This is a genomic window from Streptomyces lanatus (assembly GCF_014655715.1).
Taxonomy (GTDB): domain Bacteria; phylum Actinomycetota; class Actinomycetes; order Streptomycetales; family Streptomycetaceae; genus Streptomyces; species Streptomyces lanatus.
Window position 1 is genome coordinate 56308 of record NZ_BNBM01000011.1, and the last position, 57671, is coordinate 113978.

General features: G+C 70.5%; 52 protein-coding genes and 1 pseudogene (2 of these 53 only partly in view). 30 read left to right on the forward strand and 23 right to left on the reverse strand.

Translation table 11 applies throughout. From position 1 onward, the window contains the following. Positions 1-983, forward strand: partial view of an acyl-CoA synthetase gene (locus IE325_RS26935; protein ID WP_190072663.1) — the 3' portion only. It extends 595 nt beyond the left edge of the window; the window shows 983 of its 1578 coding nt (coding positions 596-1578); its start codon lies beyond the left edge, outside the window; its stop codon occupies positions 981-983. 24 nt (positions 984-1007) lie between these two features. Here the strand turns inward: IE325_RS26935 and IE325_RS26940 are convergent, their stop codons facing one another. The 4 genes from IE325_RS26940 to IE325_RS26955 form a co-directional block, all read right to left on the reverse strand. Further along, positions 1008-3917 (reverse strand): ATP-binding protein, encoded by a 2910-nt coding sequence (locus IE325_RS26940; protein WP_190072664.1) that lies wholly within the window; start codon positions 3915-3917, stop codon positions 1008-1010. 203 nt (positions 3918-4120) lie between these two features. Further along, on the reverse strand, positions 4121-5128 hold the full coding sequence (locus IE325_RS26945) for a (-)-alpha-amorphene synthase (protein WP_229912061.1): 1008 nt from the start codon (positions 5126-5128) through the stop codon (positions 4121-4123). Next, a complete protein-coding gene (locus IE325_RS26950; RefSeq protein ID WP_190072666.1) occupies positions 5112-6596 on the reverse strand; it encodes a cytochrome P450 in 1485 nt (494 codons plus the stop codon). The genes IE325_RS26945 and IE325_RS26950 overlap by 17 nt, the downstream gene beginning before the upstream one ends. Positions 6597-6819: 223 nt before the next feature. Continuing rightward, the gene (locus IE325_RS26955) at positions 6820-9237 is read right to left on the reverse strand and encodes a penicillin acylase family protein (protein ID WP_190072667.1); all 2418 of its coding nucleotides are present in this window, start codon (positions 9235-9237) and stop codon (positions 6820-6822) included. A gap of 109 nt (positions 9238-9346) precedes the next feature. On the opposite strand from IE325_RS26955, the gene IE325_RS26960 reads away from it, so the two are divergent. Next, positions 9347-10846: an acyl-CoA synthetase gene (locus IE325_RS26960; protein ID WP_190072668.1), complete on the forward strand. Its 1500-nt coding sequence runs from the start codon at positions 9347-9349 to the stop codon at positions 10844-10846. Positions 10847-10864: 18 nt separating this feature from the next. Here IE325_RS26960 and paaK read toward each other — a convergent pair whose 3' ends face one another. After that, positions 10865-12160 carry a phenylacetate--CoA ligase PaaK gene (paaK, locus tag IE325_RS26965; protein ID WP_190072669.1) on the reverse strand — a complete coding sequence of 432 codons (1296 nt, stop codon included), beginning with the start codon at positions 12158-12160 and terminating at the stop codon, positions 10865-10867. A 181-nt stretch (positions 12161-12341) separates the two neighbouring features. On the opposite strand from paaK, the gene IE325_RS26970 reads away from it, so the two are divergent. Then, complete coding sequence (locus tag IE325_RS26970) at positions 12342-13196, forward strand: alpha/beta fold hydrolase (RefSeq protein ID WP_190072670.1); 855 nt, start codon at positions 12342-12344, stop codon at positions 13194-13196. Between the two features lie 41 nt (positions 13197-13237). Here the strand turns inward: IE325_RS26970 and IE325_RS26975 are convergent, their stop codons facing one another. The 3 genes from IE325_RS26975 to IE325_RS26985 form a co-directional block, all read right to left on the reverse strand. Beyond that, positions 13238-13660, reverse strand: a complete 423-nt coding sequence (locus tag IE325_RS26975; RefSeq protein WP_190072671.1) for a hypothetical protein — start codon at positions 13658-13660, stop codon at positions 13238-13240. 188 nt (positions 13661-13848) lie between these two features. Continuing rightward, positions 13849-15708: an alkaline phosphatase family protein gene (locus tag IE325_RS26980; RefSeq protein WP_190072672.1), complete on the reverse strand. Its 1860-nt coding sequence runs from the start codon at positions 15706-15708 to the stop codon at positions 13849-13851. Positions 15709-15824: 116 nt separating this feature from the next. After that, positions 15825-17441, reverse strand: coding sequence for an acyl-CoA synthetase (locus IE325_RS26985; protein ID WP_190072673.1), 1617 nt, complete (start codon positions 17439-17441; stop codon positions 15825-15827). Positions 17442-17606: 165 nt separating this feature from the next. Between IE325_RS26985 and IE325_RS26990 the strand changes: the two genes are divergently transcribed. The 8 genes from IE325_RS26990 to IE325_RS27025 all read left to right on the forward strand — a co-directional run bounded on the left by IE325_RS26990 (position 17607) and on the right by IE325_RS27025 (position 26364). After that, on the forward strand, positions 17607-18407 hold the full coding sequence (locus IE325_RS26990) for a crotonase/enoyl-CoA hydratase family protein (RefSeq protein WP_190072674.1): 801 nt from the start codon (positions 17607-17609) through the stop codon (positions 18405-18407). 127 nt (positions 18408-18534) lie between these two features. Further along, on the forward strand, positions 18535-19476 hold the full coding sequence (locus tag IE325_RS26995) for a Zn-ribbon domain-containing OB-fold protein (protein ID WP_190072675.1): 942 nt from the start codon (positions 18535-18537) through the stop codon (positions 19474-19476). Next, positions 19473-20522 (forward strand): thiolase family protein, encoded by a 1050-nt coding sequence (locus IE325_RS27000; RefSeq protein ID WP_190072676.1) that lies wholly within the window; start codon positions 19473-19475, stop codon positions 20520-20522. Before IE325_RS26995 ends, IE325_RS27000 begins: the two co-directional genes overlap by 4 nt. Next, positions 20519-21685, forward strand: coding sequence for a thiolase family protein (locus IE325_RS27005; RefSeq protein WP_190072677.1), 1167 nt, complete (start codon positions 20519-20521; stop codon positions 21683-21685). The genes IE325_RS27000 and IE325_RS27005 overlap by 4 nt, the downstream gene beginning before the upstream one ends. A 120-nt stretch (positions 21686-21805) precedes the next feature. Further along, on the forward strand, positions 21806-22051 hold the full coding sequence (locus IE325_RS27010; RefSeq protein WP_126397947.1) for a DUF397 domain-containing protein: 246 nt from the start codon (positions 21806-21808) through the stop codon (positions 22049-22051). Between the two features lie 178 nt (positions 22052-22229). Continuing rightward, a complete protein-coding gene (locus IE325_RS27015) occupies positions 22230-23135 on the forward strand; it encodes a universal stress protein (protein ID WP_190072678.1) in 906 nt (301 codons plus the stop codon). 228 nt (positions 23136-23363) lie between these two features. After that, on the forward strand, positions 23364-23861 hold the full coding sequence (locus IE325_RS27020; protein WP_190072679.1) for a hypothetical protein: 498 nt from the start codon (positions 23364-23366) through the stop codon (positions 23859-23861). Between the two features lie 274 nt (positions 23862-24135). Beyond that, positions 24136-26364, forward strand: coding sequence for a glycoside hydrolase family 95 protein (locus IE325_RS27025; protein WP_190072861.1), 2229 nt, complete (start codon positions 24136-24138; stop codon positions 26362-26364). Here the strand turns inward: IE325_RS27025 and IE325_RS27030 are convergent. Together IE325_RS27030 and IE325_RS27035 are read right to left on the reverse strand one after the other, a co-directional pair. After that, complete coding sequence (locus IE325_RS27030; RefSeq protein ID WP_229912062.1) at positions 26346-28286, reverse strand: N-acetylmuramoyl-L-alanine amidase; 1941 nt, start codon at positions 28284-28286, stop codon at positions 26346-26348. The genes IE325_RS27025 and IE325_RS27030 overlap by 19 nt on opposite strands. A gap of 232 nt (positions 28287-28518) precedes the next feature. Further along, a complete protein-coding gene (locus IE325_RS27035) occupies positions 28519-29661 on the reverse strand; it encodes an aminoglycoside phosphotransferase family protein (RefSeq protein ID WP_190072680.1) in 1143 nt (380 codons plus the stop codon). Positions 29662-29905: 244 nt separating this feature from the next. Between IE325_RS27035 and IE325_RS27040 the strand changes: the two genes are divergently transcribed. Then, positions 29906-31399, forward strand: coding sequence for a DNA-binding protein NsdB (locus IE325_RS27040; protein WP_190072681.1), 1494 nt, complete (start codon positions 29906-29908; stop codon positions 31397-31399). A gap of 33 nt (positions 31400-31432) precedes the next feature. On the opposite strand, the gene IE325_RS27045 is transcribed toward IE325_RS27040, so the two are convergent. Next, positions 31433-32815, reverse strand: a complete 1383-nt coding sequence (locus IE325_RS27045; protein ID WP_190072682.1) for a PP2C family protein-serine/threonine phosphatase — start codon at positions 32813-32815, stop codon at positions 31433-31435. Positions 32816-33246: 431 nt separating this feature from the next. Between IE325_RS27045 and IE325_RS27050 the strand changes: the two genes are divergently transcribed. After that, entirely contained in the window at positions 33247-33660 is a 414-nt protein-coding gene (locus IE325_RS27050) for an SsgA family sporulation/cell division regulator (RefSeq protein ID WP_190072683.1), read from the forward strand. A gap of 47 nt (positions 33661-33707) precedes the next feature. Here IE325_RS27050 and IE325_RS27055 read toward each other — a convergent pair whose 3' ends face one another. Both IE325_RS27055 and IE325_RS27060 read right to left on the reverse strand, forming a co-directional pair. Beyond that, positions 33708-34805: a baeRF3 domain-containing protein gene (locus IE325_RS27055; protein ID WP_190072684.1), complete on the reverse strand. Its 1098-nt coding sequence runs from the start codon at positions 34803-34805 to the stop codon at positions 33708-33710. A gap of 77 nt (positions 34806-34882) precedes the next feature. Next, a complete protein-coding gene (locus IE325_RS27060) occupies positions 34883-36466 on the reverse strand; it encodes an alpha/beta hydrolase (RefSeq protein ID WP_190072863.1) in 1584 nt (527 codons plus the stop codon). Between the two features lie 269 nt (positions 36467-36735). On the opposite strand from IE325_RS27060, the gene IE325_RS46860 reads away from it, so the two are divergent. Both IE325_RS46860 and IE325_RS27070 read left to right on the forward strand, forming a co-directional pair. Further along, entirely contained in the window at positions 36736-37401 is a 666-nt protein-coding gene (locus IE325_RS46860) for a chaplin (protein ID WP_190072685.1), read from the forward strand. Between the two features lie 214 nt (positions 37402-37615). Continuing rightward, on the forward strand, positions 37616-38470 hold the full coding sequence (locus IE325_RS27070; RefSeq protein WP_190072686.1) for a GNAT family N-acetyltransferase: 855 nt from the start codon (positions 37616-37618) through the stop codon (positions 38468-38470). Here IE325_RS27070 and IE325_RS27075 read toward each other — a convergent pair. Beyond that, positions 38467-38952, reverse strand: coding sequence for a nucleoside deaminase (locus tag IE325_RS27075; protein ID WP_190072687.1), 486 nt, complete (start codon positions 38950-38952; stop codon positions 38467-38469). The genes IE325_RS27070 and IE325_RS27075 overlap by 4 nt on opposite strands. Before the next feature lie 116 nt (positions 38953-39068). Here IE325_RS27075 and IE325_RS27080 point away from each other — a divergent pair, with 116 nt between their 5' ends. Both IE325_RS27080 and IE325_RS27085 read left to right on the forward strand, forming a co-directional pair. Further along, positions 39069-39845 (forward strand): GNAT family N-acetyltransferase, encoded by a 777-nt coding sequence (locus tag IE325_RS27080; RefSeq protein WP_190072688.1) that lies wholly within the window; start codon positions 39069-39071, stop codon positions 39843-39845. An 86-nt stretch (positions 39846-39931) separates the two neighbouring features. After that, positions 39932-40876 (forward strand): NAD-dependent epimerase/dehydratase family protein, encoded by a 945-nt coding sequence (locus IE325_RS27085; RefSeq protein ID WP_190072689.1) that lies wholly within the window; start codon positions 39932-39934, stop codon positions 40874-40876. Positions 40877-40904: 28 nt separating this feature from the next. Here IE325_RS27085 and IE325_RS27090 read toward each other — a convergent pair whose 3' ends face one another. Both IE325_RS27090 and IE325_RS27095 read right to left on the reverse strand, forming a co-directional pair. After that, positions 40905-41168, reverse strand: a complete 264-nt coding sequence (locus tag IE325_RS27090) for a GlsB/YeaQ/YmgE family stress response membrane protein (RefSeq protein WP_190072690.1) — start codon at positions 41166-41168, stop codon at positions 40905-40907. Between the two features lie 70 nt (positions 41169-41238). Beyond that, entirely contained in the window at positions 41239-41817 is a 579-nt protein-coding gene (locus IE325_RS27095) for an AAA family ATPase (protein ID WP_190072691.1), read from the reverse strand. A gap of 69 nt (positions 41818-41886) precedes the next feature. On the opposite strand from IE325_RS27095, the gene IE325_RS27100 reads away from it, so the two are divergent. Further along, positions 41887-42627 (forward strand): phosphotransferase family protein, encoded by a 741-nt coding sequence (locus IE325_RS27100; protein WP_190072692.1) that lies wholly within the window; start codon positions 41887-41889, stop codon positions 42625-42627. A gap of 9 nt (positions 42628-42636) precedes the next feature. On the opposite strand, the gene IE325_RS27105 is transcribed toward IE325_RS27100, so the two are convergent. Then, a complete protein-coding gene (locus IE325_RS27105) occupies positions 42637-43230 on the reverse strand; it encodes a hypothetical protein (protein ID WP_190072693.1) in 594 nt (197 codons plus the stop codon). Between the two features lie 201 nt (positions 43231-43431). Here IE325_RS27105 and IE325_RS27110 point away from each other — a divergent pair, with 201 nt between their 5' ends. Further along, positions 43432-44199, forward strand: coding sequence for an ArsR/SmtB family transcription factor (locus IE325_RS27110; protein ID WP_190072864.1), 768 nt, complete (start codon positions 43432-43434; stop codon positions 44197-44199). Between the two features lie 81 nt (positions 44200-44280). Here the strand turns inward: IE325_RS27110 and IE325_RS27115 are convergent, their stop codons facing one another. After that, positions 44281-44721, reverse strand: coding sequence for an SPW repeat protein (locus IE325_RS27115; protein WP_190072694.1), 441 nt, complete (start codon positions 44719-44721; stop codon positions 44281-44283). Positions 44722-44957: 236 nt separating this feature from the next. On the opposite strand from IE325_RS27115, the gene IE325_RS27120 reads away from it, so the two are divergent. From IE325_RS27120 to IE325_RS27145, 6 genes and pseudogenes are all read left to right on the forward strand, one after another. Further along, positions 44958-45311 (forward strand): YciI family protein, encoded by a 354-nt coding sequence (locus IE325_RS27120; RefSeq protein ID WP_190072695.1) that lies wholly within the window; start codon positions 44958-44960, stop codon positions 45309-45311. 6 nt (positions 45312-45317) lie between these two features. Continuing rightward, positions 45318-46508, forward strand: coding sequence for an RNA polymerase sigma factor (locus IE325_RS27125; RefSeq protein ID WP_190072696.1), 1191 nt, complete (start codon positions 45318-45320; stop codon positions 46506-46508). Positions 46509-46629: 121 nt separating this feature from the next. Further along, positions 46630-47033: pseudogene (locus IE325_RS27130) on the forward strand (GntR family transcriptional regulator); the annotation flags it as partial. 346 nt (positions 47034-47379) lie between these two features. Next, positions 47380-47727, forward strand: coding sequence for a HEAT repeat domain-containing protein (locus IE325_RS47105; RefSeq protein WP_373315226.1), 348 nt, complete (start codon positions 47380-47382; stop codon positions 47725-47727). A 200-nt stretch (positions 47728-47927) separates the two neighbouring features. Further along, positions 47928-48638: a chitinase gene (locus IE325_RS27140; RefSeq protein ID WP_190072698.1), complete on the forward strand. Its 711-nt coding sequence runs from the start codon at positions 47928-47930 to the stop codon at positions 48636-48638. Between the two features lie 39 nt (positions 48639-48677). After that, positions 48678-49583: an aldo/keto reductase gene (locus IE325_RS27145; protein WP_190072699.1), complete on the forward strand. Its 906-nt coding sequence runs from the start codon at positions 48678-48680 to the stop codon at positions 49581-49583. Between the two features lie 15 nt (positions 49584-49598). On the opposite strand, the gene sph is transcribed toward IE325_RS27145, so the two are convergent. Together sph and IE325_RS27155 are read right to left on the reverse strand one after the other, a co-directional pair. Continuing rightward, positions 49599-50588 (reverse strand): sphingomyelin phosphodiesterase, encoded by a 990-nt coding sequence (sph, locus tag IE325_RS27150; protein ID WP_190072700.1) that lies wholly within the window; start codon positions 50586-50588, stop codon positions 49599-49601. Between the two features lie 119 nt (positions 50589-50707). Continuing rightward, entirely contained in the window at positions 50708-51166 is a 459-nt protein-coding gene (locus IE325_RS27155; RefSeq protein WP_190072701.1) for a pyridoxamine 5'-phosphate oxidase family protein, read from the reverse strand. Between the two features lie 135 nt (positions 51167-51301). Between IE325_RS27155 and IE325_RS27160 the strand changes: the two genes are divergently transcribed. Together IE325_RS27160 and IE325_RS27165 are read left to right on the forward strand one after the other, a co-directional pair. Then, positions 51302-51688, forward strand: coding sequence for a VOC family protein (locus IE325_RS27160; protein WP_190072702.1), 387 nt, complete (start codon positions 51302-51304; stop codon positions 51686-51688). A 45-nt stretch (positions 51689-51733) separates the two neighbouring features. Continuing rightward, on the forward strand, positions 51734-52798 hold the full coding sequence (locus IE325_RS27165; protein WP_190072703.1) for an adenosine deaminase: 1065 nt from the start codon (positions 51734-51736) through the stop codon (positions 52796-52798). Here IE325_RS27165 and IE325_RS27170 read toward each other — a convergent pair. Next, positions 52786-53295, reverse strand: coding sequence for a mycothiol transferase (locus IE325_RS27170; protein WP_190072704.1), 510 nt, complete (start codon positions 53293-53295; stop codon positions 52786-52788). The genes IE325_RS27165 and IE325_RS27170 overlap by 13 nt on opposite strands. Positions 53296-53320: 25 nt before the next feature. Next, a complete protein-coding gene (locus tag IE325_RS27175; protein WP_190072705.1) occupies positions 53321-54208 on the reverse strand; it encodes a LysR family transcriptional regulator in 888 nt (295 codons plus the stop codon). 118 nt (positions 54209-54326) lie between these two features. On the opposite strand from IE325_RS27175, the gene mgrA reads away from it, so the two are divergent. Continuing rightward, complete coding sequence (gene mgrA / locus IE325_RS27180; protein ID WP_308437685.1) at positions 54327-55322, forward strand: L-glyceraldehyde 3-phosphate reductase; 996 nt, start codon at positions 54327-54329, stop codon at positions 55320-55322. On the opposite strand, the gene IE325_RS27185 is transcribed toward mgrA, so the two are convergent. Further along, positions 55312-55599: a DUF1905 domain-containing protein gene (locus tag IE325_RS27185; protein ID WP_190072707.1), complete on the reverse strand. Its 288-nt coding sequence runs from the start codon at positions 55597-55599 to the stop codon at positions 55312-55314. The genes mgrA and IE325_RS27185 overlap by 11 nt on opposite strands. 322 nt (positions 55600-55921) lie before the next feature. On the opposite strand from IE325_RS27185, the gene IE325_RS27190 reads away from it, so the two are divergent. Both IE325_RS27190 and IE325_RS27195 read left to right on the forward strand, forming a co-directional pair. Continuing rightward, positions 55922-56332 carry a hypothetical protein gene (locus tag IE325_RS27190; RefSeq protein WP_190072708.1) on the forward strand — a complete coding sequence of 137 codons (411 nt, stop codon included), beginning with the start codon at positions 55922-55924 and terminating at the stop codon, positions 56330-56332. Positions 56333-56402: 70 nt separating this feature from the next. After that, positions 56403-57671, forward strand: partial view of an FHA domain-containing protein gene (locus IE325_RS27195; RefSeq protein WP_190072709.1) — the 5' portion only. 1077 nt of this gene lie beyond the right edge of the window; the window shows 1269 of its 2346 coding nt (coding positions 1-1269); the start codon lies at positions 56403-56405; its stop codon lies off the right edge, out of view.

Below are 57671 nucleotides of genomic sequence, written 5' to 3' on the forward strand. Positions count from 1 at the left end.
GCTTCCTCGGCATCTTCGGCATCAAACCGTTCGACGACAATGTGCACCTCGTCTGCTCACCGCTGTACCACACAGCAGTGCTCCAGTTCGCGGGCGCATCCCTCCACATAGGGCACCGCCTGGTGCTGATGGACAAGTGGACGCCCGAAGAGATGCTCCGTGTCATCGACACACACAAGTGCACCCACACCCATATGGTCCCGACCCAGTTCCACCGTCTGCTCGCCCTCCCGGAGGGGATACGGGCCAGCTACGACGTCTCCTCCATGCGGCACGCCATCCATGGCGCCGCCCCCTGCCCGGACCATGTGAAGCGGGCCATGCTCGACTGGTGGGGCCCCTGTGTGGAGGAGTACTACGCCGCGAGCGAGGGCGGTGGTGCCTTCGCGACCGCCGAGGACTGGCTGAAGAAGCCCGGCACGGTGGGCAAGGCCTGGCCGATCAGCGAACTCGCCGTCTTCGACGACGACGGCAACCGGCTCCCGCCGGGTGAACTCGGCACCGTCTACCTCAAGATGAACACCGGCGGCTTCGCCTACCACAAGGACGAGGCGAAGACGAAGAAGAACCGCATCGGGGACTTCTTCACGGTCGGCGACCTCGGCTATCTCGACGAGGACGGCTATCTCTTCCTCCGCGACCGCAAGATCGACATGATCATCTCCGGTGGGGTCAACATCTACCCGGCCGAGATCGAGTCCGTCCTGCTCGCCCACCCGGCCGTCGCCGACGCCGCCGCATTCGGCATCCCCCATGACGACTGGGGCGAGGAGGTCAAGGCCGTCGTCGAGCCGGCCCCCGGACATGAACCCGGCCCCGACCTCGCCGCCGCCGTACTCGACCACTGCGCGGGACAGCTCGCCGGCTACAAGCGGCCCAAGAGCGTCGACTTCATCACCGAGATGCCGCGCGATCCCAACGGCAAGCTGTACAAGCGGCGGCTGCGCGATCCGTACTGGGAGGGGCGCACCCGGCCGGTGTGATCGTGGGCGCGGGGCGTCAGCGGGTCATGTCCGAGGGCACGGGAAGGTCTCCAGAGCCTGGGCGAGGCCCGCCGCGTCGGTGCCGATCTTGCGATAGACGCAGGACAGCAGCTGCCGCACACCCTGCTCGGTGAGACGCAGCTCCTTCGCGATCACCGCCTCCGGCTGGCCCTGAACGGTCAGTTCGGCCGTCTGGCGTTCCCGAGTGGTGAGGGTGTCCGTCTGTGCGTAGCGCAGCGGCAGCGGTCGCAGCCCGGCCGCCGAGAGTTCCTGCCTGGCCCGGACGGCCAGGCCCTCGGCACCACAGTGAACCGCGCTCTCCAGCCCCTGGTAGAGCCGGTGGGCGGCCTCCTGCACCCGTCCGTTGCGCGACAGCGCGGCGCCGTGCCCCACGAGCGCACGCGCCAATTCGTACGACGCGGGGGAGCGCTCCAGGTACTCGACGGCCTCGGCGTGCAGATCGAGCGCGGCCGGACCGCCGGTCACCTCGGCCTCGACGGAGAGCGCCTGCCCGATCGCGGAGGCCGCACCGAAGTCCCGCGCCCGCTTGACGGCGTCCTGAGCGTGCCGGACCGCCTTCTCGGGGGCGGTGCGGGCGAGAGCGGAGGCCAGGTCCAGCTGCCACGGACACCACGCCGGGTTGCGCCAGTTCCGTGACTCCAGCCAGTCCCCGACGGCGGACAACAGCCGTGCCGCCTCCGCGTACCGCTCCTCGGCCAGGAGCAGTTCGGCGTACACCGTGCGGGGATCGGGGAAGATCACGGCGTTCGGGACCACATCGCCGTAGTGATGGGCGTCGGCGAGCTCACGCGCGTCCTCGGTCCGCCCGCGGGCCAGCAGGATCTGGATGAGGATGCCGATGGCGAACCACTGGGCGGGTACCGCGCCTTCGACGCGCTCGGCGGTGTGCAGCCCGGCCCGTACGAACTCCTCCGCCTCGGAGAGACAGCCGCGACGGTAGCGGATGTAGCCGGAGAGGGTCTGCCCCTGCGCCAGATGGGAGCCGCTCCAGCCCTTGTGCTCGCATTCGGCCATGCCCTTGGTGAACAGGTCCTCGGCCCGCCATGGCTGGTCGCAGTACATGAAGAGCAGGGCGACCGCGACGGGCACCTCGAAGCCGCGGTTCTCATCGGTCCAGCTCATCCCGCCGCGCAGCGCCTCCTCGGCATGCCGGAGGGCGGTCTGCCGCGGTTCGCCGCGCACCAGGGCGTCCCACGCCCGCAGGCCCAGGATGTAGCGCTCCTCCAGGCCGCGGCCGGTCAGCTTGTCGGCAAGGCGCGCCAGTCGGCGCGAGCGGGCGGACGAGTCGGGTTCGTCCGCGCGGAACGCGCTCCACACGAAGTGATCGGCCTGCATACGCAGTTTGATACGCGGATTCGGGGCCCGCCGCGCCTCGTCGGCGGCCACGGCCGCGGCCTCGGTCAGCCGGTCGGTGTTGGCCAGCGCCTGGGCCAGCCGGTAGACGATGGAGGCGCGGAGCTCGGGGTCGATTCCGGGCTCCGCCAGCGCCTCCTGGAGGTGGCTGACCGTCGCCGTGGGCTCGATCAGGAAGGTCGAGCAGGCGAGTTCGTGCAGGAGAGCTGCGCGGTCCTCCGCGGGCGGCGGTTCCCGCAGCGCCCGGGTCAGCACGCGACGCGCGGCCTCCGGGGCACCGGCGCGGAGATACTCACGCGCGGCGGCACGCAGGACCAGGACCGCTTCGGGCCGGCCGTCGCAGGGCACCTCCAGCAGGTGCCGGGCGGCGGCCGTGGGGCCGAACCCCGCCGCCTGGGCGGCGTCGGCGGCCGCGTTGTGCATGCCGACCCGCAGACCGGAGGGGATGTCGTGGTAGATCGTCGTGGCGATCGACGGGTGGACGAACGCCAGGCTGCGGCCGGGTCCTTCGCCGTCCGCGAGGATGCGGGAGGCGCGCAGTTTCCGGGTCGCCTCGGCGGCGTCCTCGTTGCCGACCACCGCGATGCCGGCGGCGAGTTCGGGGGAGAAGGACCCACCCAGTACGGCGGCGGCCCACGCGAAGCGGACGGTGCTCGTGCCGAGCCGGTGAAGGCGCTCGATCAGTCCCGGGCCCTTGACCGCCGCGGCCAGGTCGCCGATCACGGGCAGCTCGTCCTGGGTGCCCTTCACCCGGCGTTCGCGGAGCCTGATGGCCAGTTCGACGGCCTCGAAGGGGCTGCCGCCGGTGGCCGTCCAGCACTCGCCGCAGAACACGTCCTCGGCTTCCTCACCCACTTCGTTCCTGACGATCCGCGCCACACCGTCCCTGCCCAGCGGAGACAGCGCGTGAGGGCGCTCCTCGTGGCGTTCGACGAGGGTGCGGAAGGAGGTCGCGTCGGGCGGGAGGTCGTCGGGTCGGTAGGCGGCGACCATCAGGAGCGGGAGGTCCGCGACGCGGGGCGCGAAGGAGGCGAGCCAGTCGAGGGATTCGGCGTCGGCCCAGTGCAGGTCGTCCAGGAGCAGAACGACGGGCGCGTTCATCACCGTGAGGCGCGTCATCACCCAGTCCAGGCCGTCGCGCACGCCCGTCGGGTCCGGCATCTGCGTGCTGTCCGTCGCCTCCAGGCCGAGCGCGGCTCCGACGATGCCGTACCAACTGCCCAGGAATTCCCGGCGTTCCGTCTCGCCCATCGTGGCCAGGGTGGGCTGCAGGACCTGGCGGACGACGCGGAACGCCAGGCCCTGCTCCTTCTCGCCGCCCGTGCCCGAGATCACCGTGAGCCCGAGTGCGGCGGCGCGGGCGCGCGTCGCCGCGATGAGTGTGGTCTTGCCCAGACCGGCCGCGCCGGTGAAGGCGAGCAATCCGCCGCGCGGCGCCCGGGACACGCCGTCGACGGCGTCACGGAGGCCGGACAACGCGGAGTCGATCGCCTTCAGTTCCCGGTCGCGTTCGAGTAGAGGCCGGTGTTCGGTGGTTGGTTGCCGCAGCCCATGGGCCATGTGGTCCACCGCTTCCTGTCGTTGCTCCCCGCGGGACGGGGGCGAGCGTACGCCCTCATGGACACCCCTTGGACGGGGTGGAACAGGAGGTCGACAGGGAAGGGTGAACTTTCCCGCAGCCGGCGTTCAAATCCCGGCGCTTTGGGTAAAATTTCGCGCTCCCGAACGGGAACCGCGCTGCGGGCGACCGGCCGGGCAGGGGCTCAGGGCACGGCGGATGCCGCCATCGTGTCCGCGTAGCGTGGCACGGTACGGGACCAGAAGTAGCAACCGGGGATCCAGCCGCCCATGCCGTCCACATAGCCGACGCCGCTGGGGCTCAACTCCGGCCTGATCTCATCGTAGAGCTCCTCGTACTCGCCGATCGTGCTGTTGATGCGCCGGATGGCCAGCCTGACCGCCTCCGGCAGGGAGCACTGGTGCGCGCGCTGGTAGTCCAGGGCCAGATTGATCACGCCGCCGGCCCGCTGCTCCTTCACGGCGGAGAACAGGTCGGCTATCCACACCGCCGCGTCGACCGACAGACGCCCCAGGCGCCGGACGACGGGATGCCGGAGTACCTCCGGGGCCAGCTCGTAGGGCTGCGCGGCCTCGCACAGCGGGTGGAACGGCTCGATGCCCGCGATGAGGGAGCGTATGGACCGGCACAGCCCGCTCCCCAGCGGGGCGGAGTGGCTCTGGGCCACCGCTTCGTGCAGCAGACCGTGCACGTACTCACGGCTGTTCCAGGCCCAACGCGCGGCCTGAGCGGGTGTGCACCGCTCCTGGACCTGCCGTTGGAGATCCGCCAGGGCGGCCCCGAGCGCGGTGTCGGGCGGTTGGCCGTCCCGCAGGATCCTCACGCTCTCGGACAGCATGGGCAGCAGCCGGCCGGGCCGCTGCAGACCTATGTCTTCCGCCTGGTCGTCGAAGATGAACTGGTACGCAATCTGGTTGGCCATGATCTGCAGGAGACCGGAATCCACGGCCGGGCTGTTGTAGGCCGCGAGTTCGGCGGGGCGGGTATAGGAGATCATGGCCGCCACCGCCGGATCGTCGGTGAGCCCCCAGGTCCTCAGCCAATTCTCGACGCCCACCGCCGCTTCGGAAGCGTGGGGATTGCTCTGGAACGGGAAGGGCATGTAGAGGTTCGTGTCGATCAGTTCCCGCAGATTGAGGGCGGGAATTCCGCGCGGTGCGGCGACCGCGATTTCCTCATGCGTCGTGGACACCGTCGCCACCTGCCGTTCCGGGGTCGTGGACGACGGGGGTCACCGTGGCCCGGGGTGCGAGAGAGGTCGCCCGAGGCGGTGTGGCCGGCGGCCGTTGTGCTCGCGGTTCGCAGACCATCACCAGACCCCGCGGCCCCAAGGACGCCGCGGGGCGCAGCCGTGCGACGTGTCCGGGCAGGTGGCGCAGCCGCCAGTGGCGGGCGATGAACGCGACGGCCACCGTGGCCTCCGCCATGGCGAACGTCTCGCCGATGCAGTTCCGGGTGCCGGCCGCGAACGGGATCATCGCGCCGGGCGGGACCGCGACGGCCCGCTCCGGACGCCAGCGGTCGGGGAGGAAGCGGTCGGGGTCGGGGAACGAGGCGGGGTCATGGTGGAGGAGATACGGGCTGTACAGGACGGTGGCGCCCCGCGGAAGACGTTGCCCGGCGAGAGCCGTCTCCTTGGTGGTGACCCGGGTGAAGAGCCAGCCCGGCGGGCGGTGGCGAAGCGTCTCGGTGACGACGCGCCGCGTGTGGACGAGCCGCGGCAACTCGTCGCGGCCGGGCGGCCGTCCGTCGGCGAGCACGGTGTCGACCTCGGAGTGCAGGCGGCGTTCGTCCTCGGGATGCCGGGCCAGGAGATCGAAGGCGGAGGCGAGACACAGGGCGGTGGTCTCGGCTCCGGCGAATATCAGCGTGAGCGCCTGACTGCGGACTTCCTGTTCGGTGATCGCCGCCGCCTCGCCTTCACTCCGCGCGGCCGACAGCAGTACGTCCAACAAGTCGTCCCGGTCACTCGGGGGAGTACCTCGTAGGCGCTCGGCGATGGCCGTGTCGACGATCGCGCGCAGCCGCTCGGAAGCGTCCCGGAAACGCCGGTTCGCGGGCGTGGGAACCCGGAACAGCGCATCGACCGGCACCACCGTCCGCAGGAACAGGCCGCGCACGATGGTGACGAGGCAACTGTGCACCTCGGCGGCCGTCGTGGCGTCCAGCGAGTCGGAGAACAGGACGCGGCCGATCACCCGCGCCGACAGCGTCAGCATGGCCGCGCTGACGTCGACCTCCTGCCCCGCCCGCCACTCGCGGCACACCGACTCCACTTCCTCGCCCATCAGTTCCGTCTGATCGGCGACACGGGCCTTGCGGAAGCCGGGCTGGAGAAGCCTGCGCTGCCGCCGATGGGCCTGATGAGGGCATGTGCCGACGCCGTCACCCAACAGCGTCCGCAGCCTGTCGTAGAGCGGACCCCCCTTGTCGAAGGTGCGCGCGTCCATGAGTACCTGATGGACCAGCTCCGGGTGGCACACCACCCAGGCGCGCAGCGGACCCAGGCGCACCTCGACCAGATCCCCGTGAGCGGGTAAGGAATTCAGAAAATCCAGCGGCCGCCGAAACAAAGCGATACCGTGGGCTACGGTGGGGAATATGCCTGGCGCAACCCCCACCCTCCAGGTGTGTCCGGAATCAGGCACGATACGACTCATCGCAAACCCCCAGTCTCAATCGCCACGCGGAAGTCGGTGAATGTTCCACCGAGTTGACGCTTGAGTCATGTCCTGCCCAGTTCAACCAGCTGCCGCTTTCGTGAATCCTTTCTTCATGGGGGCGCACAGGTGCACAGCGAAGCAAAGAAACCATTCGGCAGGGTCGTCCTTGAGAAGCAGAAATGCGGCCCCACCCAGAAGAAGGGGCGGGACCGCATCCCTGTTACCCGTGTTCGCTCACCCGCACCACACGCAACACCGGGGACGACAGGACGTCCTTCTCACAGAACCGCGCCGTCACCCACTTCTCACCGGAGAACAACCGGGTCTGGTCGCTGAAGTGGGGTGATCGGGTGCTCGACGACTGTGAGTACGTCAGCAACGTACGGGCCACCGGGCAGCGGCTGCCGTCCCAGCCCACCGCCTGGATATGGCTGGAGCCGGACGTCACCTCCGTGTAGCCGCCCCGCGCCTGGTCCCACTCCGGTTCGATCTTGTTCCATACGCCCATCCCCTCCGTGCCGCCGTGCACGGGGATGCGCTGACCGTTCCGTACGACGACCTGGTGCTCGCCCAGGCGTGAGTCCAGTGCGATGCCCGCCGCCCGCAGCTCGGCCACCGCGTCCGCGAGGGCCGTGGCGAAACCGGGAGCGCCGGTGTTGAGCGTGTTCGGGGTGCCCACCGGATCCGCCGCCGAGAACGGCACCTTCCACCGCTGCGCGGCCGGCACCTTCGCGCTCAGCTTCCGCCAGAACCGGTCGAAGAGCAGGGCGCCCCGGCTACCGGTGTCCATGGTGCGATCCCAGGCAGCCAGCACCGGGCACGCCCCGGACACATCAACGGCCTTGCCGTCACTGCCCGTCGCCGTGCCGCCCGGCAGCGCCGCACACGCCTTCGCCGCGTCGGCGGCCACCAGGTCGCCCGCCGGCACCCGGTTCGCGAACTGCTGACGCTCCAGGTCCCGCACGGTCAGCCCGCCCCGCTCGGCCATCGCCGTGACGTCCTCGATCGCACCGCGGGTGCGCAGGGAGCGCTGGGTGCCGATGCTGCCGAAGACCCGCTCGTAACCGGTCAGCGGCCGGTCGGCGTTGGTGAGCCACGCGCTGTCGTTGGAGTTCTCCACATACGGCGCGTCCTTCAGCGTCGGCATGCGCGCGGGCCCGAAGATCCCGCCCTGCAGGGCGTCGGCGTCACTGCCGAGCGCGCATTCGCCGCGGGAGCCGTCGAGGACGGCGATGCCCGCCGCGGGGTAGGTGGTCCTGCCCAGGCCGGTGAAGCACCGCGCCGCGAGATCGTCGGTGATCCGGGGCAGCACCTGCGACTGGGTGTACAGCGAGTGCCCCGAGGAGTCCGCGGCGATGGTGTTCACCCAGGGCAGGCCCTGGTTCCGGGTGAGGGACCTGACGATGTCGGCCGTTCCCCGCGCCTTGCCGAAACCGAGCGAGGTGTCGGCGAACCGCAGATTGGCCGCGTTGGGGTCGTTGAAGGCATACGCCGTCGACGCGGTCCAGGGCAGCGGGAGTTCGCCCCCGACCGAGGCGGCGACGGGCCCGTACCGGGTCCACCACTGGGTGCGCGTCACCGGTGCGCCGTCCTTGACCGCGACGGTCACCGTCCGCTTCGTCATCCGCTCCCGCCCGCCGTCCACGAGATAGACGGTGGGGTCGGCCGGATCCAGGGTCAGCTGGTGCAGACTGAACGGCACACCGGTCGACACCGTGTGGCTCCACGCCACATGGGAGTTGTAACCGATGGCGATCGTCGGTGCCCCGAGCAGCGCGGCGCCGGCGACGTCGAGCTCGCCGGGAATCGTCTGCTGTGCCTGCCAGAAGCGGCGTCCGCCCTGCCACGGGTAGTGCGGATTGCCCAGCAGCAGACCGCGGCCGTTCGCCGTGGTGTCGCCGCGGAAGGCGACCGCGTTGGACCCCATCGCCGCGTCGGCGGTCCGCTTGCGCACGGCGCGGATCAGGGCCTCGGCGTCCGGAGCGGTGTCCTTGGCCCCGGGGGCGGTTTCGGTGGGCGGCCGGGCGGATGTGATCTCGTCCACGGCGCCGCCCTGGCCGCCGAGCACGGAGAGGGCGTAGAAGCGGATGGCCACATCCAGCGAGGTGATGGGCCGGACCCACATGGCTCCCCGGCACACAGGGTCGGTGATCTGCTTGTGGCGCAGCCACGCGTTGTACCCGGCGGCGAAGCCTCCCATCAGATCCTTGACCTGACGGCTGGGGCCGCGCGGCGCCGGTTCGGCGAGCAGCTTCTCCACCGTGCGGGTCTGGCGTAGGCCACGGAAGTACAGGTCGCCGGCGAGATTGCTGGTCGCCGAGGACAGCGCGGAGTCGCTCGCCGCGTCCGGTCCGAAGAAACGCGAACGCTCGCCTCGTACGGTCACGAATCCGTCGGCCAGGGTGCACACCTGGTCGGCGGCCTGGGCCCAACCGGTGCCGAAGCCGAGGGACTTGTAGTCCTTGGCGACGATGTGCGGAATGCCGTACTCGGTATAACGGATCACGGCGGACAGACCACCGTGCGAGGGCCGTTCCTGATGGCCCGGCCGTTCGGCCGCGCCGGCCGGTAACGCGGCCGAGGCGGTCAGCAGGGCGACGGCCCCGACGACCAGTCGTCTCAAGCGGGTGGTGCGCATCTGTGCCTCCCAACGTCAGTGAGGGAAGGAGCGGTTGAGCGTGCCACGGGTCCGACCGCACCTGTCGGGTGCTTGACCCGCCTCGGTCACACACCGAGGATCATGAGTCATGACGCAGGGACAGGGCAGCACGGTTGACGGGGTGCTGCGGCGCAGCGCGCGGCGGACACCGGCGCGGACCGCCGTGGAGTACGGCGACCGCACATGGACGTACGAGGAACTCGACCAGGCCGTCTCCCGCGCGGCGAGCGTCCTGCTCGACCAGGGCCTCGCACCCGGGGACCGGGTCGGCTCCTACGGCCACAACTCGGACGCGTATCTGATCGGCTTCCTGGCCTGCGCCCGCGCGGGCCTCGTCCATGTCCCCGTCAACCAGAACCTGACCGGCGACGACCTCGCCTACATCGTCGGCCAGTCCGGCGCCGCCCTGGTCCTCACCGACCCCGACCTGGCCGGCCGACTGTCCGAGGACGTCCGTACGCTGCCCTTGCGCGACGCCGAGGACTCCCTCCTGGCCCGCCTCGCGACGGCTCCCGAGTACGACGGCCCCGAGCCGCGCTCCGAGGACCTCGTCCAGCTGCTCTACACGTCCGGTACGACGGCCCTGCCCAAGGGCGCGATGATGACGCACCGCGCCCTGGTCCACGAGTATCTGAGCGCCATCACGGCCCTCGACCTCAGCGCCGGCGACCGCCCCGTGCACTCCCTGCCGCTCTACCACTCGGCGCAGATGCATGTGTTCCTGCTGCCCTACCTCGCGGTCGGCGCCACGAACATCATCCTCGACGCCCCCGACGGCGACCGGCTCTTCGACCTCATCGAGGCCGGCCGGGTGGACAGCCTGTTCGCCCCGCCCACCGTGTGGATCGGCCTCGCGGGCCGCCCCGACTTCGCCGAGCGCGACCTCGGCGGGCTGCGCAAGGCGTACTACGGCGCGTCGATCATGCCCGTCCCGGTCCTGGAGCGGCTGCGTGAACGGCTCCCGAAGCTCGGCTTCTACAACTGCTTCGGGCAGAGCGAGATCGGCCCGCTGGCCACGGTGCTGGCCCCGGACGAACACAAGGGCCGGATGGACTCCTGCGGGCGCACCGTCCTCTTCGTCGACGCCCGTGTGGTCGACGAACAGGGCGTGGAGGTGCCCGACGGCACCTCCGGCGAGATCGTCTACCGGTCCCCGCAGCTGTGCGAGGGCTACTGGGACAAGCCCGAGGAGACCGCCGAGGCCTTCCGGGACGGCTGGTTCCGCTCCGGCGACCTCGCTGTGCGGGACGCACATGGCTACTTCACCATCGTCGACCGGGTGAAGGACGTCATCAACTCCGGTGGCGTACTGGTCGCCTCCCGGCAGGTCGAGGACGCGCTGTACACCCATGAGGGCGTCGCCGAGGTCGCCGTGATCGGTCTGCCCGACGAGCGGTGGATCGAGGCCGTCACGGCAGTCGTCGTGCCGCGCGGCGAGGTGGGCGAGGCCGAACTGATCGAGCACGCGCGCGAGAAGCTGGCCCACTTCAAGGCACCGAAGCGGGTCGTGTTCGTGGACGAGCTGCCGCGCAACGCGAGCGGGAAGATTCTCAAGCGGGAGCTGCGGGACCGATTCGCCGACAACTAGGTGATCAGTGATCCGTGGTCAGCGGGGGCGCAGATCCTCGATGCGCCGGATCTTGCCCACCGACCGTTCCAGCGACTCCGGTTCCACGATCTCCACCGCGACCGACACCCCGATGCCGTCCTTCACCGCCGCCGCGATGGCCTGCGCGGCGGCGTCCCGGGTCTCCTGGGACGCGTCGGGACGGGCCTCCGCCCGCACGGTGAGGGCGTCGAGACGGCCCTCCCGGGTCAGACGCAACTGGAAGTGGGGCGCCACACCCGGGATCCGCAGCACGATCTCCTCGATCTGCGTGGGGAAGAGATTGACTCCGCGCAGGATGACCATGTCGTCACTGCGCCCGGTGATCTTCTCCATCCGCCGGAACACCCGGGCGGTCCCCGGCAGCAACCGAGTCAAGTCCCGTGTACGGTACCGGATGACGGGCATCGCCTCCTTGGTGAGCGAGGTGAAGACCAGTTCGCCCTCCTCGCCCTCCGGCAGCACCTCACCGGTGATCGGATCCACGATCTCGGGGAAGAAGTGGTCCTCCCACACATGGAGCCCGTCCTTGGTCTCCACACACTCCTGCGCGACACCGGGCCCGATCACCTCGGACAGTCCGTATATGTCGACGGCGTCGATGGCGAACCGCTCCTCGATCTCGCGGCGCATCCGCTCGGTCCAGGGTTCGGCACCGAAGATGCCCACACGCAGGGACGTACCGCGCGGATCGACGCCCTGGCGCTCGAACTCGTCGAGAAGAGTGAGCATGTACGACGGTGTCACCATGATGATCTCGGGCCTGAGGTCCTGGATCAGCTGGACCTGCCGGGCCGTCATCCCGCCGGACGCGGGGATGACCGTGCATCCCAGTCTTTCGGCCCCGTAGTGTGCGCCGAGCCCACCGGTGAACAGCCCATATCCGTAGGCCACATGAACCTTGTCCCCGGGGCGTCCGCCCGCCGCCCGGATGGATCGGGCCACCATGTCGGACCACAGGGAGAGGTCGGCATCGGTGTAGCCGACGACCGTGGGGCGTCCGGTGGTGCCGCTGGAGGCATGGATACGGCGGATACGGTCCTGAGGCACGGCGAACATGCCGTACGGGTAGTTCTGGCGCAGGTCGGCCTTGGTGGTGAACGGGAAGCGGGCCAGGTCGCCGAGTGAGCGGCAGTCGTCGGGGTGCACGCCGGCCTTGTCGAAGGACTCCCGGTAGAACGGCACGTTGTCGTACGCGTGCCGCAGCGATCTCCGCAACCGCTCCAGCTGCAACTCCCGCAGCGCCTCCGGGGCGAGCCGTTCCCCCGAGTCCAGCAGTTCCGTCGCATCCGCCATGGGGAAGCTCTCCCTCGCCAACCGCGCCATTCCGGGCGACCGATCATTCGGTCTGGGTGTTCGGGATCAGTAATTCAGCAGGAGAATGATCAGGCAAGGGGGTGGGGCGCACTTTCTGGGGTCGGGGGGCGCGGACAATCTCCGTTGCCCCTGGTGGCCGACTCGGAGCAGGATCGGCGCCATGCCGACCTTCCGCGCCGCCGACGGGACCGAGATCGCCTACCACCTGCGAGGGGAGGGTGAACCGCTGCTGGTCCTCCCCGGCGGGCCGATGCGGGCCTCGGGCTATCTGGGAGACCTCGGCGGACTCGCCGCGCACCGGCAGCTGGTGCTGCTCGATCTGCGCGGCACCGGGGACTCGGCCGAGCCGGAGGACCCGGCCACCTACCGCTGCGACCACATGGTGGACGACGTCGAGATATTGCGGGCCCATATGGGGCGGGCCCATATGGATGTGTTCGGACACTCGGCGGGCGGCAGCTTGGCCATGCTGTACGCGGCTCGGTATCCGGAGCGGGTGGCGCGGCTGGTGCTGGTGACCGCGACGCCGTGGGCGTTGGGGATGCTGCCCACGGTCGAGGACCGGTTGGCAGCCGCCCGGTTGCGGAAGGGCGAGCCGTGGTTCGCGGAGGCGTTGGCGGCGTTCGAGGCGTGGCTGACCGGAGCGGGCGACTTCGACCCCGTGTTCGCGCCCTTCTTCTACGGGCGCTGGGACGACGCGGCAAAGCAGCATGACGCGCGTGGCGACGCCGAGTACAACGACGAGGCCTCCGGCATCTATGGCTCCGCCGGCGCCTTCGATCCACCGAGGACCAGCACAGAACTCTCCCGCCTGACCGCGCCGACTCTCGTCCTCGCGGGCGAACTCGACGGATCCCCCGATCCGGACCTCGCCCGCCGCACCGCCGACGTCTTCCCGAACGCCGAGATCGCCGTGCAGCCCGGCGCCGGGCACCATCCATGGCTGGACGGCCCGGAGTGGTTCGTACGCCGTGTTGCCGCCTTCCTGGACGGGACCGGCCTTGGAACGGGCTGAGTCAGGCCCCGATGCTGTCGGCCTCCCGCGTACACGCCCGCTCAGCGGTTGAGGCGACGCCGATACACGAAGAAACCGGCGGTCAGCGCCAGCGCGCCGACGGCCAGGCCGGCTCCGAGGGCCACCTCGACGTCCGCCGGCCCGGAGCTGCCGCCCAGCCCGCCCCGCACCCCCTGGGTGGGGACGGCCGAACGTGTGGGAAGCGGCGCCAGTGTCGGCAACGGCGTGACGATCGAGCCGCGGTGCGGAAGGTGTGCGCAGGCGATGCCGTTGTTCCTCCCCTGGTCCCGGCCCGAACGGTCGGGGTCGCTGAAGCCGCGGTCGAACTCGGCCTGCGCGTCCTCCTGGAAGGTGAAGTCGCGGCAGTCCAGGTCGCCGCGGGCGTATGCCGCGGGGGCCGTCGGGCCGGCGAGGGCGAGAACGGTGATCGCGGTCGTGCATATCGCGTGGACGCGTCTTTTCACGGGCGTTGCCTTTCGGTCCCGAGGTTCCGAGGTCCCGAGTTCTCGACGACCTCTATTGCGACCGTAGGTACGCCACCCGTGCACCGTCGCCTGCTGCTACGCCGGACGAGCTCCGTCACTCCCGCGTCACCCGGACGGCCCATCGACCTCCCCGGTGCCGCCCTTGCCGTCCCTTCAGTCCTCGCCGCTCAGCCGCCCTGCGGACCGTACGCCGTCATGAAGCGGTCCCTGAAGCGGTCCATGCCCCAGGTCGGCGCGTTCTCGGCGGGCTTGAGGCCGTCCGTCCAGTGCCAGTCGGCGATCCGGTCGAGGACCTTCGGGTCGCGGGCGACGACGGTGACGGGGACGTCCTTGCTGGTACTGCCCGCGGTGACCGTGGGGACGGGCTGGTGGTCGCCGAGGAAGACGAGGACCGTGTCGTCGGTGCCGTAGCGCTGGACCCACTCGGTGAGGCTGTGCAGGGAGTACTCGATGGCGCGGCGGTACTCGGTGCGGACGCGCTCGGGGTCCTGCCAGACCTCCTTGGGGTCGGTGCCCTCCTTCTTGATCTGGTGGAAGACCGAGCCGTCGCCCAGGTCGTTCCAGTCGACCATGCGGGCGATGGGGGACCAGGGATTGTGGCTGGAGGCCAGGATGATCTCCGCCATGATCGGGTCTCGGTTCTTCTTGCCGTGCTCAAGGCGCTGGAACGCCTCCAGGCTGAACTGGTCGGGCACCGGCGTCCAGCTGAAGTACGGGCCGTGGTAGCCGAGGTGCTCGGAGTCGTAGATGTGGTCGAGCGCGAAGAACTTGCCCTCCGGCCAGGCCCGCCGCACCCCCGGCACGACACCGACCGTCCGCCATGCGTCGGTCTTCCTGAAGTAGCTGCCCAGGGTCGCGCGATCGCTGGTGGTGAGGCTCCGGTACCGCTGCTGGTTCTTGATCCAGAGACCGGAGAGGAACGTGGAGTGCGCGAGCCAGCTGCCCGCCCCCGTCACCGGCGACTTCAGCCATGCGCTGCGCGACTGGAACCCGGCCGCCTTGAGGGTGTTCGTCCCCTCCTTGAGCGTCGCGTCGATCTGCGGCGCCATCGCGGGGTCGTCGATCGCGACCCGGCCGTAGCTCTCGATGAACGTGAACAGCACGTCCTTGCCGCGCAGCCCCGTCAGCAGTTGGTCCGGCGGGGTCTTCGCGAAGGCGTCGACCGCTGCCTGCTTCTGGAAGATCCGTCCGTCCTTGAGGCCCGCCTGCACCTGCTCGATACGGTTGTTGACGAAGTCGGCGTTGCCCTTGGTGGCGATCGGGACACCGGCGATCTGGATGCCCAGGGTCATACAGGTGATCCATGCGGTGCCGAGGACCAGCGTCGTACGGGTGGCGATGTGACGATGGCCGACCATCAGGTTCGTCACCCGCACCATCGCGAGCGTCATCAGGACGAGCACCGCGATGAACAGGACCAGCACTCCGACCACCGCGAGCACCTGCCCGGTGCGGCCGAAGGACTCCCGGACGAACTCAGCCGCGTCGTCCAGCAGGATCCAGTCCAGGACCAGGTCGAAGGGGCGGGCCAGCACCGAGTAGAAGCCCATGTCGATGAACTTCAGGACGGTGAGCAGACCGAGGAACACACCCGACGCCACCGTCATCAGCCGCCGTGACCGCGGCGGCACCGCAAGCAGCAGGCCCGCCAGCAGGATGCCCTCGGCGGGCAGACGGAAGAACGCGTCGGGACCGAGCCGTTCGAGACGGTTCGGCACGAGCAGCGCGAAGAGCAGGAGCGCGGCGGCCAGTACGGTCGTGCCTACGGTGACACCGCGTGCCGTACGGGGGTAACGCCGCCGCCAGCCGAACCAGCCGGGCTTGGTCGAGGAACCGGAAGGCTCGGCGGGCTCGGCCGTCCCGGACTCACCGGCATCCTCCCCGGCCTCGGTCGCCGCGACAGCCTCAGACTCACCGGCACCGTCCCCGGCCTCGGCCGTCCCGACCTCCCGCGTCGCCTCCGACGCCTCTGTCGTCCCCGCTTCTTCCGACTCCCGTGTTGCAGCCTGCGTTGCCTCCTGTGACACCCGGAGGACCTCCCGTGCGGTCGTGCGATGGCATGGCGAACAGCGCCCGATGACCGAGCCTGCCACCACGAGTACGTCCGCACGTCACCTTAGGTTCAATCAGGCCTGCCCGGAATTCACCCGTCCGCCGCCACCGCGACCTCCCGCGCCCACCGGTAGTCCGCCTTCCCGCTGGGCGAGCGCCGGATGGAGTCGGCGATCACCAGTTGGCGGGGGATCTTGTAACCCGCGAGGTGGGAGCGGCAGTGCGTCTGAATGTCGGCAAGGGACGGCCGCCCCGCACCCGCCCGCAATTGCACCACCGCAGCCACATGGTGCCCCCACTTCGCGTCCGGCACCCCGGCCACCAGCGCGTCGTACACATCGGGGTGGGACTTCAGCGCCTGCTCGACCTCCTCCGGGTACACCTTCTCGCCCCCGGTGTTGATGCACTGCGAGCCGCGTCCGAGCACGGTGACCACGCCGTCCCCGTCGACCGTGGCCATGTCGCCGAGGAGTACCCACCGCTGGCCGTCCCTCTCGAAGAAGGTCTCGGCCGTTTTCCCCGCATCGTTGTAGTAGCCGAGCGGGACGTGGCCGCACTGGGCCACCCGTCCCACCTCGCCGACGGCGACCGGCTCATGGGTCGCCGGGTCCACGACCTGCGTACGGGAGTTGACGCGGATACGGAAGCCGCGCTCGGGGCCGGAGTCCTCGGTGGCCGTGCCGTTGAAGCCGGACTCCGAGGACCCGAAGTTGTTCAGCAGCATGACGTTCGGGACGAGTTCCTGGAACTGCCGGCGCACCGTGTCCGACATGATCGCCCCGGACGACGACACGCTGAACATCGAGGAGCAGTCGGTGCCTTTGAGGGGCCCGCTCAGCGCGTCCACCAGCGGCCGCAGCATCGCGTCGCCGACCAGGGACACGCTGGTGACCTTCTCCTTCTCGATCGTGCGCAGGACGTCTTCCGGCGCGAACTTGCGGTGGATCACGATGCGCTGGCCGAAGTTGAAGCCGATGAAGGCGGTCAGCGTGGACGTCCCGTGCATCAGCGGGGCCGTGGGGAAGAAGGTGATGCCGTCACCGCCCGCCGCCACGCGCTCGGCGAGTTCCTCCGGCTTCTGCACCGGTTCGCCGGTCGGGGCGCCGCCGCCGAGACCGGAGAAGAACAGGTCCTCCTGGCGCCACATCACACCCTTGGGCATCCCGGTCGTCCCGCCGGTGTAGATGATGAACTGGTCGTCGCCCGACCGCCCCGGGAACCCCCGCTCCGGCGACCCGGCGGCCTCGGCGTCCGTGAAGGACAGGGCGGGCACGACCGGACCGCCTTCGGCAGCCCCCACCCGCACCAGATGCCGCAACCCCGCCACCCGCGGCAGCGCCGCCGCCACCCGCTCCGTGAACTCCGCCTCGAAGACCAGGGCCACCAGATCGGCGTCCCGGTAGAGGTACACCAACTCCTCTTCCACATAGCGGTAGTTGACATTGACCGGGACGATCCGTGCCTTCAGGCAGCCCAGCACCGTCTGCAGGTACTCGATGCCGTTGTAGAGATGGAGCCCGAGGTGCTCGCCGGGGCGGATCCCGCTGTCGAGCAGATGGTGACCGATCCGGTTGGCGGCCGCGTCCAATTCGGCGTACGTCAATCGGCGCTCCGCACCCGTGCCCGGATGATCGATGTACACGAGCGCCTCGCGGTCCGGAACCGCGTCGACGACCGACTCGAACAGGTCGGCAAGGTTGTACTCCACCGTTCCTCCTGCCCTCGCTCTCCACCGGTGCCGGTCATCAGAGCAAAGGGCGGCACAACTGTGAAGGGTCCGCGCACAAGAAATCTGACTACCTGTCAGAAAACCCTTGAAGTGCCCAGGCGCCTCCTGCAACCTGTTCTCGTTCTTTCAGAGGGGAGATGGGCGATGGGTGGGACGGAACACCTCACCGTGCGACGTGAAGGCGCCACACTGGTGCTCACGCTGAACAGGCCGGAAGCCAAGAACGCGCTCTCGTTGGCCATGCTCGTCGGCCTCTACGACGGCTGGCTCGAAGCCGACGCCGACGACACGGTCCGCTCGGTCGTGTTCACAGGTGCGGGCGGCTCGTTCTGCGCGGGCATGGACCTCAAGGCGCTGGCCGGCCAGGGCATGGAGGGGGAGCGGTACCGCGACCGGCTCAAGGCCGATCCCGACCTGCACTGGAAGGCGATGCTGCGCCACCACCGGCCCCGCAAACCGGTGATCGCCGCCGTCGAGGGGTACTGCGTCGCCGGGGGCACCGAGATGCTCCAGGGCACCGACATCCGCGTCGCGGGCGAGTCGGCCACCTTCGGGCTGTTCGAAGTGAAGCGCGGGCTGTTCCCGATCGGCGGCTCCACGGTCCGGCTGCAACGGCAGATCCCGCGCACCCACGCCCTGGAGATGCTCCTCACCGGACGCCCGTACAGCGCCCGTGAGGCCGCCGGCATCGGCCTGATCGGGCATGTCGTCCCCGACGGCACGGCACTGGACAAGGCCCTGGAGATCGCCGAACAGATCAACGCCTGCGGCCCGCTCGCCGTAGAGGCCGTCAAGGCGTCCGTCTACGACACCGCCGAGATGACCGAGACCGACGGCCTCGCCGCCGAACTCAAGCGCGGCTGGCCCGTCTTCGACACGGCCGACGCCAAGGAAGGCGCCCGTGCCTTCGCGGAGAAGCGGTCACCCCACTACAAGCGTGCGTAGCCGCTGCGCTTGGCTTCGGCCGAGAAGGCCGTGGGGCACCGCGGGACCGTCGTGGCTGGTCGCGCAGTTCCCCGCGCCCCTTACGGGGCGCTCTCGCATCCCGCTCTCCGGAGGAGGCACGCCCCCGATGCCCGAAGTCCTCAAGGCCCCGTTGACCGTTGAGTTCCCCTTCACCCGCTCCCTAGGCCCCGTCCAGAGCGCCTTCCTCACCGGCCTACGCGAACGCGTCGTGCTCGGCGTGCGCACCGGCCACGGACGCACCCTCGTCCCACCCGTCGAGTACGACCCCGTCACCGCCGAGGAGATCCACGACCTGGTCGAGGTCGCCCCCACGGGCACGGTCACCACCTGGGCCTGGAACCACGCCCCCCGCCGCGACCAGCCCCTCGACACCCCCTTCGCCTGGGTCCTGGTCCGCCTCGACGGCGCCGACACCGCCCTCCTGCACGCCCTCGACGCCCCCGGCCCCGACGCCGTGCACACCGGCATGCGGGTCCGGATCCGCTGGGCGGAGGAACGCAGCGGCGCGATCACGGACATCGCCTGCTTCGAGCCCCACGACGGTGATCCAGTGCAAGCGGCGGGCCACAGTGGCGTGTTCACGAACCCGGTCACCGGCATAGTCGCCCCCGCCCGACTCGACTACACCTACTCACCCGGCCGCGCCCAGACCGCCTACATCAACGCCCTGGCCGAACACCGCAACGTCGGCGAGCGCTGCCCGTCCTGCCGCAAGGTGTACGTCCCGCCGAGGGGTGCGTGCCCCACATGTGGTCTCGCCACAGTGGAACAAGTCGAAGTGGGTCCCCACGGCACAGTCACCACGTTCTGCATCGTCAACATCAAGGCGAAGAATCTCGACATCGAGGTGCCGTACGTCTACGCCCATATCGCCCTCGACGGCGCCGGCCTCGCCCTGCACGGCCGGATCGGCGGCATCCCCTACGACCAGGTCCGCATGGGCCTGCGCGTCGAACCCGTGTGGACGGAAGGCGCCCGTTACCCCGACCACTACCGGCCCACGGGCGAGGCCGACGCGGACTACGACACCTACAGGGAGCTGCTGTGAACCGCGAGATCGCCGTCGTCGCCTTCGCGCAGACCGACCACCGGCGCACCAGCGAGGAGCTCTCCGAGGTGGAGATGCTCATGCCCGTCCTGCACGAGGTGCTCGCGCGGACCGGCCTGAAGACGTCCGACATCGGTTTCACCTGCTCCGGCTCCAGCGACTACCTCGCCGGCCGTGCCTTCTCCTTCACCCTCGCCCTCGACGGCGTGGGCGCCTGGCCGCCGATCGCCGAGTCACATGTCGAGATGGACGGCGCCTGGGCGCTGTACGAGGCCTGGACCAAGCTGCTCACCGGGGATGCCGACACAGCGCTCGTCTACTCCTACGGCAAGTCCTCACCCGGTTCCCTGCGCGACGTCCTCACCCGCCAGCTCGACCCGTACTACGTCGCCCCGCTCTGGCCCGACTCCGTCGCCCTGGCCGCCCTCCAGGCCCAGGCCCTCATCGACGCGGGCGACACCGACGAACCCGCCCTCGCCTCGGTCGCCGCCCGCAGCCGCACCGACGCCACCGCCAACTCCCATGCCCAGCTGCGGGGTTCGGTGCCGCAGGGGGACTACGTCGTACGACCGCTCCGTACCGGAGACTGCCCGCCCATCGGGGACGGGGCCGCCGCAGTGATCCTCGCGGCGGGGGAGCGGGCCCGTGAGCTGTGCGACCGGCCCGCCTGGATCCGCGGCATCGATCACCGCATCGAGGCTCACAGCCTCGGTGTGCGCGACCTGACCGACTCGCCCTCCACCCGCTTCGCCGCGGAGAAGGCGGGCGCGTTCCAACGGCCCGTCGACACCGCCGAGTTGCACGCGCCCTTCACCTCCCAGGAGGTCGTCCTGCGCAAGGCGCTGAAGCTCGGCGACGGTGTGCGCGTCAACCCGTCCGGCGGGGCGCTCGCCGCGAACCCCGTCATGGCCGCCGGGCTGATCCGCATCGGCGAGGCCGCCGCCCGGGTCCACCGGGGCGAGTCCGACCGCGCCCTCGCGCACGCCACGTCCGGCCCGTGCCTCCAACAGAACCTGGTCGCCGTACTCGAAGGGGATCCGCGATGAGCAAGGAGCCCGTGGCCGTCATAGGCATCGGACAGACCAAGCACGTCGCCGCGCGCCGGGACGTGTCGATCGCCGGGCTCGTCCGGGAGGCCGCGCAAAGGGCGCTGGAGGACGCCGAGTTGACGTGGGCCGACATCGACGCGGTCGTCATCGGCAAGGCGCCCGACTTCTTCGAGGGCGTGATGATGCCCGAGCTGTATCTCGCCGACGCCCTCGGCGCGGTGGGCAAGCCCATGCTCCGGGTGCACACCGCCGGCTCGGTCGGCGGATCCACCGCCCTGGTCGCCGCCAACCTGGTCGCGGCCCGTGTCCACGGCACCGTGCTGACGCTCGCCTTCGAGAAGCAGTCCGAGTCCAACGCCATGTGGGGACTCTCCCTGCCGATCCCCTTCCAGCAGCCCCTGCTCGCCGGGGCCGGCGGGTTCTTCGCGCCGCACGTGCGCGCGTACATGCGACGCAGCGGCGCGCCCGACACGGTCGGCTCACTCGTGGCGTACAAGGACCGGCGCAACGCGCTGAAGAACCCGTACGCCCATCTGCACGAGCACGACATCACGCTGGAGAAGGTCCAGGCCTCGCCCATGCTGTGGGACCCGATCCGGTATTCGGAGACCTGTCCGTCGTCCGACGGGGCGTGCGCGATGGTGCTGACCAACCGCGCCGGGGCCGCCCGCGCGCCCCGGCCGCCCGCCTGGATGCTCGGCGGCGCGATGCGCAGTGAGCCGACCCTCTTCGCCGGCAAGGACGCCGTGTCGCCGCAGGCCGGCAAGGACTGCGCCGCTGATGTTTACCGGCAGGCGGGCATCGCCGACCCGCGCCGCGAGATCGACGCGGTCGAGATGTACGTGCCGTTCTCCTGGTACGAGCCCATGTGGCTGGAGAACCTGGGCTTCGCCGCCGAGGGCGAGGGCTGGAAGCTCACCGAGGCCGGGGTGACCGAGCTGGACGGCGATCTGCCCGTCAACATGTCGGGCGGTGTCCTGTCCACCAACCCCATCGGCGCCTCCGGCATGATCCGCTTCGCGGAGGCGGCCCTCCAGGTGCGCGGCCAGGCCGGGGAACACCAGGTGGACGGGGCCCGCAAGGCACTCGGACACGCCTACGGCGGAGGGTCGCAGTTCTTCTCGATGTGGCTCGTGGGCGCCGAGCCCCCGGACGCCTGAGCGGGCTCCCGGACGCCGGTGGAGACGCCTCCGCAAAGGTCCCCCTCACGTGGCCTGTTGGCACCCGGGACCGATCGCTAGGCTGACCCGCGGACGACGCGAATCGGGAGGAGCACGGACGTGGCCGAGAGCACCACCATCCAGCAGCAGCCGCTCACGGGCTGGGACAAGCCGGAGCTGGACCTCAGCAACGCCGACTGGCACTCGAGCAGCCGTGGCGTGGGGGATGTCCAGATCGCCTTTGTCGAGGGGTTCATCGCGATGCGCAACAGCGGCCGCCCGGAGAGCCCTTCCCTGATCTTCACACCCGCTGAATGGGGTGCGTTCGTGTCGGGTGCGAGGGAGGGCGAGTTCGATCTGACCTGACGGTGGCACTGGAGGTGGGTCGGCGGGCGGTCGTCGTGCGCGTCGGCCGCCTCAGGGCCTGTCCGGGTGTGTTCCGCCCGTTTTTCCGGACACGCGACCTCGGTAACCCCGCGTGGGCCGATGCCTGAGCCAGGCTGGCCCATGGCGGACAAGGTCGTCATCCGGAGGCGAGGAACCCATGAGCACCCTGCCGGTCATCGCGGCGGTCGACGGTTCGGACGACAGCCTGGTCGCCCTGGACTGGGCCTTCGGGGCCGCCCTGCTGCGCGGGGTGCCGTTGCGGGTGGTGCATGTACAGCAGTTCGCCGCCTGGGCCGGGCCCGAGATCCTCCCAGCGGGACAGCCGGCGACCGAGGACGATCCCGTCCTCCAGGCGGTGCGCCAGTACCTGCGGGGGCGCGACGAGCGACCTGAGACGGAGTACCAGGCCCTGGAGGGAACGCCCGGTGCGACGTTGCCCCAACTGAGTTCCACCGCCCAGCTGTTGGTCCTGGGCAGCCGTGGCCGCGGCGGCTTCGCGAGCCTGCTGCTCGGCTCCAACGGCATGGTCGCCGCACGTGACGCCGAGTGCCCCGTCGTCGTGGTGCCCAAGCCCGGGCGCCAGGTCCACGACGACATGCCGATCGAACCGGGACCCCGGGTCGTCGTCGGCCTTCAGGTCGACAGCCCCGACGACGCCACCCTGTCCTTCGCCTTCGGGGAAGCCGCCCGGCGCGGTGCCCGGCTCCAGGTCGTCGCCGCCTATACATGGCCCCTGCACCTGTGGACGGCGACCACAGCCCAGGTCGTGCCGCCATGGGGCGACCAGGACGCCGTCGAGGCCGAGACCCGCACCCTCGCGCAGGGCTGCCTCGCCCCTCACCGCGAACGCCACCCGGACGTCCCCGCCGAGCCCTACGTGGCCCCGGGCGACGCGGCGGGCCACCTCGTCGCCGCCTCCAGGGACGCGGCCCTGGTCGTCGTGGGCCGTCACCGGCGCCGTCTACTGGCCCCCGCCCGCATGATGGGCTCGGTCACCCAGGCGGTCCTGCTCCACGCCGCGAGCCCGGTGGCGGTGGTGCCGCCCGCACCGCCGGAGCAGTGAGACCACGGGCGCGGCCAACTCCCGTGGGTGCCAAAGGGGGGGGGGCCGCTGTACAGGCGCGGCGGCGTGTACGCGAGTCCGGCCGTCGATCATGGCCGGCTCGCAGCCGAGGAACCGGGTCAGCCTCCGGCCGCCCGGCCCTCAGGCCCCGGGTTCGTCACGTCGGGAGCAGGCCTCGATCCCCTGCCCTCACGTCACGGAACGGTCCCGGCCACGTACCATGGCGGCATGTCGTTCCTCCGCCGCCGCAGCGCCACGCCCGCCGGGCCCGACTTCGACGTACTGGCCATGGACCCGGGCGACTGGCCCGGCAATCTGGGCGCCGGGCTGCTGCCCGCCCCGGACGGCAGCTGCCAGGGTGTCTTCCTGCGCTACGACCTGTTCGGCGGCCGGGGCCCGGCGATGATCATCGGCAATCTGCCCGAGGGGTCCCCGGCCCGCGAGGTGGTGGAGGGCGAGATCCCGTTCGAGGTCGCACAGCTGCTGCTGGCGCTGGAGAACGAGGAGGAGGTCACCGTCGTCGGCAGCGAGGACGTGCCTGTGATGCAGGGCGACAACCTCCTGATCGTGCGCCGGCTGAAGCTCTCCGAGAGCCGGATCTCCTGCGTCCAGTTCGACCGCAGTGACAATGTGCTGGTCACCATCGCCGCCTGGGACCGCCCCATCACCGACGATCTGTACGCCCTCCTGAAGCCGCTGCCGGCGGAGCTCTTCCAGCAGAGCTGAGGCATCCCGCCCACGACCCCGCTGTTCGGGGTTCCGGACGTGTTGTCATGGCCCTTGTCGCAGAGTCATCGGACCTCTAGCGTCAGGGGTCATGTCGTTTGAGCCGCATGCGTCGCATGAGCCCCACGAGTCGTGTGAATCCCCTGAGCCCCACAGGGTCTCCCGAAGAGTGACCTTGAAGGCCGCAGCCGTCGGTGTCGGAGCGCTCGCCCTGGGAGCCGGTGCCACGGAGGCCGTCGCCGCTGATTCATCCGATGTATCGGGTGGGTCGTCGGTGCTCTGGTACGCCACCCCGGCCGCCGACTGGGAGCGCGAGGCCCTGCCTATCGGCAACGGCGCCCTCGGCGCCATGGTGTTCGGCACCCTCGCCTCCGAACGGCTCCAGTTCAACGAGAAGACCCTCTGGACCGGCGGCCCCGGCTCCACCCAGGGCTACGACCACGGCAACTGGCGCGCACCCCGCCCCGACGCGATCACCGCCGTACAGGACGACCTCGACGCGCACACCACCCTCGACCCGGAAGCGGTGGCCGACCGGCTCGGCCAGCCGAGGGTCGGCTACGGCGCCCATCAGACCTTCGGCGACCTCCACCTCGACCTGCCCGACGCGCCGACGACGCCCCCGGCGGACTACCGCCGTGAACTCGACCTCGACAACGCCGTCGCCTCCGTCGTCTACACCCACCAAGGCGTCCGCCACCAAAGGGACTTCTTCGCCTCCCACCCCGACGGCGTGATCGTCGGACGGCTCACCGCCGACCGGCCCGGCAGCGTCACCTTCACCCTGCGCCACACCTCGCCCCGCACCGACTTCACCGCCACAGCCACCGCCGGCACCCTGACCGTGCGAGGCGCGCTCGCCGACAACGGCCTCCGTTTCGAGGCCCAGGTCCGGGTCCGCGCCCAGGGCGGCACCGTGACCTCGGGCGTCGACGGCACCATCAGCGTGACCGGCGCCGACAGCGCCTGGTTCGTCCTGTCCGCCGGGACGGACTACGCCGACACCTACCCGGACTACCGAGGCCCGGACCCGCACACCGCCGTCAGCCGCGCCCTGCGAGAAGCGGGCGACCGATACCAGTCCCTGCTGGTCAGACACGTCCGCGACCACCGAGCCCTCTTCGGCCGCGTGCGCCTCGACATCGGCCAGTCACTCCCCGCGGACGTCCCCACCGACCGCCTCCTGGCCTCGTACACCGGCGGGACCAGCGCGGCCGACCGCGCCCTGGAAGCCCTCTACTTCCAGTACGGCCGCTACCTGCTCATCGCCTCCTCGCGCCCCGGCTCCCTGCCCGCCAACCTCCAGGGCGTCTGGAACAACAGCACCACACCCCCGTGGTCGGCGGACTACCACACCAACATCAACATCCAGATGAACTACTGGCCCGCCGAGGCCGCGAACCTCGCCGAGACGACGGTGCCCTACGACCGTTTCGTCGAGGCCCTCCGTGCGCCGGGACGCCGGACGGCACAGGAGATGTTCGGCTCGCGCGGCTGGGTCGTGCACAACGAGACCAATCCCTACGGATTCACCGGCGTGCACGACTGGGCGACCGCCTTCTGGTTCCCCGAGGCCGCGGCCTGGCTCACCCAGCAGATGTACGAGCACTACAGATTCGGTGGCTCCACCGACTATCTGCGCTCCACCGCGTACCCCGTGATGAAGGAGGCCACCGAGTTCTGGCTCGACAACCTGCGCACCGACCCGCGCGACGGCACCCTCGTCGTCACCCCCAGCTACTCACCCGAGCACGGCGACTTCACCGCCGGCGCCGCCATGTCGCAGCAGATCGTCCACGACCTGCTCACCAACACCCTCGAAGCGTCCCGGATCCTGGGCGACACACCCGACTTCCGCCACCGAGTCGAGGAGGCGCTGGCACGGCTCGACCCCGGCCTGCGCATCGGATCGTGGGGCCAACTCCAGGAATGGAAGGCCGACTTGGACGACGCCGCCGACACCCACCGGCATGTCTCGCACCTGTTCGCCCTGCACCCCGGGCGGCAGATCGAACCCGGCAGCCGCTGGGCCGAGGCAGCCAAGGTCTCCCTGACCGCACGCGGCGACGGCGGCACCGGCTGGTCCAAGGCCTGGAAGATCAACTTCTGGGCGAGGTTGCACGACGGCGACCACGCCCACAAGATGCTCGGCGAACAGCTCAAGTCCTCCACCCTGCCCAACCTCTGGGACACCCACCCGCCGTTCCAGATCGACGGCAACTTCGGCGCCACCTCGGGCATTGTGGAGATGCTTCTGCAGAGCCAGCACGACATCATCGAGGTATTGCCCGCCCTACCCGCCGCTTGGCCGACCGGCTCGGTGCACGGCCTGCGCGCCCGCGGCGGCGCCACGCTCGACGTCGACTGGGCGGACGGACGGGTCACCCGCATCGCCCTGAGGGCGACCCGAACCCGTGAACTCACCCTTCGGAGCGACCTGTTCGAGGGCGGGCGACTGACGCTCAGAGCGGTCGCCGGGCGCCGCTACGTCTGGGGGACGTAGGTGCCCGAAGGCACCACCCGCACATCCGCCGCCCGCACATACCCCACCCGGTGACCGAACTGGATCTCGTAGTACTGATCCTTGCCGGTCACCACCTGGTGCGAGGCCTCGTCGAAGTCCACCGCGTAGTAGTACTCGCCCGGCATCTTGCCGCCGACCACATACTGCTGGCCGGCCGGCAAGGTGTACGGCAGCTCCGACACCGTCTGGACCGGGACGTCCGCCGGATAGGCGGAGGCCTCGGGGTAGGGGCGCCCGTACACCGGGACGCTCGTCAGGCCCTCCCTCGGCATCACCACCGGCCCGGCCGCGTGCACCGCGGTCGGGTTCGACCTCGGGTTCCTGAACCACGCCTTCTCGCCCCGGAACCAGATCGCCGTCCAGTCGCCCTCCCGCCCTGCGACCGCGTACTGCTGTCCGGTCGAGACCCGCGAGGACAGGTCGTTCACGCCCTTGGTGGGGGTGGAGCCCAGACCGATGTCCTTGAGCAGCGGATACGACTCACCGGGCCCGGAGTACAGCCGCACCGCGCTCGAACCGTGGTCCGCGCAGGGCTCGCCCGCGGTGACACAGCCGGTGTACTCCGGCCGATTGGTGGCGTAGTCGGGGCGGATCGTCACCAGGCCGCCGTACGGACCCGCGGTGGGCACGATGGGGCGGCCGAGCAGTTCGAAGTAGTGCCGCCAGTCCCAGTACGGGCCCGGGTCGGTGTGCATACCGCTGATCGTCGACGTGGTCGCACCCGGCACGGTGTCATGGCCGAGGATGTGCTGCCGGTCCAGCGGGATGCCGTACCGCTTGGAGAGGTAGGACACCAGGCGGGCCGAGGAGCGGTACATCGCCTCCGTGTACCAGGCGTCCGGCCGGGCCAGGAAGCCCTCGTGCTCCAGACCGATCGACTTGGCGTTGATGGCCCAGTTGCCCGCGTGCCAGGCCACATCCTTGGCCTTCACATGCTGGGCGATATGCCCATCCGTGGAGCGCAGTGTGTATTGCCAGGACACATAGGTGGGGTCCTGCACCATATTGAGGACGCCCTCCCAGGCGCCCTCCGTGTCATGGATGACGATGTACTCGATGCGCTGGGAGGCCGGACGGTCGCCCAGGTCGTGGTTGCCGTAGTCGTCCTCCCCGAACTCCTCGTACGGTGCCGGGACCCACTCGCAGGACACCGTCGGCGGGCACTCGGTCTCCGTGGTGTCGAGCGTGCGCAGCCCCGCCCGCCGCAACTGCCCGGCGTCGGGCGACAACCGCGGCTGGGCGGCCAGCGCCACCAGCTGGCCCGAGTCCGTCTCCCGCTCCTGCCCGGTGCGCAGCACGTCATAGACGTCGTTCGCGTACGCCGTGGCCGTCGCGGTGTCATCGGCGCCGGAGAAGCGGGCCACCGCGCCGTACCAGTCCGCCGGGTCGGAGCTGAGCGGTCCGCCCAGCTCCTTCTGCGCGGCGGCGAGCAGCGCGGCGCCGCCGGCCACATTGGCGGCCGGATCCGTACGCAGCTCCTTCGGGCTCAGCCCGGTCAGTTCGGCCGCCTTCGGGAGCGTCCTGAGGCGGGCCGGGATCTTGGTGGACTTCGGCGGTTTCGTCTCGGGGGTGAGGGCCGGGCGGGCACTGTCGCCGCGGGCGTCCTCCGTGCCGTCGCCGTGGTGGGTCGCGGTCGCGGACTCGGCGAGGGCGGTGCGGGCGTCGGTGAGATGCATCGGGCCGTAGCCGCCGGTCACGCTGGGCGCCCCGGCGTGCGCGTCCCAGCGGGACTGCAGATAGGAGACACCGAGCAGGACGCTCTGCGGCACGTGGTACTCGGCGGCGGCGGAGGTGAAGGCCGACTGCAGGCCGTGCTCCGAGCGCCGGGCGTCGGACGGGGCCGCGCCGAGCAGGGGGAACAGCAGGGTCGCAGCGGCCAGGGCGGTGACGGATCCTCGCAAAGCAGCCTCCTGGGACGGTCGGGCGCGCTGAGCCGTACGGGCCGGGTGTGGGTCTGTGGTACCCGCTGTCCGACGATCCGTCAATCATGCCAAGAGGCGGGAGAATTGCCTTGTCAACGAGGCCTCCCGGGTGTTTCCGCTACGCCGACCGGGTGTTCGGCCGTCCGGCCGGGCATACGAAAGTCCGCGGTCCGCCGCTGTCTCCAGGGCGTACCGCGGACCATCGTCCCCGTCAGCGAGTGCCGACCGCCGCACGCACGGCCCGCCGGGCCAGCTGGCAGTCGTCGTGCAGCCGCCTCAACAGCAGCCGCTGTTCCTCGCCGGACGGCGCAGCACCCGGGTGGGCCACTCCCGATGCCGCCGGGGTCGAGTCGTGCATCGAACGCTGCACGGCCGTCTCATACGTACGGATCTCGCGGGTCAGCACCAGCATCAGGTTCACCAGGAACGCGTCCCGGGAAGCCGGACCCGCCGACTGCGCGATCTGGCTGATCTGCCGTCGGGCCACCGGTGCGTCCCCGAGCACCGACCACAGCGTGGCCAGGTCGTAGCCCGGCAGGTACCAGCCCGCGTGCTCCCAGTCCACCAGCACTGGACCGGCCGGTGAGAGCAGGATGTTCGACAGCAGCGCGTCGCCGTGGCAGAACTGGCCCATGCCCTGCCGGCCCGCGCCCGCCGCGATGCCGTGCAGCAGCTTCTGCAGATCGCCCATGTCCCGGTCGGTGAGCAGACCCAGCTCGTGGTACCGGGAGATCTTGGACGCGTACTCGAGCGGAGCGTCGAACGTGCCCGCCGGCGGCCGCCAGGCGTTGAGCCGGCAGATCGCGCCGAGTGCCGCCCTGATGTCCGCACGCGGCGGTACCTCTGCCGGGTGCCGCTGAAGGGCCGCCACTCGTCCCGGCATCCGCTCGATGACGAGGGTGCAGTTGTCCGGATCCGCCGCGATCAGTCTCGGCACACGCACCGGGGGGCGGTGCCGGACGAACGCGCGGTATGCCGCTATCTCGTGCCGGATCCGCTCGGCCCAGGCCGGCGAGTGGTCAAGTAAACACTTGGCGACGGCCGTGCTGCGCCCGGTCGTGCCGACCAGGAGTACGGACCGCCCGCTGCGGCGCAGCACCTGGACCGGCGCGAACTCCGGGCAGATCCGGTGCACCGACGCGATCGCCGAACGCAGCTGGGCGCCCTGGGGGCCGGACAAGTCGAGTCTCCCGCTGAGCGGTTGGGTGCCGAGCCCCGCGGCGCGCGGCGGCCGGCCCGCACCGAGCACGGGGGCGGGTGCCGACCGGGCGGGGGCGAGATAGGGGCCGCTGCCCGCCGGGCGGGCACGCAGCGACCGGGGCGGTGCGGACACGGAGGACGATGCTGCGTACATGGGAGAAACAGATCCCTTCGTGTGCCTGCGAAGTCAAAGCGCTGCCCGATCCGGCCGCCCGGGTGCACCCTGGGGAATGCTCCCTCGTACTCAAAAGGCGACCGGGTCGGGGTGGCGCGTTCCTACCTGACACCCGATGCGCAGTGGCACACCATCTGGCGGACCCTGGCGAACCCTGGCGAATAGTCCCGAGGCAACTCTCCCGGGGCTACTGTCAACTCAGCCGAGAACCTGGGGGCTTGACGTGAGCGGAGAACCCAACACCCGCCTATCGGACCTGTTCGGCCTGGCCGGCTGGTCCAAGGGCGAGCTCGCGAGGCTGGTCAACCGGCAGGCGGCGGCCATGGGCCACCCCCAGCTGGCGACCGACACCTCGCGGGTGCGGCGGTGGATCGACATGGGAGAGATCCCGCGCGATCCGGTGCCGCGGGTGCTGGCAGCTCTGTTCACCGAGCGTCTCGGCCGTGTCGTGACCATTGAGGACCTAGGTCTGGTCCGGCACGGGCGTGGTGGGAAGCGGCAGGACCCCGGGAGTGTGGAGCATCCCGATGGTGTGCCGTGGGCGCCCGAACGGACCGCCGCGGTCCTCACCGAATTCACGGGAATGGACCTCATGCTCAACCGACGCGGCTTGGTGGGCGCGGGTGCCGCGCTCGCCGCGGGATCCGCACTCAGCAGCGCCATGCACGACTGGCTGCACTCCGACCCGGCCCTCAAGGCCGATGCCCCCCAGTTCGACGACCCCCTGCATGCCGACCCCGCCGGTTTCGACCGGTACGAGGCGGCCCCGATCGGGTCGCAGGAGATCGAGGAACTGGAGCGCTCGGTAGAGGTGTTCCGGGCCTGGGACGCGGCCCGCGGCGGCGGGTTGCAACGCAAGGCAGTCGTGGGCCAGCTCAACGAGGTGGGCGGCATGCTCGCCTACCGACACCCCGAACATCTCCAGCGGCGCCTGTGGGGCGTCGCCGCCAACCTCGCCGTCCTCGCGGGCTGGATGTCGCATGACGTCGGCCTCGAACCCACGGCCCAGAAGTACTTCGTCATCGCCGCCCATGCGGCCCGAGAGGGCGGCGACCGGCCCCGTGCGTCGGAGGCGCTCTCCCGAGCGGCTCGCCAGATGGTGCACCTGGGCCGGCCCGACGACGCACTCGACCTGATGAAACTCGCCCATTCCGGCTCCGGCGAGGAGGTGCTGCCGCGCACCAGGGCCATGTTCCACACCATCGAGGCGTGGGCGCAGGCATCCAAGGGCAAGGGCCAGGCCATGCGCCGAACCCTCGGGCAGGCGGAGGACCTGTTCGTCTCCGACAGGGGCGATGTGCCGCCGCCGAGCTGGATGCAGCTGTTCAACGAGGCGGATCTGTACGGCATGCAGGCCCTGTCCTACCGGACCCTGGCGGAGTACGAGCCGGGCGCGGCGGCACACGCCCAGCACTACGCCGAGAAGGCCCTGGCGCTCCGCGTCGACGCACAGGAACGCTCAAGGATCTTCGACAACCTGTCCATGGCGTCCGCCTGCTTCATCGCGGACGACCCCGAACAGGCCGACCGCTACGCACGGCTGGCCCTGATGTCCATGGGTTCCAACTCGTCCGGCCGCACCTGGGACCGGCTCCGGCAGATGTACCGGCTCACCGCCGAGTACGCCAGTTACCCGAGGATCCATGAGCTGCGGGAGGAGATCCGGTTGGCGCTGCCCAGGGTGAAGAAGCCCGGTGGCGGCAGCGCGCAGGCATAGGGGGCCTGCGCGCCCGGTCGAACCTCTCGGGTGCTAGGACGTCACCCTTGCCATCAGCACGCAGGCGTCGTCCTCGCGCTCACTCGCACCGAACTCGTCCACGACCAGCTGTACACAGTCCTGTGCCGTGCCCGCCTCGCCGAGGCGGGGGCCCAGGGCGAGGATGAGGTTCACGGAGTCCGCTCCGCTGTGCCCCGGCACCAGTCCGTCGGTGTGCAGCAGCAGCAGGTCGCCCACCTCGAGGGTCTCCTCCGCCTGTGCGTACACGGCCCCCGAGGTGGCTCCGAGCAGGACGCCGTCCGGCGCGTTCAGCCTGCGCCCCGTCCCGTCGCGGAACAGCAGCGGGGCGGGGTGTCCGGCCCGCGCCCAGCTGAGGGTGCGGGTGTCGGGGCGGTAGCGACAGCAGACGGCGCTGCCGAGGGCCGGCTGGACGGTGGCGTCGAGTAACTGGTTGAGCCAGGACATCAGTTGCCCCGGCTGGGTGCCGGCCATCGCCATGCCGCGTACGGCGCCCAGCAGGGTCGCCATGCCGGATGCCACGGCGACTCCGTGGCCGGTGAGGTCGCCGACGCTCAACAGCGTCTCGCCGTCGGCCAGTTCGAGCGCGTCGTACCAGTCGCCGCCGATCAGCGCGCTCGTCGACGAGGGGAGGTGGTGGGCCGCCAGGTCCAGAGTCTCGGGGCCCCGGTGCGGGAGCCGCAGGGAGCCACGCCACGGCGGCAGCACGGCCTCCTGCAGCTCGACCGCGAGCCGGTGCTCGGTCTGCGCCCGGTGCCGGTCGCGCTGGAGCGAGTCACGGGTCTCGCTCACGGCGCGCTGACTCCGGCGCAGTTCACTGACGTCCCGCAGCACGGCCCACATCGAGGCGGTGCTGCCGTCGGCGTCGAGCACGGGTTCGCCCATCATGTGCACCGTACGGACCTCGCCGTCCGGCCGTACGATCCGGAACTCGCCGTCGATGGGCTTGGCGTCGACCAGGCAGTCGGTGACCATCGCCGTCAGCTTCGGCCGGTCCTCGTCGAGCACCACGGAGGGCAGCTCGTCGAGGGTGAGCGGTGCCGTCGCGGGGTCGCGCCCCAGGATCTGGTAGAGCTCGCCGGACCAACCGGCCTCGTCCGTGAGGAGGTTCCACTCCGCGCTGCCGACCCGGCTGAGCAGTGAGTCGCTCCGGGGCGCGGGTGCCGGCCCGTCGCGCAGCTGCCCGAGGTGCTCGTCGAGGTCGTTCAGCTGGTGCAGCGCGAGGTCGTACAGCGCCCGCTGCCACCGCTCCCGCGGATCCGAACCGTCGCTCCGGGCGTCCCGGCGTACGGCGTCGACGTCGCCCTTGAGGCGTCGCGTCTGCGATATGAGCGCATCGACCGAGCCGCGTCCGGGCGGCTGAGCGGCGGGGTGGTCCGCAGAGAGATGGGGCGGCATGACGCACTCCGAGGCGGGGACGGTACGACCAAGGCTGACGGAAGGACCGTTACGACTGTTGCACAGCCCGCGACGCCCTGTAAGGGATTTGGCAACACCCGATTCGGTGGTGCGCCCGGCATATGCCAGAGTCTCCTCAAAGGGCTCGTGTGGTGCGAACGGCGTACGTCGCCGACGGGGTCAAGTCGTAGGTGGCGTACGGGATTTGATGGGTCTGTGGGGCGATCGTACGGCCCTCATGCGCATGTTCGACGGCCGCATGTTCAAGGTGTGGAGCGGCGGTGGCCGTGGGTTGTCCGGGCCCCGTCATGGGGAGTGACGCAGCTCACAAAATTCATGTGCCTCTCGGTGTAATGCGAAGGGCGTCTGCGGAGTCGTAAAAGCACAGCGGCAAAAACCGTCCGACCGCCGACCCGCAGGGGAGACCGCCCATGGACATCGCCCTCCAGCAGCCCGTCCGCGCCCGGCTCATCACCGGTGAGGAGCGGGAGGTCCCGGTGCCCGCCACGCTGCGGTACGCCTCGACGGACCCGCTGGCGGTGTATGTCGACTTCCCGGGCGATGTCTCCCTCGACGGTCAGGGCGCCACCTGGACCTTCGCGCGCGGACTGCTGGAGGCGGGGCTGCGCGGCCCGGCCGGTGACGGGGACGTGCACATCTGGCCGTGCGGCCAGGACCGGACGGTCGTGGAACTGCACTCGCCGTACGGCATGGCCCTGCTCCAGTTCGACACCGCGGCCCTGAACCGTTTCCTGCTGCGCACCTACGCCGTGGTCGCGGCCGGTGAGGAGGATCTGGAGGCGGTCGTGGAGCGCGGGCTGAGCGCGCTCTTCGGCGGCGTGTGAGGAGGCGGCCGAGCCCGCCGCTGTGCCTCCTCCTCACCCGACCGGGGTCAGTACCGCAGCACTCCGGCGATCCCTTGTGAATCGCTCAGGCTGCCGTCCGGTACGAAGCGGACCTCGGCGCCGGTCTCCAGGCACTGCTCGACGATCTCGTCCACGATGTCCTCGCGGGCGTCGAGTTCGCCGCTCACGGCCGGGATCAGATGGTCGCCCTCCTCGCCGCGCACCGTGATCCGGTAGTTCTCCTCCACGGCCAGCAGCCGGATCCGGCCCTCGCGGGCGCTGTGCCAGACCTCGTCGACCCCGGCCGCGTACGCCTTGTGCCCGTGGGCGGATTCGAGTTCGCGCAGGACATCGTCGGTGCTCCTGCGGATCTCGGCGGTGATCCGCGGCCGGATCGCCTGCCACACCGCCTCGCGGGTGCCGTGCGCGAGCCCGCCGTGCGGGATGTGCACCCCGGCCTTGGTGGCGCCGCCGATCTCGCTCAGCAGGGACAGCGCCGCCTGCTCGCCGGTGATGTAGAGCGGCCGCGGTTCGCGCCGCAGGATCGTGCTCATGGCCGAGTCGGCGTCCTTGAGGAAGTGGCGGGTGCCCTCGTCGCGGAACGTGCTCGGAGTGTCGCCGATCTGCTCCCGGCGCTCGGCGTCGAAGTTCTCCACGGTCCGGGTCAGCGGGAAGCCGCCCAGGCGCGCCTCGGTGATGCGGTCCAGATTGCCGTTCCACAGGGCGACGCGGTCGGCGGAGACCGACAGGACCCAGTAGGGCCGCTCGGCGGCGTGCGCGGAGACCAGGTTGCGGGTGAGGAAGGTGTCCGAGAGCACCACGCGCTCGGGCACGGAACGGGCGAGCGACCACACCTGGTGCTCACCGGGCGCGGCGAAGATCACCAGGCCGTCCTCGGCATAGGTGAGATCGACCTCGGCGAGGGCCTGGTCGAGCTGGCGCTCGACGTCCGTCCGTCGCTCGCGGGTGACCGAGGGATCGGCCTCCAGCTGCTTCTTGGCCTCGGCCACGACATTGCGCAGCCGGACCTGGTCCTGGGCCCGGTAGGGCTCTCGGCGATGCGTCGGCGTCAGCACGGACACGGCCGGATACGGGCGCGGGCGCCGCAGCTCGATCAGCGTTGTGGGACTGAGTGCGTGCTCCATAAGAGCACGATAGGGCCGTTTCACCGATCGGGCATTAGGGGCAATCCCATCCGCGATCCCCGCACCCGGACCCCGCCCTACTCGGAGTCGTCCTCAGGCCCGCAGGAACTGCCGTCGGGAGGCAGCGTGCCGTACAGCAGGAATGTGTCGACCTTGTTGTGCACACACTTGGAAGAGGCGTAACCGGTATGGCCGTTGCCCTTGTTGTCGAGCACCACGGCCGAGGAGCCGAGCCGCCGTGCCGTCTCCACGGTCCAGCGGTACGGCGTCGCCGGGTCGCCGCGGGTGCCCACGAGAAGCATCTTCGGCGTGGACACGTCCTTGACCTCGTCGCGGATGAAGTCCGTGCCCCTGGGGCGGCCGTAGCACGTCAGCACTCCGCTGAGCTGGTACGGCCCGAAGACGGGTGAGGCCTGCTTGTACTTGGCGCTCAGCCGGTCGAGGTTGTCGACGATCTGCCGTCCCGTCGGGCGGTCGGGGTCGTCGGCGCAGTTGATCGCCATCAGGGCGGCGGGCATGTTGTCGAGGGGGACGTCCTCCTGGTCCACCAGGCCGCCGTCGGGGTCGTCGGTCTCCTCGCGCCGCGCGGGCGCCGCCCCGCCGGACGCGAAGGTCTCGATGGCGTTGGTGTCGCCGTCCTCGACGAGCGAGGCCAGGGCGCGCTCCAGGGAGGGCCACAACTCCTGGCTGTAGAGGGCCTGTCCCATGGCGCTGACCAGGTCCTGCCCGGTGAAGGGCTCACCGAAGGCCGACGGCACGGGATCCGCGTCCAGCGCGTCGACGAGCCGCACGACCTGCTTGCGGGCCTCACGCGCGTCCGTCCCGAACGGACAGGCGATGTCGTTCACGCACCAGTTGACGAACTCGTCCAGTGCCTGCTGCTGCCCTCGTGCGCTCACCGCGCCCTGCTCGGTCAGCGGCTCAGTCAGGGTGTCCACGCCGTCCAGCACGAACCGGCCGACCTTCTCGGGGAACTGGGCGGCGTACACCGCGCCCAGCCGCGTTCCGTACGAGAAGCCCAGGTAGTTGAGCTTGTCGTCGCCGAGGGCCTGACGCATCACATCCATGTCGCGCGAGGCGTTGACCGTGCCTATGTGGGGCAGCACGGGCCCGGAGTGGCGGGCGCAGATGGCAGCCGCCTTCCTCAGCTGGGCCAGCACGGCCTGCGGATCCCGGCCCAGTTCCGAGCTGTCGTCCGGCAGGTCGATCTCCTCCTCGCCGTCGCCGCAGCTGACCGGGGAGGACCTGCCGACGCCACGCGGATCGAACGTCACGATGTCGTAGTTGTCCGTCAGCCCCATGAACTCCTTGCCGCCGGCCATGAACTCGGGGACGCCGGAGCCGCCCGGTCCGCCGAAGTTCAGCAGCACCGAGCCGTGCTTGTCGCCGGTGGCCCGGAAGCGGGCGAGCGCGAGATCGAGCTTGCCCGCGCGCGGGTGGGCGTAGTCGAGGGGGACGGTGACCTTGCCGCACTGGAGATCCTTCGGCAGTCCTTCGCCCGGACACTTCGCCCAGGTGACCTTCTGCTGGTAGAAGCGGGTCAGGTCGGGCTCCGGGTCGTCCGTGGCCGCGGTCAGGCCCGTGCCGAGCAGGGCGAGACCGACCGAGCCGATGACCGCGCAGCGTCGCAGCATGGACCGCGTGGACAGCTTGGCCAGCATGGATGCCTCCAGGACGCCCGTCGCGGACCGGGAAACGGCGTCCTCGATCACGATAAGCGGGCCCCGGAGGGCACGCCTCCCGGCGAGCGGCATCGCCCCAGCTGCCGTACCCTGCGCGCTTGCGTTCTTATCGGGCGTTTTTGCCACTAGTTCGACAAGCGTGCCACTCGATGGGGTGAAAGGCCGATAAGCCATAACTCTCATGGTTCGTCTGCGTTTTATCCGATGCGGGCGACTGCCCGTGACCAAGTCTGGAAGGCAGGGAACCTATGAGACGGGTTACCCGAAACGGTGTGATCGCCTTCGCCGCGTCCGGGGCGATGGCTGTGACGGTGCCGGTGTCCGCCGCTTTTGCGGCAGATGCTGCCTCCGCGGCGGACGGCGCCGCGGCCGACTCTCCGGGGCTGCTGGCCGGGAACACCCTTCAGATCCCGGTGCACGTCCCGGTGAACGTGTGCGGGAACACCGTGAACGTGGTGGGGCTGCTCAACCCGGCCGTGGGAAACAAGTGCACCAATGAGGACGGTGGGGCCAAGCCGGGCACCTCGTCGCGCAGCGGTGCCTCGGCCAAGGGGAGCGGAAAGGATTCGCCGGGCGTGGGGTCCGGCAATGTCCTGGAGCTGCCCGTCCACGTCCCGGTCAACGTCAGCGGCAACAGCGTGAACGTGGTCGGCGCAGGCAACGCGGCGATCGGCAACGAGTCGGTGAACGGCCCCGGCAAGCAGCCGCCCCGCACCAGGCCCGCCCCCAAGCCCTCGGTGCCCCGGGCCCACCACCCGCGGCCGGTGCCGCCCGCCCATGTGCCGCACGGCCCCGGGTTCGCCCTCGCCCACACCGGCGCGGACCTGACCACCCCCGCCGCCGCGGGCGCCACGGCCCTCGTCCTGGGCGGGGCCGTCCTGTACCGCCGCTTCCGCCCGAAGGCGGTGCGCTGACCCGCGTCGTACGAGCGGTACGGCAGGCCCCACCGGGGAGTCGAGCGGTGGGGCCTTTGTCGTACGGCGTCGGAACATTCGTTCCGCGAGTCACCTGTGTCCCGCGGCAAAGGCTTGATCATGTCGTGACGCCCACCTTGAAGATCCGCGAGGATGCTGCGTGCGCGGTCGATCACCGCGCGTACCGACACCCTCAATGGAACGGAGCGCGTTCATGGCCTCATCGGCCCCCGAGGACCTCGTCATCACGCAGGCCGGTGTCGACGACTGGCCGGTCGTCCGTGGCTGGGCCGTCGACGAGGGCTGGAATCCGGGGCTCGCGGACAGTGCGGCCTTCTTCGCCCAGGACCCCGAGGGCTTCTTCATCGGCCGGATCGACGGCGAGCCCGTCTCGGCGATCTCCGTCGTCACCTACGGCTCCGACTACGCGTTCCTGGGCTGGTACCTGGTCCGCCCCGACCTGCGCGGCCGCGGCTTCGGCCTCACCACCTGGAAGACGGCGCTGGCGCACGCGGAGAACCGCACGGTGGGGCTCGACGGGGTCGTCGCGCAGCAGGACAACTACCGCCGCTCCGGCTTCGAGCTCGCGCACCGCACGTTTCGGTACATCGGGACCGCGCCTTCCGCTTCGGCCCCGGCGGACGTCCGCGCCCTACGCCCCGAGGACGTCGAGGACGTCATCGCCTACGACGGTGCCTGTACGCCGGCCGACCGGCCCCGCTTCCTCGCGCAGTGGCTGACCGGCCCCGGACACGAGGCCGTCGTACGCCGCGTCGGTGACCGCGTCACCGGCTACGGGGTGATCCGCCCCGGACACGACTGCCCGCGCATCGGCCCCCTCTTCGCGGACACCCCCGAGGACGCGCGGGCCGTCTTCGCCGCCCTGACCGCCGAAGTGGCCGGCCGTGAGGTCGCCATCGACGTGCCCGAGAACAACCCCGCGGGCGTCGCCCTGGCGGAGGAGGCCGGCTTCTCGCCCTCCTTCGAGACGGCCCGCATGTACACGGGCCCGGTGCGGCCGTTCGCGCGGGAGCGGGTCTTCGGCGTCACGACCTTGGAACTGGGCTAGCCGTTTCGCCGGTGGAACCGGAAGTGCAGCGCCCGGATGTCCTCGGTCAGCTCGGGCACCGGGCCCTCCACGGCCACGCCCGGTGCGACCTCCTGGACCGACAGCGTGCGCACCGGCGGGGCGGGTACGCCCAACTCGGCCAGCCAGCCGCCCAGTTGATCCGACGAGGCGACGTACACGATGCGGCCCAGGCCCACCCACGCGTGCGCGGCCGCGCACATCGGGCAGTGCTCGCCGGAGGTGTAGACGGTCGCGGCGGCCCGCTCCTCGGGTGACATATGGGCGGCGGACCAGCGTGCCAGCTCGAACTCGGGGTGCCGGGTGCGGTCGCCGGAGGCCACGCGGTTGTGGTCCTCGGCGAGCACCTCGCCGTCCGCCCCCACCAGCACCGAACCGAACGGCTCGTCCCCGGCCTCCAGCGCCTCGGCCGCGAGCGCGACACAGCGACGCAGGTGCGGCAGTTCGGTGTCCTTCACGACCATGGCGTACGGCCCTCCTCGCGGCGTGGATCTCTCAGCGCGTCCCATCTTCGCCGACTTATCACCGCCCGGGACGAAAAGGGCTTGCCGTGGCGGTGGCGCGGTGCTGGAGTGAGCGCATGGATCATGCCGGAGTGCTCGCCCTCTTCGACCGGGACATGCGGGAAGGCGCCCGGCCGGACGGCCCCGGCGCGCGGGTCGAGCGGGTGGGCGGGGTCGTCCGCCAGGTGTCGTCCGCGCAGGGCTGGAACGGCGTCGTGTGGTCCGACCTGGACGAGTCGAGCGCGGACGCGGCGATCGCCGCACAGATCGCCCACTTCTCCGGGCTCGGCCTCGCATTCGAGTGGAAGCTCTACGGCCATGACCTCCCGGTGGACCTCGGACAGCGGCTCGGGCGAGCGGGCTTCACGTCACAGCCCGAGGAGACCCTGATGATCGGGGAGGCCGCCGCCCTCGACCTGGACGCCGAGCCGCCGGACGGCATCCGCGTCCTCCCCGTGACCGACCGGGCCGGTGTCGACCTCGTCGCCGAGGTGCACGAGAAGGCCTTCGGCACCGATGGCTCCCGGCTCCGGCACCAATTGCTCGCCCAGCTCACGCCCGACGCGGACACCGTGGTCGCGGTCATCGCCCTGGCCGGGGACACCCCGGTGAGCGCGGCCCGGATGGAGCTCGTGCCGGGGACGCGGTTCGCGGGGCTGTGGGGAGGCGGGACCGTCGAGGGCTGGCGGGGCCGGGGCATCTACCGGGCACTGGTCGCCCACCGCGGCCGTGCCGCCGTGGCCCGCGGCTACCGGTATCTCCAGGTCGACGCCATGAGCACCAGCCGCCCCATCCTGGAACGGCTCGGCTTCGAACCGCTGACCACCACCACGCCTTACGTGTACACGCCGTAGGCCCTGAAACACCGAGCCGCTCGATCGCCCGGACTTCACCCCGGCCCGGATGTCACATCCGCGCCCCGCCGATTCGTCGCACATATATGACGACGAACCACAGCGAAGGCAACAGTCAGAGCCGGACAGTCCTCCTCGCGGGCGCGGGCGGTGTCCTCGGCCGGCACATCACCCGCGCCCTGACCGAGGCGGGCCACCAGGTCACCGGCCTCGGACGCGGCCCGCGCAACGACATCCAGGCCGACCTCATGGATCGCGACGCCCTGCTGCGCGCCGTCGACGGACACCGCTTCGACACGGTGATCCACGCCGCGACCGCACTGAGCAGGCCGCCCATGCGCCACCGCGACATGCATGCCACCAACGCGCTGCGCATCGCCGGCACCGCCCACCTCGTCGAGGCCGCGCGGGCCACCGGCGCCCGACGGCTGGTGGCGGAGTCGATGGTCTTCGGATACGGCTACGGCGACCACGGCGAGCGGGTGATCACCGAGGACGATCCCTTCGGCCCGCACGGCCGCTCCCGGGAGCTGGAAGGGCATATCGCCGGGATGCGCACCAAGGAGCAACTCACCTTCGGCACCCCGGGGTTGGAGGGCATCGCACTCCGCTTCGGCCTGTTCTACGGCCCCGGCGGCACCGACGGTCTGCTGCCGATGCTGCGCAAGCGGCAACTCCCCGTCCCCGCCGACCATGGCCGGGTCCTGCCCTGGATCGAGCTCACCGACGCGGCCCGGGCGGTCGTCGCCGCCGTCGAACGGGGGCGGCCCGGGCAGGCGTACAACATCGCCGACCGGACTCCGCTGGGGTTCGGGGCGTATACCCGATGCGTGGCCGAGGAGTTCGGGCTGCCGAAGCCGATGACCGTACCGCTGTGGCTGATGCGGCCCATGTCGTACGCGCACACGGTGATGTCGACGACGCTGCGTGTGTCCACGGCGAAGGCGGAGCGGGAAATCGGCTGGACGCCCGTCCACCCGGCGGCCCGCGACGGCCTCGCCGCGATGCGGGCCGCCGGGGCACTCACCTGAACGGCCCGCCGTCCTGTCGGTCGCGGCGTCAGCGGCGCGCCTTCGTCCGGTCCAGTGCGACCACGCCCACCGCGGCGAGGCCGATCTGGATGAGCCACTCGATCCAGTCGACACCGTCGGTGTCGGCCACGTCGAGGCCGGCCGCGATCGCGGAGCCGAGCAGCGCCGCCACGATGCCTACGAGGATCGTCCACAGGACGCCGATGCGCTGGCGGCCCGGGACCACGAGACGTCCGAGTACACCGATGATGATGCCGATCACTATGGCACTGATGATGCCCGAGATCTCCATTTCGCCCCTCTTCCTCCAGTCCCCGCGGTAATACGGGTTCCCTGCGGAGAGAGGGACAGTCCGTTCCGCTTCAACCGGTGCCCGACGCCTGATCGTTCGCCGCCCCGACCGCCACGTCCCCGACCCACCCGGTCGCGGCCACCACTTCCGCGGCGATGTCGATGACGGTGCGGCCATCGGTCACCACACGCAGCACGTCGGCAGGCGCGTGTTCGTCCAGCAGCCGGGCCTTGCGCGCGCTGCTCCGCACCTCGTGCTCCAGCTCGGAGCCGAGTTCACGCCCGGTGAGCCGCTGTTCGGCCGTGGCGTCGGTGGCGGTCAGCAGCACCCGGATCAGGCGTACGTCGTCCCCCATGGCCCCGCGGAAGATGGGCGCGGCCGTGTCCAGCACGCTCGCGGTGTTGGTGTAGACGAGACGCCGATGCCCGAGCTCGGCGTAGTTCCGCCACACCGCGGCCAGGTTCCGTGCCGTGATGCCGGACCGGTGCGTGTCGTCGGGCGGCGCCGGATGGACGGCGCCCATGAAGTCACCGTCGATCACCGCGTGCGCGATGCGCCCGGCCCGCAGCCGCGCCGAGACCTCCCAGCCGACCGTGGTCTTGCCGACCCCGGCCCGTCCCCCGATCAGCAGTACCTCAGGCTGGTCCATCAGGCCAGCCTGCCCGGGTGCGGGCATGCTTGGCGACAGATTTTCCCCTGCTGAGACGTGGAGGTGCGAATGGCCGAGCGGGTACTCGGTGGCGGAGCCGTGAACCAGGTCGTGCGGATCGGTACGACGGTGCGGCGTACGCCGAGCGAACGGTCCGGGTATGTACGGGAGTTGCTCGCGCTGTTCGAGTCACGCGGGTGGGAAGGGGCCCCGCGCCACATCGGGACCGACGAGCAGGGCCGGGAGGTGTTCGGCTACGTGGAGGGGCGGGCGGCCGTCACCCCTCACGAACGGGCCGCGGCATGCACGGACGCTGGACTCGTACGGGTGGCCCAACTCGTCCGCGCCGTCCACGACATGACCCACGGGACACCTCTGGCCGGCGACCGCGACGTCGTGTGCCACAACGACCTCGCCCCCAAGAACACCGTGTACACCGTGGAAGGCGCCGACTGGTGGCCGACCGCCCTGCTCGACTGGGATCTCGCCGCGCCCGGCGACCGCGTCCATGACCTCGCCCATGTGTGCTGGCAGTACCTGGACCTAGGACCGGGCATCACCGATGTGGGCGAGGCGGCCCGGCGGATCGCGCTGATCTGCGACGCCTACGGGCCGTACGGCGACGGGGAGGGGGTCGTCGACGTGATCCTTTGGTGGCAGGACCGGTGCCGTGAGGGCATCGAGGCCGGTGCCGAGCGTGGCGAGCCGGCCATGGTGCGGCTGATGGAGTGCGGAGCCGTGGACGAGGTGCGGGACGCGTATGCCTGGACGGCTCAACACCGGCGTGAGCTGGGGATGTTCCTGCACTGACGCCCCGGGTCAGGGGCGGTCCACCCAGGAGGTCAACTTGCCGTCGGGGTGGAGGGCGATGTGCAGTCCGTTGTTCTCGCCGTACGCCGCCCGGCCGTCGGCGACGAGGGTGTCCAAGTGCACGCCGTTCGCGAAGACATCGGCCTCGTAGTGGTCGTCCGTGACCCGGTAGATCTTGGCCGTCGTCGACCCGTCCGCCAGGGTCGACGTGCCGATCAGGACGCGCTCGACGACGGGTTCGGGCCCGGGCTTGGCCCCGTCGACCCAGGAGGTGACCCGTCCGCTCGGTTCGAGGGTGATGTGCAGGCCGTTGTGCTGGGCGTGCGTGGGCATGCCCTGGGTGTAGAGGGTCCCGTACTTCACGTCATCGGCCCAGATCTCCGCCTCGTAGCGGTCCTTGCCCGTCTTGTGGACCTTCGCGCGGCTGACCTTGTCCGCGAGTTGCACCGTCTTCACGTACACACGCTTCGCCTCCGTGTGACGGGTCGTGGATGTGACGTCGGCGGAGGACGGCGCGGCGAAGGCGCCGGCGGCCGAGACGGCCAGCGTGGTGGTGACACCGGCGGTGACGAGGGCGGTGCGCAGGGCGCGGGGTGCACGCATCAGTGGGTCGTTCCTTCGGTGGGGTTCGTTCGGTCGTGTTCGACGCTACGGACCGACCATCAAGGGTTCCCGTACGTCATGTAACAACCATTCGACGCATGCTTCTCATCATGGATAAACAGGCACAAAGCGTCCGGCGTTGACATGCAGGTAATTACCTGCATAACGTGGAGTGTGCGATCAGAGAGCGGCGACCCCGCGATGGACAAGGTCTTCAAGGCGCTGGCCGACGAGACGCGCAGACGGCTCCTGGACCGGCTGCACGAGGACAACGGGCAGACGCTGGGGGAGCTGTGCGCGCGTATCGACATGGCGCGTCAGTCGGTGACCCAGCATCTGGGCGTCCTGGAGGCCGCCAACCTGGTCAGCACGGTGCGGCGGGGGAGGGAGAAGCTGCACTACCTCAATCCGGTCCCGCTCCATGAGATCCAGGAGCGGTGGATCGACAAGTTCGAGCGCCCGCGCCTGCGGATGCTCGGGGCAGTGAAACGACGAGCCGAGGAAGCCATGACCGACAAGCCCACATTCGTCTACGTCACCTATATCGAGAGCACGCCCGAGAAGGTCTGGGACGCCCTCACCGACGCGGACCTGACCGCCGCCTACTGGGGCCACAGCAATGTCTCGGACTGGCGGCCCGGATCCCGCTGGGAACATGTCCGTACGGACGGCTCGGGCATCGCCGACGTGGTCGGCACCGTAGTGGAGAGCGAGCGTCCGACCCGGCTGGTCACCACCTGGGCGGCGCCGGACGAGGAGGGGCAGGAGGACAAGTACTCCAGGGTCACCTTCGACATCCAGCGGCACGCCGAGATCGTTCGGCTCACCGTGACCCACGAGGACCTGGCGGACGAGAGTGCGCGTGCCGACGTGTCGTCCGGCTGGCCCGCCGTGCTGTCCAACCTCAAGTCGCTCCTGGAGACCGGCCATGTGCTGCCCCAGGAGCCCTGGCTCATGCCGACGCGCTGACCGGGCCCGCTGAGGTGGGGGCGCGAGAAGGCCGGTCCGTGGTGTGCGGACCGGCCTCGGTGGGCTCCTCTCCGGGTGCCGTCACGACCTCGGGGCGCTCTTCGCCGCCGTGCCGGCGCACATCAGCCCCAGGATCACGGCCAGCGCGCCGATGATGATGTTGTTCACCACGACACCTGCGTCCGGGCTGTCCCCGACGACCCACGGCGCGATGATCATCCAGACGCCTATCGCGCAGAAGGCCCAGCTCAGGCCGTACATGCGTTCAGGAGCCCGGGTGAATCCGAGGGCCAGGAGGCCGATCGCGATACCCACGACCAGGTTGTGGGTCACGAGCGCCGGCTGGCTCGTCGTGTAGTGGAGTATCCAAGGGGACACGGCGCAGTACAGACCGAGCAGGAACACCGGTCCGTCCAGCAGTGTCACATCACGACCCCCGAGCATACGGGCGTAGCGGTCCCGCATTTCGGATACATCGGGGTGGCTGGTCATGTCACCTCTGGTGGGCGAGACGTTGGCCATGACTCGTCTCCTTTGACTCGCAGGCCTGACCGCGTCTGATGCGGTGTGCGGTTGGCGCCGCCTACGGTCATTCTGCGCTTATTTCTTCTTTATGTGTAGAGGTCGACGGGTTCATGACGATGTAAGGGGAGTGAGTCTCCGGAAAAACCGCGTGGGGTCGGGCCGTGGGTGTCGATACCGGCCCGTGCCGTTCGTGTAGGAGGTGAGACACCACCACGACGCCCCAGGAGGCCGTCATGAAGTACTACCTGCTCAATGTGATGCAGCCGGTCGGCGACCCGCCCGCGCCGGACGTCCTCGGCGAGATCGAGAAGAACCTCGACGCCCTCAACCGCGAGCTGCGCGCGGCGGGCGCCTGGGTGTTCGCCGGCGGGCTGCACGGCCCGGAGTCCTCCACCGTGCTGCGACCCCGCGACGGCGACGTTCTGGTCACCGACGGCCCCTACGCCGAGGGCAAGGAGATGCTCGGCGGCATCAGCCTCATCAAGGCGCCCGACCTGGACGCGGCCCTGGAATGGGGACGCAAACTGGCCCTGGCCACCACCCTGCCCATCGAGGTGCGGCCGTTCATGGGCGAAGCCGAGGACTGAGGACTGATGACGAGCCCGGACGTCGAGGCCGTCTTCCGCGCCGAGTACGGCCGTGCGGTCGCCGTCCTCGTCCGCTTCCTCGGCGACATCGACCTCGCCGAGGAAGCGGTCCAGGACGCGTTCACCATCGCCGTACGGCGCTGGCCGCAGACCGGTGTGCCGCCGAGCCCGGCCGGCTGGATCATCACGACCGCCCGCAACCGCGCCGTGGACCGGCTGCGCCGCGAGGCCGGCCGGGACGAACGCCACGCCCAGGCAGCCCTGTTGCACACCCCCGACGCACCCCGCGAGGAGGGCCCCGTGCGCGACGAACGGCTCCGGCTCGTCTTCACCTGCTGCCACCCCGCCCTCGCCGTGCAGGCAAGGGTCGCCCTCACCCTGCGCCTGCTCGGCGGGCTGACCACCGCGCAGATCGCGCGCGCCTTCCTGGTGCCCGAGCCGACGATGGCCCAGCGCCTGGTGCGGGCCAAGGCGAAGATCCGCAACGCCGGGATCCCGTACCGCGTGCCCCGGGACGCCGACCTGCCGGACCGGCTCACGGGGGTGCTGGCCGTCCTCTACCTGATCTTCAATCAGGGGTACGACGGCGAGGCGGAGCTGTGTGCGGAGGCGGTACGGCTCGGCCGGCTGCTGGGCGAACTCATGCCGGACGAGCCCGAGGTGACCGGGCTGCTCGCGCTGATGCTGCTCGTCGAGTCCCGCCGGCCGGCCCGGCAGGACGAACACGGTGTGCTTGTGCCGCTGCCGCAGCAGGACCGGGAGCTCTGGGACCGCGAACTGATCGCCGAGGGGCAGTCGCTGGTCCGCCGCTGCCTGCGCCGGAACAGGCCGGGGCCGTATCAACTCCAGGCCGCCATCCAGGCCGTGCACAGCGACGCACCCACCGCGCAGGCCACGGACTGGGGGCAGATCCGGCGGCTCTACGACCACCTCATGGCCCTCGCTCCGAGCCCGGTCGTGGCCCTCAACCGGGCGGTCGCCGTGGCCGAGACCGACGGTCCTGCCGAGGCCCTCGGCCTGGTGGACGCCCTGGACCTCGACGGCTACCACGTGCTCCACGCCGTCCGCGCCGACCTGCTGCGCCGCCTCGGCCTAGACACGGAGGCCGTGCGGGCGTACGGGAGCGCCATCGAGCTGTCGCAGAACCCGGCGGAGCGTGCGTATCTCGAGCGTCGGCGTAGCGAAGTCAGTGGGTGAACCGTGGCGCAAGTGCCTCGGCCATAGGAGAAACCGCAGGTCAGAGCCCGCTTGAAGGGCACTCAGGTGGCGCAATGACTCAGCAACACCACTGTGCGGACACCGTCGGTATGGTCACCGCATGCCGGCAGAACGAACCCGCGAGCACACCGCGCCGCTCGCCGCCGCCCGCCGTAGGCGGCTGCGCGCGGAGCAGCTCGTCGAGCGGCTGCCCGGTGTCGGCACCGTCGTTGTCGCCGAGAAGCACTCGCACGGTCTCGACCGGCTGATGGGACTCGCGGAAACCCTGCGAGAGCAGGGCCGGGTCACCAACGAGGTGCGCACCATGGGCGCCCCGTCGCCGCGCCCGCACCCGTGGCCGAGCGACTGCGGCTGCGCAGCGGCACCGAGGTGCACTACATCGAGCGGCTCCGCAAGCTGAACGGCCTGCCGCTCTCCCTCGACCTCACCTATCTGCCCCCCGACATCGGCGGCGAACTCATCGGCGCCGACCTGGAGAACCGCGCCGTCACGGCGCTCACCGAGACAGCTCCCGCCGGAGCGGGTCCCGCGCTGGCCCACGCCATGCTCGACGGCGGCGGCGACGTGTCGGCCGCTGCCGCCGCCTCGCTGCGTGAACTGGCCGAAGTCCTTCCCGCCGAGCCGGAGTTGCGGGCGCCGCTGATCTCCGCCCTGACGGCGGCCGACCCTGTGGCGCGCGCCGTGGCCCTGGACGTGCTGCGAGCCCTGCGTCTGGGTGACGCGGCCCTGTTCGCCGGTCCGCTGGCCGACCAGGACATCGAGGTGCGCCTGACCGCCGTACGCGCGTTGGTCTCGGTGGACGCGGCCGACGCCCTGGCCCGGGCGGCCGAGGACACCGCGCGCGAGGTACGTGTCGCCGTCGCGCGCGGATTCGCCGCCCTGGCGCCGCACTTCGCACAAGACCCTGGGCGTCCTCGGCTGTCCCGAGGAACTCCAGGCCACCGTGACGGCGGCGCTCGGCGACCGGGCCTGGCAGGTGCGCGCGGGAGCCGCGAAGGCGTTCGGCGGGGCGGCGCCGGAGCACGGTGTTCCGGCACTCGCCGGGCTGTTGCGCGACACCGACGCCGATGTGCGGAAGGCAGCGGTGCTCGGCCTGTTGCGGCACTCGGCGCACGTCGAAGCCCGTGCTGCACTGGCCACGGCGGTGGACGACCCCGACATCGATGTGCGTGCGTACGCGGGGCGCGCGGCACGTTGACGTCACCGGTCAGCTTTGGTCTATACCTTGTCTGGTCTACACCCTTGACTGGTACAGACCAAAGGGGTTGAGTGTGTCCCCACACCCCCCACCACGGCCGCCCCCACGCCGTGACCGACTCCGTCGGTGCGTGCGCACAAGGTGCTGATGTCCCCTGCCCTTGTCCGGGTGCGGCCGTGCTCCGCAAAGGAGTTGATGCTGTGAAGAGGCGCCGCATAGCCGCACTGGTCTCCGCGCTGGCCCTGGGTAGCGCCGCACTGGTGCTCCAGCCGGCCCCGACCGCGTCCGCCGCCGGCTTCGTCGTCAGCGAGGCCCAGTTCAACCAGATGTTCCCGAACCGGAATCCCTTCTACACGTACAGCGGCCTGACCGATGCCCTCAGCGCCTACCCGGGCTTCGCGAACACCGGCAGCGACACCGTGAAGAAGCAGGAGGCGGCGGCGTTCCTCGCCAACGTCAACCACGAGACCGGCGGCCTGGTCCACATCGTCGAGCAGAACACCGCCAACTACCCCCACTACTGCGACCGCAGCCAGCCCTACGGCTGCCCGGCGGGCCAGGACGCCTATTACGGCCGGGGTCCGATCCAGCTGTCGTGGAACTTCAACTACAAGGCGGCGGGCGACGCCCTCGGCATCGACCTGCTCAACAACCCCTGGCGGGTGCAGAACGAGTCGGCCGTCGCCTGGAAGACCGGCCTCTGGTACTGGAACACCCAGACCGGCCCCGGCACCATGACCCCCCACAACGCCATGGTGAACCAGGCCGGCTTCGGTCAGACCATCCGCTCCATCAACGGCTCCCTGGAGTGCGACGGCAAGAACCCGGCACAGGTACAGAGCCGCGTCGACGCCTACAACCGCTTCACCTCGGTCCTCGGCGTCTCGCCGGGCGGCAACCTTTACTGCTGACACACCCCGGGTGCCCACGGCTCGTGCGACACTCCGCCGATGACCTCGGAAACGATCACCGCGGACGCCGCGGGCACCTGGGAACTCGGCGACCTGCCCGTCAGTCGCGTCGGCTTCGGCGCGATGCGGCTCACGGGCAGCGCCGCCTTCCACCACGGCACGCCGAGCGACCGTCAGCGCTCGATCGCCGTACTGCGCAAAGCGATCGAGCTCGGCGTCGACCACATCGACACCGCCGCCTTCTACTTCTCCGCCACCCGCTCCGCCAACGAACTGATCAACACCGCGCTGGCCCCGTACCCCGACCGCCTGGTCATCGCCACCAAGGTCGGCCCGTACCGCGACTACCACGGTGACTGGGGCAGCTCGGCGCGCCCCGACCAACTGCGCGGCCATGTCGAGGAGAACCTGCGTCAGCTCGGCCGCGACCACCTGGACCTCGTGTATCTGCGCCGCATGCGGCAGGACTCCATCGCCGAGCACTTCGGCGCGTTGGCCGAGCTGCGGGAGGCGGGCCTGATCCGGCACCTCGGCATCTCCGCCGTACAGCCACGGCACCTCGCCGAAGCGCGGGCCATCGCGCCCGTGGTGTCCGTGCAGAACCGGTACGCGCTCGACCGGCCGGACCCCGAGGCCGACGAACTGCTGCGGCTGTGCGGCGAGCACGGCCTTGCCTTCGTGCCGTTCTACGCCGTGGCCGGAGAGGCGGCGGAGCAGGGCGCGACCGCCGCCCACGACGCCGAAGTGCTCGCCGTGGCCCGGGCGCACGACGCGAGCCCCGCCCAGGTGCGCCTCGCCTGGACCCTGCACCAAGGGCCGCACGTTCTCGCCATCCCCGGCACCGGCAACCCCGACCACCTGGCCGAGAACGTGGCCGCGGGTGCCCTGCGCCTCACGGCGGACGAGCTGGCCCGGCTCAACGCGGCGCGACAGCAAGCCGGTTGAGCCGGATCGCCTGGATCACTCAGCCCGCGTACCGGTCACCGGGTAGTGGTCCGACAGATTCGTGTACGTGTAGTCAGTCCCCCAGCTCGACACCGTCCAGGGCGCGCTCTGCTCCTTGACGACCTCGTTCTTCCAGACCGTGGGCCGGGCGTGGCCCGCGCGGTGCAGGACGTAGTCCAGGTCCTCGCGCGGGTCGTCGGGGTAGCGGTCGCGGGCGATGGAGTTGTCCTGGGTGTCGAAGGAGTACGGGTGCCCGTTGCGGGCGTCGGCCCCCACCAGTCCGGCATCCGCGAGCATCGAGGCGTACTCGGGTGTGCGGGAGTCGACGTTCAGGTCACCGGCGAGCAGCACCTGCTCGCCCGCCGGGATGTTCTTGGCGTCCAGGAACGAGTCGATCGCCTTGAACTGGCGGCTGCGCATCGCGGCCGCCTCACCGGCGTCGCAGCCCGGGTCCGTGGACTGCGCGTGCGTGCCGATGACATGCACCTTCGTGCCGTTCACGTTCAACACCACATATGCGAAGCCCTTGTTGGACCACCAGTCCGCGCCGCACGCGTCCTTGTAGACCCACTGCTCCTTGCGCAGGATCGGCCACTTGCTCAGGACCGTGACCCCGCCGTCCTCGGGCGTCGTCGCCGAGTAGGCGCCGCCGGTCGCGTCCCAGCCGCTCTTGGTGCGTCCGACCACCGGCGTCTGGTACGGGTAGCGGTCGGCGAGCGAGCTCTTCAGCGCGTCCGAGGAGGAGTTGTCGAACGCCTCCTGGAACACGACGACGTCGTTGCCGTGAGTGAAGGGCGCCTTGGCTATCTCGGCGGCGCGGTGGTCCTGGCCCCAGTTCGGGTACAGGGTCTTGCTGAAGAGGAACACGTTGTACGTCAGCACCTTGAGCGGCGGTGTCTGCTCGGCGGCCGACGCGGTGGGCGCCGTACCGGCGAGCGTGGCGGTCGCGAGCGACAGTGCGAGTACGGCCGAGCCCTGTGCACGGCGATGTGCGAAGAGCGTCACTGGATCTCCCTGTGGGTGAAGGGGGTTGAGTGGCGCCGCACATCAAACCATCAGGGATTACTCCTAGGTAACACTTGTGCGGGAATTCGATGGCGAGCGGACATACGCAGGAAACTTGTTCAGACAAGCCACATTCCGTTTCGCATCAGATGCCGCTGCGGCAGTTCGCGCACCTCGCGCCAGGCCTGCACCGCACGCGGAAGTACCCGGTAGAAGGCGTACGGCGCGGAGTCGCCGCGCGGATCCCAGCCCGTCTTCGCGTGGAACGCCTCTGCCGCCGAGTCCGGCACCTCGTCGCGGTCGTAGCTCTCCACGTCGCCGTCGATGAGGACCACGTCCTGAGTGTCACCGAACGCCAGCCGGGTCCGGCGGCCGGTGTGGAGGTTGCGGCCCGTGGGGTTGCCGGGCCGCGTCGCCATCCAGAGCGCCTCGCCGTCCCACACGAACCACAGCGCGACCAGACACGGCACACCTTCGGGGTCCGCCGAGGCCACCCAGATGTCCGACTCCCGTTCCAGCCGGTCCAGCACATCCTGCTTGCGGCGTTCGGGGCTGCGTGGCGCTTCCATGATCGTCATGGCTGGGAACGCTAGTGGCCTGCCGCCTCTCGCGCCTCGGGCGGTAGGCGTAGGACCACGGTCCCGGTCGTGACTGGCGCCGACGTAGTTTTACGTATAACCTCTCCCGTCAACCGACTGCCCCGGAAGGCCCCGATGCGACACATCGCCCTGGTCACCCTTGTCGTCGACGACTACGACGAGGCGATCCGCTTCTACACCGAAGCCCTCGGCTTCCGGCTGGTCGAGGACGCCCCGCGACCGGACGGTTCCCGCTGGGTCGTGGTGCGGCCGGGCGACCAGGGCACCGGGCTGGTGCTGGCCCGTGCCAAGGGCGACGAGCAGGGCGCCCGGGTCGGTGACCAGACGGGCGGGCGCGTCGGGTTCTTCCTGCACACCGACGACTTCGCCCGCGATCACGCCCGGATGCTCGCCGCCGGCGTGACCTTCCTGGAGGAGCCCCGACATGAGCCGTACGGCTCGGTCGCCGTCTTCCAGGATCTGTACGGCAACCGCTGGGACCTGCTCCAGCCCGCCGGCTGACCCCTTCTCCCTTTTGAACAGCCTCGACCGAGAAAAGACCGCACCATGACCGCTACGCGCGTAGACGCCGATGTGATCCGCCGCCTCCCCAAGGCCGTCCTGCATGACCACCTCGACGGCGGCCTGCGCCCCGCCACCGTCGTGGAGCTGGCGGCCGAGGTCGGCCACACCCTGCCGACCACCGACCCCGACGAGCTCGCCGCCTGGTACTTCGAGGCCGCGAACTCCGGCGACCTGGTCCGCTACATCGCCACCTTCGAGCACACCCTCGCCGTGATGCAGACCCGCGAGGGCCTGCTGCGGACCGCCGAGGAGTACGTCCTCGACCTGGCCGCCGACGGTGTCGTCTACGGCGAGGTGCGCTATGCCCCTGAGCTGAACACCAACGGCGAGCTGAGCCTCGCCGAGGTCGTCGAGACCGTCCAGGAGGGGCTCGCGGCCGGTATGGCGAAGGCCGCTGCCGCAGGGACTCCGGTGCGGGTCGGCACCCTGCTGTGCGGGATGCGGATGTTCGACCGGGTGCGTGAGGCCGCCGACCTGGCCGTCGCCTTCCGGGACGCCGGTGTCGTCGGCTTCGACATCGCCGGCGCCGAGGCCGGTTTCCCGGCCGCCGACCACCTGGACGCCTTCGAGCACCTGCGTCGCGAGAGCGTGCCGTTCACCATCCATGCCGGTGAGGCCGACGGCCTGTCCAGCATCCACCAGGCCCTGCAGATCTGCGGCGCCCAGCGCATCGGCCACGGCGTCCGCATCACGGACGACATCGTGGACGGCAAGCTCGGCCGACTGGCCGGCTGGGTCCGCGACCGCCGTATCGCGCTGGAGATGTGCCCGACGTCCAACCTCCAGACCGGCGCCGCCACCTCCATAGCCGAGCACCCCATCACCGCCCTGAAGGACCTCGGCTTCCGGATCACCCTCAACACCGACAACCGTCTGGTGTCGGGGACGACGATGACCCGGGAGATGTCGCTGCTGGTCGAGGACGCCGGCTGGACCGTCGAGGACCTGCGCACCGTCACGGTGAACGCCCTCAAGAGCGCGTTCATCCCGTTCGACGAGCGCAAGGCCCTCATCGAGGACGTCGTCCTCCCGGGTTACGCGCTCTGAAGCAGCCCGCGGACGTAGGCGGCCTGTCCGACGTGCTGTAGATCGTCGGACAGGACGCTGACCAGCCTTACGCCCAGGGTGACCGGGGGATCCCAGCGGTCGTCCACGATCCGTTCGAGATCCTTGGCGGCGACCTCACGCAACTGGCCGAGGCTCTGCTCGTGCACCGCGTCGTAGTAGCCGGTCAGCAGGTCACCGGAGTCGACCCGGACCTTGGCGACCTTCACCGGGCTGTGGCCGTAGCCGGTGTCGTGGCGGGGCAGGTCGAGGCCGAAGGTCTTCTGCCAGTCCTGCGTGAGCCACACCTGGTCGAGGCCGAAGGCGTCGGCGATGTGGTCGTCCTGGACCCGGGTGAGATGCCAGATCAGCCAGGCGACGGAGTTGGCGTCGGGGGAGGGGCGGGCGCTGAGCTCGTCGGGGCCGAGGCCCTCGACGGCGGCGTGGACTTCTTCCTGGATGCGGTTGTACCCGTCGATGAGGATGTCCTTCGCATGCATGGCTCCACCATCGCGCAACCGGCTCTCAGGCGCCTTCCGTTTCCAGCAGCGCCATCAGCGCCCGGGCCGCCGGGCTCGTGGCCTGAGCTGGTGGCAGCAGGGCGACCGTCTCGTAGACCGTGTCGCCGGTGCCCTTCACCGGCAGGGCGGTCAGGGCCGGCCGCTTGTGCCGGAAGTGGCGCGGCACCACGGCGATGCCGAGATCCTCGTCCACCAGGTCGAGGAGGCTGTGCACGTCGTTGACCTCCAGGGACACGGTCCGCCGTACGCCCGCCGCGGCGAAGACGGCGTCGGTGGCGCGGCGCGGCCCCCAGTCCGGGTGGAAGTCGACGAACACCTCCCCGCCCAGTTCCTCCGGGGTGACCGGGGCGCCTGCCGTCGCGAGCCGGTGGCTCGGATGGCACAGGACGGTCATCGGCTCGCTGGTCAGCGGTACGACCCGGAGCTGGTCGGTGTCCTCCTGCGCGGTCCGTACGGCGAACGCCAGATCCAGGCGCCCGGCCGCGACCTCCTCCGCCAGCGCGCCCGAACCGGCCTGCCGCAGACAGATCTCCACGTCCGGATGCTCCCGCCGGAACGCCGCCAGCAGCCCCGCCACATGCACCCCGGCGATGCACTGCTCCGACCCGAGGGCCAGCATCCCGCGCAGCACGCCCTGCACCGCCGCCACCGCCTCATGGGCGGCCCGCACCTGCGCCAGGATCCGCTCCGCCTCGCACAGCAGGGCACGGCCCGCCGGAGTCAGGGTCACCCTGCGGGTCGTCCGCACGAACAGCGGGGTCTGCAACTCTCGCTCCAGCGCCCGGATCGAGGCCGACAGGCCCGACTGGGACACGAGCAGGCGCTCGGCCGCGCGGGTGAAGTGCTGGTCCTCGGCGACCGCGACGAAATGCTGGAGATGGCGCAGTTCCATGATTGAGCAGCCTAGCCGCTGAATCCCATCTGATTTACCTGTTGGACCACTGCCCGCAGGTCGCGACAGCATGGGCGGTGACTGGAATCCCGGCTGTGCCAACCCCTCTGGAGTCGCGTTGTACACCGCACACCCCGACCGCTACGCGGACATGCCCTACCGCCGCACCGGACGCAGCGGCCTCAAGCTCCCCGCGCTGTCCCTCGGCCTGTGGCACAACTTCGGCCCGGCGGACCGCTCCGTCGAGCACCAGCGGGCCATCCTGCGCCGCGCCTTCGACCTCGGCGTCACCCACTTCGACCTGGCCAACAACTACGGCCCGCCGCCCGGCGCCGCCGAATCGGCGTTCGGCGAGGCCCTCAAGGCGGACTTCGCGCCGTACCGCGACGAGATGATCATCTCCACCAAGGCCGGCTATCTGATGTGGCCCGGCCCGTACGGCGAGTGGGGCTCGCGCAAGTACGTACTGTCCTCGCTCGACCAGAGCCTGAAGCGGATGGGCCTGGACTACGTCGACATCTTCTACTCGCACCGCCCCGACCCGGAGACTCCGCTGGAGGAGACGATGGGCGCCCTGCACTCGGCGGTGCAGCAGGGCAAGGCGCTCTATGTCGGCGTCTCCAACTACTCGCCCGAGCAGACCCGCGAGGCCGCCCGCATCCTGCGCGAGCTGGGCACCCCGCTGCTCATCCACCAGCCCGCCTACTCGATGCTGAACCGGCGCCCCGAGGAGGAGGGTCTCCTCGACGCCCTGGACGAGCTCCAGGTCGGCTCGATCGTCTTCTCCCCGCTGGCGCAGGGCCAGCTGACCTCCCGCTATCTCGACGGCATCCCGCAGGACTCGCGGGCCGCGAGCGGCAGCCCCTTCCTGAACGCCGACGCGATCACCGACGAGCTCCTTGCCAAGCTGCGCGCCCTCAACGACATCGCCGAATCCCGCGGCCAGACCCTGGCCCAGCTGGCCCTGGCCTGGGTGCTGCGCGGCGGCCGGGTGACCTCCGCGCTGGTCGGCGCGAGCAGCGCGCAGCAGATCGAGGACAGCGTCGCCGCGACGCGCAACCTGGACTTCGACGCGGAGGAACTGGCCCGGATCGACGCCATCCTCAAGGGTTGAGCCGCTCCGTGAGGTGAACGGTCACGGAGTCGCCCTCCTGCTTCCCGATGGCCTTGCGGATGTCGGCCTTGACGGGAAGCTTGTGGGTGCCGTCGCCGAGGGCCATGAACGAACTCTGGAACGGATGTCCGTCGACCGTCCCGCGGATCTTGACCAGTCCACGGGTACCGAAGTAGTCGACGGACTCCGGCCATACGACGTAGGTCCAGCCGCCCGTGCTCGGGCTCTTGCGCAGGACGGCGGTGAACTCCGCGTCCACATGGGCGCTCGTGGTCATGATCGTCTCCGTTTCGCAGCGGTCTCTCCCGGCTTCACAGGTTCAGACCGCTGCGGGGCGTGGAACTCATCGCTCACGCTCGCCTGCGACTTTTCCCCGGTATTTCCTTGGTTTGACGTGTACCCGCCGGGTTTCGGCCAGCAGCGGGTGTGAATATGCCAGGAGAGTGGCCGGAAATCCGTGGTGACAGTGTTTCAGTAGTGAACATACTCAACTGCGTGGGCGCATCACATGGGGCGACGGCGCCCTTACGCACCGCTCATGAGCCGCACGGAAAGCGAGGTCCGCCGACAGGCGAACACGGCACCACGGGGGAGGCTGCGTGCACGACGAGTTCCTTTGCCATGTCACCGCTTACGGCGTCTGCGGCGGACGGCGTATCGGGGTACCCCTGGGAACCTACCGGGCACCCACCCTGGCCCTCGCGCTGTGGTGGTTACGGGACCGGGCGTCCTGGATGGCCGAGCGATTAGACCCGCGACCGGAGGCCGAGCACTTCCCGCCGAGCGCGCTCGTCCCGGTCGCCGACACCGTCCCCGACGTCCCCGCCGTCCTGCGCTCCTGGTGCGGCGACGTCGACCAACAGGAGCTGGTCGCCGATGAGTTGGCGGCCGGGCACCTGGTCCGGATCGCCGTGAGCGACGAGACCACCGAGTACGAGCTGCTCGCCGAGTCGGTGGACGCCCTGCGGATGCAGCGGACCATCCCCGGGCTGGTCGTACCGGTCGCCTGACCCCGGCGCCGAGCGACCTACGGCCCGCCCCCAAGCGGCGCATATGTACACAGATCGATAGAATTTCGGCATGGCGGAGCGTTCTGTCGCACCGACTGCACCCGTCCTGGTCATGGAGACCTCGGCGGGCTCGACCGTGATGACCCCGGGCCGTGACTACCACGTCGGCCGCGACCCGCTCAGCGACATCGTCATCGACGACGCCCGAGTCTCCTGGCATCACGCGGTGCTCCACCCCGTCGCCGACCACTGGACCCTGGCGGACGAGCACAGCACGAACGGCACCTACACCGACGGCCATCGCATCCACGAGTGGGACGTCGGCCCCGGCACCGTGATCCGCTTCGGCAACCCCTCCGACGGCCCCCGCGCGATCCTCCTGGACCGCCGCGCCCCGGCCCCGGCGCCGGAACGCCCCTCGTCGGTCTCCATGCCCGGCCGCACCGGCACCTTCCGGCAGCCCACCAACGTCCGCGCGCTGACCACCCGCACCGTGCGCATCGGCCGCGCCGCCGACAACGACCTGGTCATCGACGACCTGATCGTCTCCCGCCACCACGCCGAGCTGCACGCCCTGCCCGACGGCACCTACGAGATCGCCGACCTCGGCAGCCACAACGGCACCTATCTCAACGGCGGCCCGGTCACCACCGCACCGATCGGCCCCGGCGACATCGTCGGCATCGGCCACTCCGCGTTCTGCCTGGTCGGGGACCAGCTCCAGGAGTACGTCGACACCGGCGAGATCTCCCTGGAGGTGCAGGACCTCGCCGTCACCGTCGACCACGGCGCCAAGACCCTCCTCGACCATGTGTCCTTCCCGGTGGGGGAGAAGTGCCTGCTCGCCGTCGTCGGCCCGAGCGGCGCCGGCAAGTCCACCCTCCTCAACGCCCTCACCGGCCAGCGCCCCGCCGACCACGGCACCGTGCTCTACGACGGCCGCGACCTCTACCGCGACTACGCCGAGCTGCGCCAGCGCATCGGCCTCGTCCCGCAGGACGACATCCTGCACGCCCAACTCACCGTCCGCAGCGCCCTGTCCTACGCCGCCGAGCTGCGCTTCCCCCAGGACACCGCCAAGGCCGAGCGCCTGGCCCGGGTCGACGAGGTCATCCGCGAGCTGGGCCTTCAGCAACGCGCCGAACAGCCCGTGCACAGCCTGTCGGGCGGGCAGCGCAAGCGGGTCAGCGTCGCCCTGGAGCTGCTGACCAAGCCGTCGCTGCTGTTCCTCGACGAGCCGACCTCCGGCCTCGACCCCGGCATGGACCGCTCGGTGATGCACATGCTGCGCGGCCTCGCCGACGACGGCCGCACCGTCATCGTCGTCACCCACAGCGTG

Coding starts and splice junctions, on each gene's coding strand:
- IE325_RS27050 (WP_190072683.1), top strand. CDS start 33,247: ATGGACATCGCCCTCCAGCAGCCCGTCCGCGCCCGGCTCATCACCGGT.
- IE325_RS26970 (WP_190072670.1), top strand. CDS start 12,342: ATGCCGACCTTCCGCGCCGCCGACGGGACCGAGATCGCCTACCACCTG.
- IE325_RS27005 (WP_190072677.1), top strand. CDS start 20,519: ATGAGCAAGGAGCCCGTGGCCGTCATAGGCATCGGACAGACCAAGCAC.
- IE325_RS27045 (WP_190072682.1), bottom strand. CDS start 32,815: ATGCCGCCCCATCTCTCTGCGGACCACCCCGCCGCTCAGCCGCCCGGA.
- IE325_RS27185 (WP_190072707.1), bottom strand. CDS start 55,599: ATGACCACGAGCGCCCATGTGGACGCGGAGTTCACCGCCGTCCTGCGC.
- IE325_RS27145 (WP_190072699.1), top strand. CDS start 48,678: ATGACCTCGGAAACGATCACCGCGGACGCCGCGGGCACCTGGGAACTC.
- IE325_RS27095 (WP_190072691.1), bottom strand. CDS start 41,817: ATGGACCAGCCTGAGGTACTGCTGATCGGGGGACGGGCCGGGGTCGGC.
- IE325_RS27125 (WP_190072696.1), top strand. CDS start 45,318: ATGACGAGCCCGGACGTCGAGGCCGTCTTCCGCGCCGAGTACGGCCGT.
- IE325_RS27160 (WP_190072702.1), top strand. CDS start 51,302: ATGCGACACATCGCCCTGGTCACCCTTGTCGTCGACGACTACGACGAG.
- IE325_RS27085 (WP_190072689.1), top strand. CDS start 39,932: ATGACGACGAACCACAGCGAAGGCAACAGTCAGAGCCGGACAGTCCTC.
- IE325_RS27165 (WP_190072703.1), top strand. CDS start 51,734: ATGACCGCTACGCGCGTAGACGCCGATGTGATCCGCCGCCTCCCCAAG.
- IE325_RS27105 (WP_190072693.1), bottom strand. CDS start 43,230: ATGCGTGCACCCCGCGCCCTGCGCACCGCCCTCGTCACCGCCGGTGTC.
- IE325_RS27170 (WP_190072704.1), bottom strand. CDS start 53,295: ATGCATGCGAAGGACATCCTCATCGACGGGTACAACCGCATCCAGGAA.
- IE325_RS26990 (WP_190072674.1), top strand. CDS start 17,607: ATGGGTGGGACGGAACACCTCACCGTGCGACGTGAAGGCGCCACACTG.
- IE325_RS26955 (WP_190072667.1), bottom strand. CDS start 9,237: ATGCGCACCACCCGCTTGAGACGACTGGTCGTCGGGGCCGTCGCCCTG.
- IE325_RS27120 (WP_190072695.1), top strand. CDS start 44,958: ATGAAGTACTACCTGCTCAATGTGATGCAGCCGGTCGGCGACCCGCCC.
- IE325_RS26960 (WP_190072668.1), top strand. CDS start 9,347: ATGACGCAGGGACAGGGCAGCACGGTTGACGGGGTGCTGCGGCGCAGC.
- IE325_RS27115 (WP_190072694.1), bottom strand. CDS start 44,721: ATGGCCAACGTCTCGCCCACCAGAGGTGACATGACCAGCCACCCCGAT.
- IE325_RS27020 (WP_190072679.1), top strand. CDS start 23,364: ATGTCGTTCCTCCGCCGCCGCAGCGCCACGCCCGCCGGGCCCGACTTC.
- IE325_RS27055 (WP_190072684.1), bottom strand. CDS start 34,805: ATGGAGCACGCACTCAGTCCCACAACGCTGATCGAGCTGCGGCGCCCG.
- IE325_RS27080 (WP_190072688.1), top strand. CDS start 39,069: ATGGATCATGCCGGAGTGCTCGCCCTCTTCGACCGGGACATGCGGGAA.
- IE325_RS27100 (WP_190072692.1), top strand. CDS start 41,887: ATGGCCGAGCGGGTACTCGGTGGCGGAGCCGTGAACCAGGTCGTGCGG.
- IE325_RS27060 (WP_190072863.1), bottom strand. CDS start 36,466: ATGCTGGCCAAGCTGTCCACGCGGTCCATGCTGCGACGCTGCGCGGTC.
- IE325_RS26950 (WP_190072666.1), bottom strand. CDS start 6,596: ATGAGTCGTATCGTGCCTGATTCCGGACACACCTGGAGGGTGGGGGTT.
- IE325_RS46860 (WP_190072685.1), top strand. CDS start 36,736: ATGAGACGGGTTACCCGAAACGGTGTGATCGCCTTCGCCGCGTCCGGG.
- IE325_RS27075 (WP_190072687.1), bottom strand. CDS start 38,952: ATGGTCGTGAAGGACACCGAACTGCCGCACCTGCGTCGCTGTGTCGCG.
- paaK (WP_190072669.1), bottom strand. CDS start 12,160: ATGGCGGATGCGACGGAACTGCTGGACTCGGGGGAACGGCTCGCCCCG.
- IE325_RS27035 (WP_190072680.1), bottom strand. CDS start 29,661: ATGTACGCAGCATCGTCCTCCGTGTCCGCACCGCCCCGGTCGCTGCGT.
- IE325_RS27070 (WP_190072686.1), top strand. CDS start 37,616: ATGGCCTCATCGGCCCCCGAGGACCTCGTCATCACGCAGGCCGGTGTC.
- IE325_RS27110 (WP_190072864.1), top strand. CDS start 43,432: ATGGACAAGGTCTTCAAGGCGCTGGCCGACGAGACGCGCAGACGGCTC.
- IE325_RS27155 (WP_190072701.1), bottom strand. CDS start 51,166: ATGACGATCATGGAAGCGCCACGCAGCCCCGAACGCCGCAAGCAGGAT.
- IE325_RS26995 (WP_190072675.1), top strand. CDS start 18,535: ATGCCCGAAGTCCTCAAGGCCCCGTTGACCGTTGAGTTCCCCTTCACC.
- IE325_RS27015 (WP_190072678.1), top strand. CDS start 22,230: ATGAGCACCCTGCCGGTCATCGCGGCGGTCGACGGTTCGGACGACAGC.
- IE325_RS26940 (WP_190072664.1), bottom strand. CDS start 3,917: ATGGCCCATGGGCTGCGGCAACCAACCACCGAACACCGGCCTCTACTC.
- IE325_RS27090 (WP_190072690.1), bottom strand. CDS start 41,168: ATGGAGATCTCGGGCATCATCAGTGCCATAGTGATCGGCATCATCATC.
- IE325_RS27175 (WP_190072705.1), bottom strand. CDS start 54,208: ATGGAACTGCGCCATCTCCAGCATTTCGTCGCGGTCGCCGAGGACCAG.